Consider the following 57,671-nt stretch of genomic DNA (forward strand, 5'->3'; position numbering starts at 1 on the left):
CTATCCGCAAAGTGGGAACACTCACCCGCAAAAACTGCGAAGACTTGGTGCGCGATATTAAATTCGTCCTTGCACGTTCCATCGAACAAGGCGGGACAACACTGCGCGATTTTGTCGGCGGTGACGGCAAGCCGGGATATTTCAAACAACAGCTGTTGGTTTACGGGCGTGGGGGCGAACCTTGTACCGAATGCGGAAAAGGTTTGAAAGAAGTTCGCATGACGGATCGCACAACGGTTTACTGCGTGGACTGCCAGAAGTAAAAATCCACCTGCATAGCAGGTGGCTTTGATTAGCACCCTATAAGGGTGCTTGTCTTAAACCGTTACCTCTAACCGCAGCTGGCGCTCATCTTCCTCTCTCGCCTGCTTATCTTGATAACGTACGTATCTCCGAATCACCTCTTCATTCGCGCCAACTGAATCTACAAAATAGCCACGCTGCCAGAAATGATTTCCCCACATTTTATTCTTTCTTAAATACGGAAATTTATTGAACAGTCTTATCGCTGTTCTTCCTTTCAATGTCCCCATTAGCTACGAAACACTTATGATGGGCGGCGTCCTTACCACCAAATGCACATGATCTATCTGCACATTTAGCTCAACTACTTTGCAATTCTTCATCCCACAAAACACATAAATACTTCGATACAACTCTTTTCCTATATTTCCCGTCAATATCTTGAACCTATACTTCGGCGTCCAAACAATGTGATACTGACATCGATAGAATACGTGTGAAGCGGATTCATATCTGCTCATGCTTTTTACTCCTGATCATTTGCTGGTAACAAACGATTGAGTATCTAGCATGGGCACTTTTCAGGCATAGCCCCGAGTAGCTGATCACCACCTCCATAGGAGGTGGTTTTAGAATGGCAATAAAAAAGCCCTGCACAGCAGGGCTTTTTCTCTTCGTCATCTTAAAGCGATGCCAATTTTTATTCGGCAGGAACCAAGCCCAAGTTTTTAACAATTTGCGCCGTCGGCTCCGTTTGGTTCATGGTGTAGAAATGCAAACCAGGTGCTTCATTCTCCAAGAGAACATCGCACAACTCGGTGACCAAATCCACGCCGAAAGCTTTCAAGCTCTCTTCATCATCCGCGTAATTTTCCAACGCCTTGCGCAACCAACGCGGAATTTCTGCGCCGCAGCTGTCTGAAAAGCGCGTGAGGTTGCGGTAATTGATGATGGGCATAATGCCGGGGTAAATCGGTTGCGTAATTCCGGCTTTATGGGTTTGCTCCATAAAGTAGAAATAAGAGTCCGGGTTAAAGAAATACTGCGTGATGGCGCTGTCTGCACCTGCATCAAACTTGCCTTTTAAATAACGAACATCTTCCGAGTAGCTTTTCGCTTGGGGATGAATCTCCGGGTAAGCGGCCACTTCCAATTTGAAGGTGTGACCAAAGTGCTGGCGAATAAACGCAACCAACTCGTTGGCGTACACCAACTGTTGTTGACCACCCATGCCGGACGGCACATCGCCACGCAAAGCCACAATACGATCCACACCGAAAAATTTGTATTCGTTTAACAAACGCAAAATCGTTTCGTGATCGTCGTTACCAAACGACAAATGCGGTGCAATGCTAATACCGTCGTTTTTAAATTGCGTGACCACGCCTTTGGTGTTGTCGCGCGTCGAGCCGCCCGCACCATAGGTCACCGAAAAAAAGTCAGGCTCAAATTCGTTGAGCTGATCGCGCACTTTGATGAGTTTTTCTTTTCCTTCCGGCGTTTTAGGCGGAAAGAATTCAAAACTTAAACGCGGCTGTGAGTCGGTCATTTTTTCTTCTCGATAGAGTCACTTCGGCTTCGCGTTTTTCAAAAACGAAGCCGAAGTGATCAAAGTTAACATTAATACTTATAAGACTCTGGTTTGAACGGCCCATCAACAGGATAACCAATATATTCTGCTTGCTGCGCAGTTAATTTGGTAATCACACCACCAAAACCTTCCACCATATCTTTCGCTACTTCTTCATCCAGCTTCTTCGGCAACACACGAACATACAAGTGTTCTGCTTTTTGCTCCGCAGGAAGATCCGCAAATTTGCGTTCGTACAAATACATTTGCGCAAGAACTTGGTTAGCGAAAGAACCATCCATAATGCGTGATGGGTGACCTGTCGCGTTACCGAGGTTTACCAAGCGACCTTCCGACAAAATAATCAAATGATCGTTAGTTGCTTTATCGCGATACACTTTATGTACTTGTGGTTTAACTTCTTCCCACTCCCAATTTTTGCGCATAAAGGCTGTATCGATTTCGCTATCGAAGTGACCGATGTTACACACCACTGCGCTGCGTTTTAACGCACGCAACATGGCAGAGTCACACACATTTACGTTGCCAGTTGTTGTCACCACCAAATCGGTTGTACCGAGTACCGCATGATTAATGTCTTCGTATTTGCCGGTGTTAATACCGTCGTTGTAAGGAGACACAACCTCAAAACCGTCCATGCACGCTTGCATTGCACAAATCGGATCAATCTCGGTGACCTTAACAATCATACCTTCTTGACGCAAAGATGCGGCAGAACCCTTACCTACATCGCCATAACCGATTACCAATGCCTTCTTACCCATCAACAAATGGTCTGTACCGCGCTTGATTGCGTCACTCAAACTATGACGGCAACCGTATTTGTTGTCGTTTTTACTTTTTGTCACTGCGTCATTTACGTTGATAGCAGGAACTTTCAAGGTGCCTTTTTTCAACATATCTAGCAAACGGTGAACACCCGTTGTGGTTTCTTCAGAGATACCATGGATTTTGTCCAACATCTGCGGATATTTTTCGTGAACGATTTGGGTTACGTCGCCGCCGTCATCCAGAATCATATTGGCATCCCACGGTTTGCCATCTTTCAAAATAGTTTGCTCGATGCACCACCAGAATTCTTCTTCAGTTTCGCCTTTCCACGCGAATACTGGAATATTCGCAGCAGCAATCGCAGCAGCAGCATGATCTTGTGTTGAGAAAATATTGCACGATGACCAACGCACTTCCGCGCCCAATTCAACCAAAGTTTCAATCAACACGGCGGTTTGAATGGTCATGTGAATACAGCCGATAATTTTTGCATCAGCTAAAGGCTTTGAATTTTTGTATTTACGACGCAGCGCCATCAATGCTGGCATTTCGCCTTCGGCGATTTCAATTTCTTTACGGCCCCAAGTGGCGAGGGACATGTCAGCAACTTTGTAGTCGGTGAAGCTCATGGTTTATTTCCTAAAATGAATTTGGTTTTTACCCCTCTCCCTAACCCTCTCCCAAAAGGGGAGAGGGAACTGTTCATCGCAAGATCTATAGCACTCGCTACGAAGTTTGGCTCCCCTCTCCCCTTGTGGGAGAGGGGCGGGGGAGAGGGGTGAATTAAAAAAATTAAAGCGCTTTCTTCAATGCATCTGCTTTGTCAGTTTTTTCCCAGGTAAAATCAGGTAACTCTCTACCGAAATGACCATATGCAGCAGTTTGACGATAAATCGGACGCTTGAGATCCAACATTTCAATCAAACCACGTGGGCGCAAATCAAAATGCTCGCGCACGAGTTTTACAATTTCCGTATCAGGCAGCTTGCCAGTGCCAAACGCGTTAACAGAAATTGATGTGGGTTCAGCAACACCAATGGCATAACTCACTTGAATTTCCAAACGATCTGCAATACCTGCGGCTACTAAATTTTTTGCAACATAACGGCCAGCGTATGCCGCAGAGCGGTCAACTTTTGATGGATCTTTACCAGAGAATGCACCGCCACCGTGACGCGCCATGCCGCCATAGGAATCCACAATAATTTTACGGCCGGTCAAACCACAATCACCGACGGGGCCGCCGATAATAAATTGGCCCGTTGGGTTTATGTGGTACTGCGTACCCGCGTGCAACCATTCTGCTGGCAACACTTGGTTGATAATTAATTCACGCACTGCTTCGTGAATTTCTTTTTGTGTTACGTCTGGGCTGTGTTGGGTGGACAAAACAACCGCATCAACTGCAACAGGCTTTCCATTTTCGTAACGCAAAGTCACTTGGCTTTTTGCATCTGGACGCAACCAAGGCAAGGTTCCGTTTTTACGCAATTGCGCTTGTTTTTCTACCAAGCGATGCGAATAGAAAATAGGTGCTGGCATTAATACCGATGTTTCATTAGTGGCGTAACCGAACATTAAACCTTGGTCACCTGCACCGAGATCTTTGTTGTTCGCTTCGTCAACGCCCATAGCGATATCGGCAGATTGTTTGCCGATTGCATTTAATACAGCACAGCTCGCGCCATCAAAACCAACATCGCTTGAGTTGTAGCCGATATCCAGAATGACTTGGCGAATTAAATCTTCTAAATCAACATAGGTTGATGTACGCACTTCACCAGCGACGATTGCCATACCAGTTTTAACAAGGGTTTCTACGGCCACGCGCGCATTAGGATCATCTTTAATGATGGCATCGAGAACGGCATCAGAAATCTGATCTGCCATTTTGTCGGGATGGCCTTCGGATACGGATTCGGAGGTGAAGACTGAATATTCGGACATGTTGGTTTCCTGTTTTAATGCAAATAAAAATAACGTTTAACTCAGCCGGGATTCGTTTAAAAAGGGAATCGTCATCCTCGCGAAGCGGGGATCCACCGGGCTGGCGACCCAACTTTTGCTTTTAATCTCAACTTACTTAATTTAAATTTTTAGGAGCTGGATCCCCGCTTCGCGAGGATGGCGACTCCAATATAAACCACCTAATTACTTAACACCGACGCACGCGACTTAAAAGATGGTTTCTCAACAACTAGAAATTTGCCGGTTTAAAAAATTGTCTTAACTGAATTTGAAATCCATTGCGCAGTGCAAAGTAAACGCTTTGGCCTTCGTTTAATTTTGCGGCGGCGGCCCAGCGTGAAAAATCCTGGGGCTCGAAGCCTTGCCACAAATCGCCGCAGGCTTCTCTTGCCCAAGCTTGTTCGTGGCGACACAAATCGCAAATCAAAAGTGCACCGCCCGGTGCGAGTGCTTTGCTTAAATCTTGGAAAATATCTGCAGGCGATGGTGTATGGTGCAATACCATGTTGACGATTATGCAATCGGCCAGCACTTTTTTCTCGGCCAGCACATGCGTATCGCCGTGAATAAATTCCATACTGCGCAAATTGTGTTTCTGTGAAAATTCTTTCGACTTCTGCAACATCTCTGCGGAGCTATCGAGCGCAACAACTTGCGAAAATTTTTGCGCAAGCATCGGTAAAAATTCGCCTTCACCGGGGCCAACTTCCAACGCAAGCGTCCAGTTGCGCAAGGGTGTATTGTTGAGCAATTGCGTCATGTGCTCTGCATATACGGGATAGCTGGCAATTAGATCTTGCTGCTCGCGAAATTTATGCGCGTTTTCCGCAAAAAAATGTTGCGACGCCAAGCTGCGTTCTTGCTCAAGTTCGCGCAATTGCACCTGCACGGACTCGGCGATGGGCAATTGATCGATACTGGCAAAGAGCGCTTGCTGCAAACTGGCGAGCGGACTATCGGGCACTAAATAAGACCGACGATAAAAAATGCTGTTGCCTTCGCGACGCGTACTGAGCAAGCCTGCGCTGGTGAGTACCTTCAGGTGGTGGCTCATCCCCGATTGCTTGGCGTTAAAAATGCGGCACAGCTCCAACACGCCAAACGAATCCTGCGCAAGCACACGCAAAATTTCTAAACGGAAACCGTCGCCGGCAGCCTTAAGCAAGTTGGGGAGCGACTGGGCATCCACCGTTGGCAGTGAGGCTGGCTCAACGATATCCGTTAAAATCGGCGGTGCCTCCACTACCGGCAGGACTACCACTTCGTGCAACGAGGGTACATCTGCAGCGTCAACTAATGCCGGAGCCACCACCCTTGGCTCAGAAAGCTCAGGTAGTTCTGCGTCATGCACTTGCTCGGTAAGCACAGGCAGGTCGAGATGGTCTTGATCGAGTAGCTCATTCATAGTGGTGCAGTCTAGCAGGCCAAAAAACCTATATCAAAATATTTTGATATAGGTTTTGAGTTTTCTTATCGCGATAGAGGTGGATGGGTTTATGAATGCTTTTGGAATTGACCTTATAGTCCACATAACTATATTATGCGTGCCAGTTTGGATACTGATTTTCGTCGGACTTAGCTTTACCCCTGAGTCCAGCTGAGCGAGAATGTGCGGCCCCGTTTGCCAGTCATGTGGCTACAGGGTTGTCTTCCTGCTCCTCGGTTATAGGGCGCGCCGTTCCTCACGATAATGAGCTGGCGATCTTATGAGCAGCAAGCGCAAAGCGTTCTGCAAAAGAGCATAGCGCTCTGAAAATGGAACATTCCAACGATATCAGCTGCACCGCGCCTTCTACTTTGTAGGCATGAGTGACGAAAAGATCCGCCAGAGATCGCTTTAACCGCTAATCAATCAACTTTGAAATGCTAGCTTTTGCTAAATAACCTAGGAGCTTCTTACGATGCCTTCCCGTAAACACTTGGCTGATGCCATTCGCGTTCTTTCAATGGACGCTGTTCAAAAAGCTAACTCTGGTCACCCAGGCGCACCTATGGGCATGGCCGATATCGCAGAAGTTCTGTGGAACGACTTTTTAAAGCACAACCCAACTAACCCTAACTGGGCTGACCGCGACCGTTTCGTATTGTCTAACGGCCACGGCTCTATGTTGATTTATTCCTTGTTGCATCTTTCTGGCTACGATTTGCCAATGGAAGAGCTCAAAAAATTCCGCCAATTGCACTCTAAAACCCCTGGTCACCCAGAGCGTGGTTACACCGTAGGCGTTGAAACCACTACCGGTCCTTTGGGCCAAGGTATCGCTAACGGCGTGGGTATGGCATTGGCTGAGAAAATTCTCGCCGCGCAATTCAACCGCGAAGGCCACACTGTTGTTGATCACCATACCTACGTTTTCCTAGGCGATGGCTGCATGATGGAAGGCGTTAGCCACGAAGCTTGCTCTTTAGCCGGTACTTTGGGCTTGGGCAAATTGATTGCGTTCTATGATGACAACGGCATTTCTATCGATGGCCACGTAGAAGGCTGGTTTACCGATGACACCGCCAAACGCTTTGAAGCTTACGGCTGGCATGTAATCCGTGCTGTTGATGGCCACAATGCTGACGCGATTAAAGCGGCTATCCAAGAAGCTCAATCTGTTACTGCAAGACCGACGTTGATTATCACCAAAACCATCATTGGTTTCGGTTCACCCAACAAACAAGCATCGCACGACTGCCACGGCTCACCACTGGGCTTGGAAGAAGTGGCTTTGGTTCGTAAAACCCTGGGTTGGGAATACGAGCCTTTTGTTCTCCCTGCTGATGTTTATGCTGGCTGGGACGCAAAAGCCAAAGGCGCAGCTGCTGAGAAATCATGGGAAGAAAAGTTTGCTGCCTATAAGGCTGCTTACCCAGAACTCGCTGCGGAATTTGAACGTCGTGTTATCAAGGGCGACTTGCCCGCTGACTTCGCTGCGAAAGCCGAAGCCTTCATTCAAGAAAGCCAAGCAAAAGGCGAGAAAATCGCTAGCCGTAAAGCCTCTCAAAACGCTATCGCTCTGTTTGCAGAAGTATTGCCAGAATTGTTAGGTGGCTCTGCTGACCTCGCGGGCTCTAACCTCACCTTGGTTAAAGCGTCTAAAGGTGTTGAAGCAGCAGACGCCAGCGGTAACTACGTGTACTACGGCGTACGTGAATTCGGCATGAGCGCCATCATGAACGGTGTTTCTGCCCACGGTGGTTTCATCCCTTACGGCGCAACCTTCCTCATGTTCCAACAATACGCCGCTAACGCTGTGCGCATGTCAGCATTGATGAAGCTTCAAAACATCTTCGTTTACACCCACGACTCTATCGGTCAAGGTGAAGACGGCCCAACTCACCAGCCAATCGAAGTTTTGGCGACCTTGCGCATGACACCAAACATGGACACATGGCGCACTGCAGACGCGACTGAAACTGCCGTGTCTTGGAAAGCGGCTGTTGAGCGTAAAACTGGCCCAACCTCATTGGTATTCAGCCGTCAAAACCTCGATGCATTTGCCCGTACTCCGGAGCAAGTGGCTAACATCGCCAAAGGTGGTTACGTGTTGGTTGACTCACAAGGCGAACCAGATGCAATCCTGATCGCTACCGGTTCTGAAGTTGGCGTAACCGTAAAGGCAGCAGAAGCCTTGAAAGCCAAAGGCAAAAATGTTCGCGTTGTGTCTATGCCTTCAACCTCTGTGTTTGATCGCCAAGACGCTGCTTACAAAGAATCTGTATTGCCAAGCAATGTTAGCGCGCGTGTTGCCGTTGAAACCGCCGCTGCCGACTACTGGTACAAATACGTGGGCTTCGATGGCCGCGTAGTAGGCATGACTACTTTCGGTGAATCAGCTCCCGGCCCAGCGCTGCTCGAATACTTCGGCTTCACCGTCGATAACATCGTCAGCACTGTAGAAGAATTGCTGGAAGACTAGAGCACTAAAAACACCCGACGCAAGTCGGGTGTTTTGTTTTTGGGTAGCGCAAAGCGCGGACAAAGGAGCCAATACATGACCGCCTTACACAACCTCGTCATTTCTTACAACGAAGGCGGGGAGGATCTGACCCAGGTTGTGATTAACCTACCTCCTCACGGTGGTGACAGTTTTTTATCCTTGGGGCGAGAACAAGATCTGGTACTCCCAAATGGCGAAGTTGTTCAAATTTACGCTGAGTTAAATCCCACTGCGCAACCCGCCGACATATTGCTCTCTATTATCCAGGATGGCCGCTCATTGGATGTTCGCTGCGGTGCAGGCATTATTGTCAGTTACCAAACCACCGCAGGATTTGAATTTCTCGCCCAAATTGGAACAGGCGCATGGGAATAAAACTCCCCTAAGGGCCCCACCAATTGTGTAAACTTCGTATTTTTAAAATCGTCACATAGGCTTACCCAGCCATCTTTAAAAAAGGCAAAAACCATGACCGTAAAACTAATGAAAGACCAAGACCTCGCCGGCAAACGCGTGCTGATTCGTCAGGATTTAAACGTACCGCTGGAAGATGGCCGCATCACCTCAGCTGTACGTATTGACGCCTCCATTCCAACGATTAAAGCCGCACTTGCTGCTGGCGCAAAAGTGATGGTGATGTCGCATTTAGGTCGCCCAGACGAAGGCGTTTACGAAGAAGCCTCTTCACTCGCACCTGTTGCAAAATATTTAAGTGAAAAACTTGGCCGCAATGTTCCGCTGGTAAAAGATTGGGTTGATGGCTTCGCTGACCAAGGCGATTTAGTTCTCTTGGAAAACGTTCGCTTCAACGTGGGCGAAGGCAAAAACTCAGACGAACTTTCCAAAAAAATGGCCGCACTCTGCGACGTATTTGTAATGGACGCTTTCGGCACCGCGCACCGCGCACAAGCATCCACTCACGGCGTTGCGAAGTTCGCACCTATCGCTTGCGCAGGTCCGTTGCTTGCAGCAGAGTTGGAAGCATTGGCAAAAGTACTCGATAAACCCGCACGCCCATTGGTTGCAATCGTTGGCGGTTCAAAAGTTTCCACCAAATTGAGCGTGTTAGATGCTCTCTCAAAAATCGCCGACATTCTTGTTGTAGGCGGCGGCATTTCAAATACCTTCGTAGCAGCAGCGGGCAACCAAGTTGGCAACTCACTCTACGAAAAAGATTTAATTCCTGAAGCACAACGCCTGTGCAAAACCACCGAAGTGGTTTACGCCACCGACGTACGCGTTACCAAAGAAGGTTTCAAACAGTGGAACCACAACTCTGTAGCTGTTGCGAAAAAAGCGAATGAAATTCAAGCCGACGAAGAAATCATCGACTACGGCCCGGAAACCGCAGCACGCGTTGCAGACATCATCAAAAACGCCAAAACCGTTTTGTGGAACGGCCCATGCGGTGTGTTTGAATTTGATGCTTTCGCACAGGGCACCGAAACCATCTCCCGCGCAATCGCAGAGAGCGATGCATTTTCTGTAGCAGGCGGCGGCGATACTTTGGCAGCCATCGACAAGTGGAATTTGGCTGACAAAATTTCTTACGTCTCTACCGGCGGCGGCGCGTTCCTTGAATTCGTGGAAGGCAAAAAATTACCAGCCGTTGCGATTTTGGAAGAGCGTGCGAAGAACTAATTAGATTTTATTCAATTACTTCGGAAGCCCGCATTCAGAAATGGATGCGGGCTTTTTACTATGAGATGTTTGTTAGGATATGACTGAATTCACCGCCTGCAAGCTTGCCTATATTATTGACGGACAATTACTCGTCTATCTTCGCGATGACTTCGCACATATTCCTTTTCCCAATATGTGGGATTTCCCCGGCGGTATGCGCGAGGGTGACGAAACACCTGAACAGTGTGTGTTGCGCGAATTAGAGGAAGAATTTTCCATAAAGCTCGACGAGCCGCGTTTGATTTACAAAAAAGTTGGTGTGAACTTTAACAACACGGGCAATTCGTATTTTTTTGTTGCCCATGGCAAACAAGAAGAAATTGATGCCATTGTATTTAGCGAGGAAGGTCAGCATTGGCAATTGATGGACATTGAGGAATTTCTTGGGCATCCTCAAGCTATTGATAGATTAAAGAAACGATTTGAAGATTTTCTCCTTACGAAACTAACACCGCGTTGTTAAATCGCCAATGAACTTCGATCTATTTGCAAATGAACCCGCACAACAATGTCAAGAGCTTCTTCAGGGTGCGGTTTTGTTGCGTGGGTTTGCGCTATCGCTTGAAAATCAACTCTTGCAAGATATTAATCGCGTAACTACCGAATCGCCACCGCGCACTATGGTAACGCCCGGTGGCTTGCCTATGTCTGTTGCCACAACCAGTTGTGGTGATGCAGGTTGGGTAAGTGACGCTTACGGGTATCGTTATTCCAAGCGAGATGCCTTATCCCGCGCCAACTGGCCTGCAATGCCGCGCAGCTTTTTCAATCTCGCTGTAAGCGCAGCGGCCACTGCCGGTTATGAAAACTTCTTGCCAGATTCGGCCTTGATAAACCTTTATAAAGTCGGCGCAAAAATGTCGTTGCACCAAGACAAAAATGAAAAGGACTTTTCGCAACCTATTGTTTCTGTTTCCTTAGGTTTACCGGCAATATTTCTCTTAGGCGGTTTGCGACGAGAGGATAAGACAATTCGTGTGCCGCTAACGCATGGTGATGTAGTGGTGTGGGGCGGCGCGGCGCGTTTATTTTTTCACGGCGTTTTGCCAATAAAATCTGGCGTGCATCCACTGCTGGGCGAACAGCGGATTAATTTAACTTTTCGTAAAGCACTTTGATTTTACGAAGAAACTTTGTTTCTAGAAAACCATTTTTATCGCCAAACCAATCAGCGCTGCCGCACCAATCACGAGACAAATTGTACGAGCAATTTGCACAGCTTTTTCTGCCCGAAGAGCAAACTACATAGATGTGGTTTGTGAATACATTGCTGCTATAAAAAAGTTTTTATCGCCAGTCCAATTAATGCCGCAGCGCCAATCACATGAATAACATTACGTTTATATTTAAATAAAGCGATCGCAGCTGCCACAGCAATCACCGCTGCTCCTATATCAAAATGGCCACTAAAACCCTGTGGCCAAAGTACGTGATAACCAAAGAACAATGCGAGATTTAAAATTACGCCTACAACCGCTGCAGTGATTGCTGTTAATGGCGCGGTGAACTTCAAATTATTATGCGTGGTTTCAACAAAGGGGCCACCCGCCAAAATGAAAATAAAAGACGGCAAAAACGTAAACCAAGTCACCAAGGATGCAGCTAAAGCGCCTGATAAAAATAAATGCTCTGCGCCTAGCAATGCTTTCACATAACCGCCCACAAATCCTACAAACGCAACCACCATAATTAATGGGCCAGGAGTAGTTTCGCCCAGCGCAAGGCCATCAATCATTTGCGTGGGTGTAAGCCATTGGTAATGCCCCACAGCACCTTGATAAACGTAAGGCAAAACCGCGTAAGCACCACCAAAGGTTAGCAGCGCCGCTTTGGTGAAGAACCACGCCATTTGCGTGAAATCATGCTGCCAACCAAAAATCGCGCAAAGAATTCCCATGGGAATAAGCCAAAGCACAATGCCAACAACAAATACCAATGCGAATTTGGACCAGCTAAAAATCGCATGCGTCGGTGTTGGGGTATTGTCATCAATAAGCGCTGCGCCGTAGGATTTTTTTGCATCACCGTGGCCTGCGCTGGCATTAAAAATATTTGGGGCATAACGACCACCAAAGTAACCAATAAGAGCTGCGCCTAAAACAATTAATGGAAAGGGTAGATTTAACGCAAAAATCGCCACAAAAGATGCGCCTGCAAGTGCCCACAAGATATTATTTTTTAACGCGCGGGACCCAATACGATGTGCAGCTTGCAGAACAATCGCCGTCACTGCCGGTTTAATGCCGTAAAACAAACCCGCTACCCAACTCACATCGCCATAAGCGATATAAATCCAGGAGAGAAAAATTAAAATAAATAGTGATGGCAACACGAAAAGTGCGCCTGCAACAACTCCGCCCCACGTTCTATGCATTAACCAGCCGATGTAAGTCGCAAGTTGTTGTGCCTCTGGCCCCGGCAAAACCATGCAGTAATTTAGCGCGTGCAAAAAACGCTTTTCAGAAATCCAGCGACGATTTTCTACCAACTCCTGATGCATGATAGAAATTTGCCCAGCAGGACCACCGAAGCTAATAAAACCGAGTTTTAACCAAAACCAAAACGCCTGCCAAAAGCTAATCGGTGCCGGCACCGTATTTTGCAATTCATCTTTCATTTTATTGTCTCAAAAAATATTTCTCGGTACTGTTCGGCTCGCTCTTGCGCATAAACAACCGCTTTTCAGCGTCTATCCCTAATAACACCTGAAAAACATCCGCCAGAATAGCGCGCGACGAATAATATCCATGACCCAAACCTAAACTAGGCGCGTCTATTAAGCTCACATTGACCGAATCGATATTTTCAGAGAAAGCGCAGGCACCGAAGCGTGGGTTTTTATTGTAAATTTCAGACACCGTCATGGCGCGGTCATTGTAAGAGCAATAGACCGTAATGCGTTTGCTGATTTGCTTTACGCTATCCGCAATGTTTATAAATTCATTCGCCTCATAATCCGGGGCGTTTAAGATGAGTTCATTAATAACTTTGCTATTGGGGTTAAGTAGCGCAAAATCTTTTAGCGCAGGCAATACAATCTGGTGCCCCATGGAATGCACTACCAAATTTATTTTTAAATTATTGGCACGCACCTGATTTAAAAAAGCCTTAAATGCGCCTATAGAATTTTTGGCATTTTTGAAGTTGCTATCATAAGTACGTGTAATCATTTGGTTATCTAAAAAACCATCTCCCGCACCGGCAGGCCAAGAAAATAAAACAATCGGGCCTTGGTATTTCAAATCAAAGGCAATTTGCGATGCGCGCAATACCGCATCTTCATAACGCAAGTTAAACCCATGCACAAACACCAAAGGGTAGCGTTCCGATTTTTTTAAATATTCAAAGGTTGATGCTTCTGTAAGCGATTTTGCATTCAGAATTTTAAAAAATTCGTGGGATGACTGGCGGTTATCTTTAGTGAATGCAATTAAACCCGTGCTGTGATTTTTAGGCACGTTGATTTTGCAGGCACCAAAGTGGGTTACAGAATCTAGCTCCACGCCAAGCTGATCATTAGTACAACCAAAATTATCGGCCTTCAATTTGCGGTTGCTGATAACCAGTACGTCTACTGCTCGCGTGTCTGAATAATTTTCAACAAAATAGTTATCCCAGACTTGGCTCAGGCTTTTATGGAAATTGTCATCAACACTCGGTGGTGGTGTTACTTCCACTGGTGGCTCGGGTTGTTTTGGCGGCGCCACTGTTACCGAGGTTGAAAATGGCGAGGGAATTTTTGTAGGTAATCCGCCGCACGAAGTGACGAGTACAAGCGCGATTACCATCATCGTATATTTCATAAATCCTGCCCTTGGTTTTTTTTCGCTATCATATTAGCTCGCGTACACTATAACCAGCGCTGTCAACCGATAGCTGAATAGGTTTTCAAACTCGCTAGCGGTGTTCTCGTGAACGGTCATCCCGTATACTCTCACCATGATGCAAACTCCCCACGCTATCCTCAAAGATGTCTTCGGCTACCACGAATTTCGCGGCCCGCAGGAAGCGGTCATTTCAGCACTCGTCGCCGGCGAGGATGCTCTGGTGCTCATGCCCACCGGCGGCGGTAAATCCCTGTGTTACCAAATTCCTTCCCTTGTGCGCGATGGCGTCGGCGTGGTGGTTTCACCGCTTATCGCCTTGATGCAAGATCAAGTCAGTGCGCTTCACGAACTTGGTGTTCGTGCCGGTTTTTTAAATTCCACCATGACTGCACAAGAAGCCTGGCAAACTGAACTAGCCATGCACCAAGGTGAATTGGATTTGCTCTACATTGCTCCTGAGCGATTGATTCAACCGCGTACTATCGAAATGTTGCACCAGGTAAAAATTGCGCTCTTTGCGATTGACGAAGCTCACTGCGTTTCGCAATGGGGCCACGATTTTCGCGCGGATTATTTAAAGCTCGATATGCTGCAGCGCGAGTTTCCATCAGTGCCGCGCGTTGCGTTAACCGCGACGGCGGATGTACGCACACGTGAAGAAATTATCACGCGATTGCAGCTGGAAAACGCTCAACAATTTGTTAACGGATTTGACCGTCCGAATATTCAATATCGGATCCAACAGAAAAATACACCCAAGGTGCAACTGCTGCGTTTTTTGCGCGACGAGCACCCAAATCACTCCGGCATTATTTATTGTTTATCCCGAAATAAAGTTGAACAAACCGCTGAATGGTTAAGCGCCGAAGGTTTTACGGCGTTGCCTTATCATGCAGGCTTAACACCGCAAGTTCGGCAAAAAAATCAGCAGCGCTTTTTACGCGAAGACCAAATTATTATGGTCGCCACCATTGCCTTTGGAATGGGTATTGATAAACCTGACGTGCGGTTTGTTGCGCATCTCGATTTGCCCAAAAGTATTGAAGCTTATTATCAAGAAACCGGCCGTGCAGGGCGCGATGGTGAACCCGCAACGACACTGCTGCTTTACGGTTTGGAAGACGTGGTAAAACTTCGCCAAATGATGAGCAATTCCGAAGGCAGCGAAGAATTTAAACGCAACGAACAACAGCGCCTGAATGCCATGTTGGGTTTGTGCGAAATTACCACCTGCCGTCGCCAAACCTTATTGCGTTATTTTGGCGATACACTCGCGCAAGCCTGTGGCAATTGTGATTGTTGTTTAACGCCTGCGCAAACTTGGGATGCGACAGAGCCAGTTCGCATGGCGCTTTCTTGCGTTTATCGCACCGGCCAACGTTTTGGTGCTGGACATGTGATTGACGTGTTGCGCGGAGCCAACAACGAAAAAATTAATTCTTTCGGGCACCAACAACTTTCCACCTATGGCATTGGAAAGCATTTGGGCGCAGATGAATGGAAATCTATTTTTCGCCAATTAGTTGCGCGCGGATTTTTAGATGTTGATGCGCAAGCTTACGGCGGTTTGAAATTAAACGACAGCTGCCGCGCTATTCTGCGCGGAGAAGAAACTGTTCATCTGAGACGCGAGATTAAAGCCACTACCGCCACTGTTGCGCGCAGACAAGGTGTGACAGTCGATGCAGAAGACCAAGCTTTATGGAATGCCTTGCGCACCTGTCGTAAACGCTTGGCCGAGGAACACGGCGTGCCGCCTTACGTCATTTTTCACGATGCGACACTACGCGAAATGCTGGAGTTCCGCCCAATTACGCACGACCAATTGTTATCCATCACCGGCGTTGGCCAGAGCAAACTAGAAAGATTTGGTGATGAGTTTTTGGAAGTGATTCGTGAAGTGGAGTATTAAATCGCACAATGAAAAAGGGTTGATTGCACAAACTGCAATCAACCCTTTTGGTCACATCCAACCCTAAACTTTCAATACGCCCCATACATCGCGGTTCGCTGGGCAATACCTATCTAAAAATTCCTGATGGGTGGGCATAGCTGTCACGCGCTGAGCAATGGTGTCTTTAAATTTATTCAAGTAAGTCAGCAACTGCTCGTCTGGAATTGAACGCGCGGCTGGGTGGTAATCCCTCGGCATCATCCCTTGGCCGAGCATTACGTGAGTCCATGAATCTATGCGGAAGAGTTCGCGGGTTTCCTGAAATGCGTAGGCAGAACTTTTAAAGAGTTCGATGCGCGATTTAAGCGTGTCTGGAATCTCCATATTTTTGCAATAGCGCCAGTAGGCCGTGTCATCCCTCTCGGTGGTGTTGTAGTGGAGAATAATAAAATCGCGGATACTTTCGATTTCTTGACGTGCTTCGGCGTTGAAACGATCCACTACCGACTGATCAATTCCGCTGTGAGGGAAGAAGTGCATTAGTCGAATCGCTGTACTCATAATCATATGAATACTGGTTGATTCCAGAGGCTCAACAAAGCCGCTTGAAAGCCCCAAGGCGATACAGTTTTTATTCCACACTTTACGGCGGCGACCCGTGCGGATTTTCACCGTCCAAGGATCACGTGTGGGTTTCCCGTCGACCGCAGCCAGCAATCTGCTGGTGGCTTCGTCAACTGACATATGACGACTACTGAACACCCAACCATTACCGGTGCGGTGTTGCAGTGGAATATTCCAACGCCATCCGGCCTCATGAGCAATCGCGCTGGTGTAAGGCTGAACCGGTGCGACGTTTTCGGTTTGCAAAGCAATCGCGGTATCGTTCAGCAACCAATGTGTCCAATCCTCGAAACCGGTATTCAACGCCTGTTCTATCAGCAAACCGCGGAAGCCGGTACAGTCCAGAAACAAATCACCTTCAACCGCTTGTCCAGATTCAAGCGTCAGCGATTCGATATAACCTGTAGTTGCGTTCTGATCAACGCTTCTGATTTTGCCTTCAATACGTTTAAGGCCGTTTTTCTCCGCAAGTTTGCGCAAGAAACGGGCGTAAAGCGCAGCGTCTACGTGATAAGCGAAGTTGATGTCCGATTGCGGCGAGGTTTCAAAACGACCTTTATCGGCAGCCACCCATTCCAAGCAATAATCGCCCAAGCCGGAATCAAGACCCAGCTTCAAACTGTGCAACCAATAATGGTGGAAATCACACGCCCATGTAGGTTGGCCGTTAGTACCGAAAGGGTGGATATAACGCTCGCCAATCTTTCTCCAGTTCTCAAACCAAATGGCGAGCTTGAAGGTTGCGGCGGTTTCGCGCATGAATTCTTGTTCATCGAGACCAAGAAGCCTATTGAGTGCACGCATAGGGGGTACTGTAGATTCGCCCACTCCAACGGTAGCGATATCTTCGGATTCTACTAAGGTGATATCCAACACTTTGCCTAATTGTTGGGACAGGATGGCTCCTGCCATCCAACCAGAAGTACCGCCACCCGCAATAACGACTCTTTTAATATTTTGATCATTCATGCTCTTATTCTCTATTTGTTTTTGACCGGAATTGCCCGCTCATGAGTTGAGCCACCCTTCAGACGCGCACGGATTTAGGCCTGCTAAGGAATTGCACTCAAGCCTGCGCAGATCAGTTATAACTATTGGACTTTGTCATACTGACGCTGCACGAATCATACGGCAAAACATGCGCGTTCGTCTTATTCAGCTTATCAAAACCATGATTTTTGCTATTTGATTTTTGTAGACTTTAACGGCAGATAATATCAACAAAATTAACCTGAAAAAAAACCCGGCATAAGCCGGGTTTTTTACGCAACAACATCATCAAGTAGATGTAATTACTTGGTTTGTTTCTTTTTCACGTCAGTAGAAACAGCACCTACCACGCGACGGTTTTCTTCACGACCAGCAGCAGTTGCGTTGTCAGCTACAGGTTGAGCCTCACCAAAGCCTTTCGCAGTAACGCGGTCAGCAGCAATACCAAACTTGGTGATCAACACTTGTTTTACAGCTTCAGCGCGTTGTTGCGACAACTTCTCGTTGTACGCATCAGCACCTTGGCTGTCGGTGTGGCCTTCAACGGTTACTACAGTGTTAGCGTATTGGTTCATGAACTTGGCGAGGTTGCCAATATCATCAACGTATTCGTCTTTAACGATTGATTTAGCAGTATCGAATTTAACAGCCAATTTAACCGCAACAGTTTCGGTCAACTCCATTGGGCAACCAACAGCGTCAACTTTGTATTGTTTTGGGGTGTCAGGGCATTGATCTTTAGAATCGAACACACCGTCACCATCGGTATCAACTTCTGGCTTGGGAGCTGGAGCCGCAACTACTGGCGCCGCTGCACGAACTGGTTCAGCTCCGAAAAGGTAGCTAATACCTGCATTCAACGCCAAATCAGTATACTCACGGTCAAGACTGTTGAAGAAACGGATGTCACTGCGGAATTCCCAGTTACCACCCAAAGAATGTTTCAAACCACCACCAAGGTTTACCAAGGTATCACGATCATTCTTCATGCCAGTTACTTTCAGCGATTGGTCACCCACGCCGAACGCAACAAAGGGACGCCACAGGCTGGTGGTATCGATGTTATAAAGCGCGTCCAAACGGTACTGGCGGCCATCAACATCAAGATTTGAATTAGACACTTCAGTATTGAAACCACTTGCTACCGCTTCGAGGGTCCAGTTCTTATTCAGAACATAACCGAAACCCAAGCTGCCAGTAGTAGCGTCATCTCTTGGTTCATCAAAAAAAGTACGGCCTACGCCTACTTGTACTTCAAACTTATGATTGTCTGCAAATACGCCCGATGAAATCAGGGTTGCAACGAGGGCAGATAAAACTTTCTTGTGTGTGTGTGCCATTTTTTGAGTCTCCATAAATAGCTATCTATAACGATTTGATCAATCCGGTAACTGCTTTTTGGCTGCTTCTGCTTCAGAGCTAGCTCTCTTTGATTCACCGTTTTTTCTTGGTCTACAGGTTGGCTTATTACCATTCTCTGCAAATTGCGCAGTTTTAAAATCCATTTCATTGTTATTCTTAATGCCGTCACCTTAACAAATTATGAACAATGTTGGAACAACAAATCCCAAACGCCGTGACCCAGTCGCTCTCCACGCTTTTCAAACTTGGTGATTGGGCGATATTCGGGACGCTCACAGTAATCTTTAGATGGCGACAAGTTATGATATTGTTCGGCGACGTTCATCACTTCTAGCATATGTTCTGCGTAAGGCTGCCAGTCGGTCGCCATATGGAAAACACCGCCAATTTTCAATTTTGGACGCAACTTTTGGACGAACGCAGGCTGAACTATACGACGTTTATTGTGCTTCTTTTTGTGCCAAGGATCGGGAAAATACAACTGTAAGCGGTCGATTGAAGCGTCTGGAATGCAATCTTCGAGGACATCCATGGCGTCAGCCATATACACGCGCAAGTTCTTAACGCCCGCTTTTCCCGCCTCGTTAATCAACTTTCCAACACCTGGCGGATGAACTTCAATACCAATAAAGTCTTTGTCCGGCTCGTTCTTCGCCATTTCCAGCAGCGAATCACCCATACCAAAGCCAATTTCTAGCACCACGGGTGCGCTACGCCCAAAAATATCCGCCAAATTAATTTTGCCCTTGTACAAACTGAGGCCGTAGGTGGGCCACCAAGTATCGAAAGCGGCTTTTTGGCCGGAGGTAATGCGGCCCGCGCGAATCACAAAGCTACGAATGGATTTGGGTTTGAACTCAGGCTTGATCAAAAAGCCTTCTTCGCCTGCCTCAGCAGCAGCGATAAACTCCAGAGAATCTGACGACATAAATACCAACAAGGAGACCGACGAAATGAAAAAATTAGCGGCGCAAAGCCCCCGCAAACAGAGCTGCCCAACCCACCAAAAAGCTCAGCCCACCGATTGGGGTGATCATACCGAATGGTTTTGGAGCGCCTATCGCGAGCGCGTACAAACTACCGCTGAATAAAAAGCTGCCCAGTATAAAGGCTAAACCGGCCAGCTTTAAGGCTTTTGATGCAGAGGTTGGATAAAGCAGGCTCACGCCGAACAAAGCCAGCGCGTGATACATCTGATATTGGACACCGGTTTGCCAGATGGCGAGAGACTCGGGCGGAATCTGGTTCTTTAAACCGTGAGCGGCAAAAGCGCCCAAACAAACACTTAAAAAGCCGCTAATGGCGGCGAAACTTAGAAAGGTTCGTTGCATTTATTGCTCACAATCTTATTGTCGACTGACTTATTGTTTATTTGGGAGTCGTCATCCTCGCGCAGCGGGGATCCAGCTCTTAAAAGCTAATGTAAAAACCAAAAGCTGGATCCCCGCTACGCGAGGATGACGACTCCCGGTTTAAATGGAACTAAAGAACATTTTCAATGTAGTAGCCCAAAAACAAAAAGCCGCGCTAGGCGCGGCTTTGCGGCGAATCAGTCGGCTTATTAGGCTTCCATCATCATGGTTTTTACTTTGTTCATGGCGTTCTTTTCAAGCTGGCGAATACGCTCGGCAGATACGCCATATTCTGCGGCTAAATCGTGCAAAGTTGCTTTGTCGTCATTTAACCAGCGGCGTTGCAGAATGGCACGGCTGCGGTCGTCCAGCTTTTGCATCGCCAATTCCAAACCATTTACGTTGGATTCTTCCCAATTGGACTCTTCCAAACGCACTGCCGGATCGTAGCGGTTATCTTCCAAGTAATGAGCTGGTGCTACGTAAATGCTATCTTCATCGTCTTCGTCCGCATCAAAGCCTGCATCGTAAGATGCCAAGCGGCCTTCCATCTCGCGAACTTGTTTGATGTCTACACCTAAATCTTGCGCGACAGCAGCGGCTTCGTCGTTGCTCAACCATGCCAAACGCTTTTTAGCACCGCGCAAATTAAAGAACAGCTTGCGTTGCGCTTTGGTGGTGGCGATTTTAACAATGCGCCAGTTTTTCAGAATAAATTCGTGAATTTCGGCTTTGATCCAGTGCACCGCAAAAGACACCAAACGCACACCTTTATCAGGATTGAAGCGTTTTACGGCCTTCATCAAACCTACGTTGCCTTCTTGAACCAAATCACCCAAAGGCAAACCGTAACCGTTGTAAGAACGGGCGATGTGAACCACGAAGCGAAGGTGCGCCATAACGAGCTTACGCGCCGCATCGAGGTTGCCGTTGAAATATAAATCTTTAGCGAGCTCTTGCTCTTCATCTACCGACAGAATGGAAAAAGCGCTTACCGCTTGAACATAGGCGTTCAGGTTTGCGCCGGGGGCAAGTACGCCTATGGGCTGCAGACTTGTGCTTGTGCTCATATGTTTTCTCCAGTGAACTGCTTTGGTAATACAATCATAATCGAACCTTGGACGAGCCTCTTTATGAACATCATCAACATCTGTCTTTTGATCAACATCTGTTTGAACAAAGAGAGCTCCATAAGTTCATTCAGCTAAACGCCGGGAAATGGAGTCTAGCACTTGTTATTTTAGAGTGCTATCCGGCGGAAAGTTTCACAAGTGATGCTTGTCATTTAATCTGTTTGATATACGTCAACGAGGCTGAATTTGGATCAAGTGGCGAACCACTGCAATCCACGCGCCCAGCAAGCCCGTTAAGCCTGCAAGCAGTACCAACTGCATGCTGCCAAACACCCCCAAGCCCTGCAGGCGGAAGTTGCTTTGGTAAAGCGCCGCCAGTTGGTCAACCGTAGCAGACACCCACAGGAAGCCTGCACCGAGTATAAGCAACGCCAGCAAGCCACCCCCAATGCCATACCACAAACCGGTATAGAGGAAGGGGCGCGCAACGTAGGCGTCGGTTCCGCCTACCAGTTTGATGACTAGGATTTCATCGCGGCGATTTTCAATTGCCAAGCGGATGGTATTGCCAATCACCAGCAAAACACCCAAAGCGAGTAGCCCACCCAAGCCGTATACCATTTTCTTGCCCAACACCATCAACTGCTGCAGGCGTTTTACCCATTGCATGTCCAAGCGAACATCCGCAACGGCGGGGTCGGCCAACAAGGATTGCTCAAGTGAGGTTACGGCTGCATCGCTGCCATCTGCCAAGCGTGGAGTGACCAATAAAGTGCCGGGAAGCGGATTCTTTTCCAGACTATCCACCACTTCACCCAAGCCGGATTGCGCTTTGAACTCTGCCAAACCTTGCGCAGGGGATACGTAGACCACCTTGGCAATATCCGCACGGGTCGCGAGTTTGGCTCGCATTTCTTCGGCGCGGGCATCCGTAGTTTCTGGCTTGAGAAACACCGAAACCTGGCTGGAACCTTCCCAGCTTTCGCCCAATTGCTGCAAGTTGGCGAAGCCGATGTAAAGCGCTGCAGGAATGGCAACAGCAATAGCAATTACGAGCCACGTCATTAAGCTTTGGAAGGGCGTTTCGAAAAGGCGAGCCAAGCTGTCGATGGCAGAGGTACTGTGGTGCGCAAAATAGGCGTCAAATTTATCCGCAATGCGCACCTTGCTTTGCACCGCACCTTGCTGGCGATGGGTGGGTTCGGGCGCGGGCGGGCGTTCCGGACGGCGAGTTGCGGTCGCACCGCGCGTGGCTCCGGTGGATGGACGAGTGCTGGGGCGATTGCCCGCAACTGAGGGACGTTTTGATTTCACCAGAGCACCCCATCATGTACGAGTTTGCCTTCCACCAAGCCGAGAATGCGTTTGTTCATTCGCTTCAGCAGCTCAACGTCGTGGCTAGCAATCAGAATCGTGACGCCAACTTCGTTGAACTGGCGGAATAATGTCATGATCTCTTCGGATAACTCGGGATCGAGATTTCCGGTAGGTTCATCCGCTAAGAGCATGGTTGGCTTGTTCACCACGGCACGCGCAATACCCACGCGCTGCTGTTCGCCGCCCGAAAGCACTATGGGATTCAAGCGCTCCTTTTCCAACAGGCTCACCTTATCGAGCGCTGCGCGCACGCGCTTGCCGATTTCCTGTGGCGGCAGACCGGCGATTTGCAGGGGTAGGGCGACGTTGTCGAACACACTGCGATCAAACAACAGCTGGTGATTTTGAAAAACCACGCCTATGTTGCGGCGATAGTAGGGAATTTGGCTGGACGACATGCGATTAAGGTCGTGCCCATCGACCATAATCTGGCCATTGCTGGGGCGCTCCATCTGCATGATGAGCTTCATAAGCGTACTTTTACCGGCACCTGAGTGCCCGGTTAAGAACAGCATTTCGCCGGGCTCGACAGCAAAACTGATGCGCGAAAGCGCTTCAAAACCGTTGTCGTAGCGTTTGCTGACGTTATCAAAACGTATCACGCAGGCTCCTTGAATTGATTTTTCTGGTTGAGATTATTCTTGTGTAGTGAACAAGGCTTCCACAAACGGCTCAGCTGCGAAGGGTTGCAGATCGTCTATGCCCTCACCAACGCCGATAAAGCGTACCGGCAGGCCAAACTTTTTACTCAGCGCGAAGATTACGCCGCCTTTCGCCGTGCCATCCAGCTTGGTAAGGGCGATGCCGGTGACACCAGCTGCCTCAATAAACTGTTGCGCTTGGTTAACGGCGTTCTGGCCGGTTCCCGCATCCAGCACCAATAGCACTTCATCGGGTGCGTTCGCGTCTAACTTGGCCAAGACTCGTTTTACCTTGGCAAGTTCATCCATCAAGTGATCTTTATTGTGCAGGCGGCCAGCGGTATCGGCGATCAATACATCCAAACCGCGGGATTGTGCGGCTTGCAGGGCATCGTAAATCACCGAGGCCGAATCAGCGCCCGTGTGCTGGGCAATCACCGGAACCTGATTGCGCTCGCCCCAGACTTGTAATTGCTCAACAGCGGCGGCACGGAAGGTATCGCCCGCAGCCAGCATGACTTTCTTGCCTTGACCTTGCAGGCGTTTGGCGAGCTTACCGATAGTCGTGGTTTTGCCCACGCCATTCACGCCCACTACCAAAATCACATAAGGCTTTTTAATGCCATCTACCACGCGGTTTTCAACCACCAGCGGCTTTTCAACGGGGCTCAACAACAACGCCAGTTGCTCGCGCAAGGCGGCATAGAGCGCATCGCCATCCGCTAATTGTTTGCGCGCAACGGCTTGGGTGAGGTTGTTGATGATCTCCGTGGTTGCGTCCAAGCCGACGTCGGCAACCAACAGCTGAGACTCCAACTCCTCGAACAAATCATCGTCAATTTCTTTACGACCGAGAATCAGATTGCCAATGCCTTGTGCAAAATTGCTGCTGGTGCGGCTTAAGCCTTGTTTGATGCGAGCGAAAAAACCGAGCTTTGCGGGTGCTTCGGCCTCTGCGGCGGGCGTTTCAACAACAGCGGGAGATTCCGCAGCAGGAGTTTGCGATTCAGCGGGAGCAGGTTCGGATTTCTTAAAAAACTTGGAAAACATAAATACAGTTCTGACTGGATACTTGAATGATACGGCCGACCCCGAATTAACCGCGAGCCGTAAAAAACCGTTATGCTAGTAAAAACCCTATCCTACCATTAAAACCTACCACTGCTATTTCAAGATTTGAGAATAAGACTGTGAAACCTGCGCGAACTTCGCCTAAAGCCGCTTTAAAACCTGCTACAAACAATCAACTTCGTATTATTGGCGGTCTTTGGCGCGGCCGAAAGCTCGCATTCCCTGACGTGGAGGGTTTGCGCCCCACCGGAGATCGCATCCGCGAAACCCTGTTCAACTGGTTAGCGCCGGAGATTCAAGGCGCGCGCTGCCTGGATTTATTTGCAGGTTCGGGCGCCTTGGGCATCGAAGCTTTATCGCGCGGAGCGGAAGTGAGTTTACTGGTAGAGCGCGACAGCAAAGCTGCTGCCCAACTCCGATCAAATCTGGAACTGCTTAAAGCAGACAGCGGACGCGTTCTGAATGCAGACGTGATGGAGATGTTACGCAAGGGCAACGCAGACACGCCTTATCACATCATTTTTATCGACCCGCCATTTCAGCTAAAGCTGTGGCAGGAGGTTATCGAGGCGCTGGAAGCGGGAAATTGGTTAGCGGAAAACGCGACTATCTACATTGAATCCGGGCGAGACGACCACTACGCCCCGCCCATCAACTGGCAACTGCACCGCGACAAACACGCCGGCGCAGTAAGCTACCGGCTGTTTTATCGCGAGCTTGTTTAGAAAAATTTACAGCAAGCCATTACATCAAAGGGAGCTATGCTTTTTGTGCTAGCAACCCAAATTGTTTACTATGCCGCACACAATAAGCCCCTGGAACTCACATCCAGCTCTCAAGAGACTCTCCCATGCGCAAAGTGGTTTACCCCGGCACCTTCGACCCTATCACTAATGGTCACATCGATTTAGTTGAGCGCGCATGTCGCTTATTTGACCGAGTGGTGGTGGCAGTAGCGGCGAGTAATCGAAAGAATCCACTGTTTACTTTAGAGGAACGCGTTGCGCTGGCGCAGGAAACACTTTCGCATATTCCAAACGTAGAAGTGTGCGGTTTTGATATTTTGCTAGTGGAGTTTATTCGCCAGCAACAAGCGCAAGCCGTATTGCGCGGATTGCGCGCTGTCTCCGATTTTGAATACGAATTTCAGTTAGCCAACATGAACCGCGCCTTGGCGCCTACTATGGAAAGCATTTTCCTCACGCCGGCAGAACACTTATCTTATATTTCGTCGTCGATAGTGCGTGAAATTGCGTTTTTGGGCGGCGATGTTACCAAGTTCGTCGCTAAACCAGTGGAAGCTGCGCTCCATAAAAAATTTGGGCGCTAAGCGATAAATAACAGTAGTTTGCTAGCGAGGTTTGTATGGATAAACCCTTAATCCTCATCACGGGCGGGAGCCAAGGTATAGGTGCTGCTACTGCTTTACTTGCCGCGCAAAAAGGCTACAACATTTGTTTTAGCTATCACTCACAAGAGCAACTTGCACAGGAACTTGCAGTACGGCTGGAATCCTTAGGCGCAAAAACTCATTTCGTTCGCGCTGACGTCAGCGTTGAAGCCGATGTTCTCAACCTTTTTTCCGAAACCGATAAACACTTTGGTCGACTGGATGCCTTGATTAACAATGCCGGCATCTTGCGACAAAAATTGGTGCGCGACATTGAAGTTAAGGAGCTGGAAAAGCTCTTTGGCATCAACGTTATTGGCAGCTTTATTTGCGCGCGCGAAGCCATTAAGCGCATGGCATTTTCCCAAGGTGGTAAAGGCGGAGCGATCGTGAATATTTCGTCCATTGCATCGCGCATGGGTTCACCCTTTGAGTACGTCGATTACGCAGCAACCAAAGGTGCAATTGACAGTTTTACCCTGGGTTTAGCGAAAGAAGTGATCGGCGAGGGCATTCGTGTTAATGCTGTGCGTCCCGGCATCATAGCGACGGACCTGCACGCGAAAGGCGGCGAACCGGGCAGAATTGAACGCTTGAAATCTGCTGTACCTATGCAGCGCGCAGGTACAGCCGAAGAGGTCGCGCAAGCAGTACTTTGGTTGTTATCCGACGACTCTTCCTACACCACAGGTCATTTGCTGGATGTCGGCGGCGGGCGCTAAACCACCTTCATCAAAACCAATCAGCCTTCCTTTTAAGCATTAACAGCTCGCTAGAGTAGCTAATGAATATTCGAAAAAATCGCGCAAATTGCTCAGCTTTTTTCTGTGTTTTGTTAGTAGATAAACACCTAAAGTGGATACCAAGTGAGGTGGACTTGCGCCGCCAACACCCAAACTATTCAGACTCGGCGATGCTTTTCATCGCCCACTAATGAGGTGACATATGATCAGCATTAGACGCAGTAACCAACGCGGTGCCGCCGACTTCGGCTGGTTGAAGAGCCAACACACTTTTTCGTTTGGCAATTATTACGATGAACAGCACATGGGCTTTTCTGCGCTACGCGTTATTAATGACGACCATGTTGCGCCCGATGCTGGTTTCCAAACTCACGGCCACCGCGATATGGAAATTATTAGCTACGTGTTGAAAGGCGAAATCGCCCACAAAGACAGCGAAGGCAACGTGGCGACTTTGCCGCCCGGAGAATTTCAATTGATGTCGGCTGGTAGTGGAATTCGTCACAGTGAATTCAATCCCTCATCAACCAATGAATTGCACTTTTTACAAATTTGGATTCAACCTAATGTTTACGGTCAAGCGCCCGGTTACCAACAAAAAGATTTTGGGCAAAACCCAGGTTTAACCTTGGTGGCAAGCCCAGATGGAGAAAGCGGTAGCATGCTTATCAAACAGGACGCACGCTTGTACCAATTAATTTTGGGTGCGGGTGAACAGGTTGATTTGAAAGCTTCTGCACAACGCAACTATTACGTACACGTGGTTGAAGGTGAATTGCAGATTGAAAACGAAATTGCAAAGCCCGGCGATGGCGTGAAAATTACGAAGGTAGAAAACGTGCAATTGCTTGCAACCAACAACAAGGTCAAAGCCTTAGTGTTTGATTTGCCTTAAAAGTGTTAAGCAATAAATGAAAAAGGTTTGCGGATTAAACTCCGCAAACCTTTTTTGTTTCCTTTTTTCCAACGTGATTTTAAGTTTGATCTGGTTGTTCAGGTTCTGGCGGGCCCTTCACTTCATACGGATCTGTTGAACGCTTCTGGCCACTTTTGTCTATATGCTTATCCTTATCTTGGTCTTGCTGAGGCGTTTTATCTTTCTGGCCTGAAATTAAACGCGCAGCGAGCCGCCAATGACGCTCCGCTTGACCTTCGGGTTTACCTTCAGATTCCCACAATTGATGCGCAAGCGTGCGAATTGAATAATCTTTTGCATTCATAGGTTTTCTCCAGCGATAAACACAGTGCTTTATAACAAGTAGTTTACGGTCCCTTCTGTGTGCCATCGCGCTTAGTAAATTACTGAAGATGTGCGACGAAATAAGGTATATTGCGTCAATCAACAAAGCATCACTGCGAATCACTTACAAAGACAAAATTTTATGGACTCACATTTACAAGAAAAAGCTGAACACCTGTTAGAAAATGGCGATGTAGAAGAGCTATACCAACTTATTGAACCTTACATTAACGCGCGAGATCCTTACGCACTTTTCCTGTATTCGAGTTTTAGCCTGGAAAGTCTGAACGAAAGCGACGATGAATTTGAAAAGCGTAGCGTGGAATTATTAAAAGCAGCTTCCGAAGGCGGACTCGCAGAAGCGTCTTACCGCTTGGGTGTGCTCTATTTATACAGCGATTTACCTGAAAATGAAGACGCGCAATCCTCTGTATATTTTGAGCGTGCAATTGCGCAAGGGCATTCCCATTCAAAATTTACTTATGGTTTTAATTTGTATTACAGCGTTAGCCAAACCAAGCAAGATAAAAATCGCGGATTAAGGTTAATGAAGGATGCAGCTGATGAAGGTGTTGCCTTAGCAGCAGAAGAATTGAAAATTATTTATGGCGGAGCGAATTGAAACGCTCCTATTTTTTCAAACGTCTGATTTGATATAACTCGCATATTTTTCATCAAGTAAATCCATTATTAATCTAACGGATTCTTCTATGGAGATCTTGCCCGTATCAATTTGCAGCCATGGATTGGCCGGTTCTTGATAGGGTTCATCCAAGCCTACAAAATTCTTCAGCTCACCAGACATCGCCTTTTTATATATGCCTTTTACATCTCTCTCGGCGCAAATATCGAAAGAGCACTTGCAGTAAATTTCAAGAAATCTATCGGCTCCGACAATGTCTCGCGCAAGAGATCTCTGGCTTTCCATTGGAGACATAAATGCTGCAAGACTTATCACGCCGGAATCGAGAAACAATTTGCATACTTCTGCCGCACGTCGAATATTCTCTGTTCTTTCGCTAAGGGAAAACCCCAAATCCTTACACAGGCCTTCACGAAGCCTATCGCCATCAATTAATACAGTTGCTAATCCACGAGAACGCAATTTTTCGTGAATCGCTTTTGACAAAGTAGACTTCCCTGCGCCTGAGAGGCCTGTAAACCATAATACGTGCGCTTTTTGCATGACAAGACCTTATTAGCAAACTCAATAACGAATAATGGAAAAATGCCTGATGTTAATCAACCTGATTTTTGTATCTATGAGGTAAATTTAACAGAACTATAGGCATCAATAATTTGCCGCACATCTAATTGGCTATTCAACTGCACCCTATTGTAGTGCGCGAGCGTCTTGAGCAAATAGGCGGATATCATTTTTTCATCGGCCGCATTTTTCGCTTGCCAGATTGATTCACCTGTTGCACTTACCTTCAAACTTGAATTCTTTAAATTGGAAACCAGCAAAATTTCGTAGTAACGATTTTTATCCGCAATTAGCACTTCACTTTTCAATCGCAAATCCAGCGCGATAAGTTGCTGGCGTAAAGTGTATTGATGAAGTGTGGGGCACAACAAAAAGTCGATTTCGGTTGTTGGGTTTTTCGTGAGGATGTTCTTAACAAATTCGCTGATTAGATTTCCACCGACGCCTGCGATGATTATTAAATGCTTGCCGCCTAATTCTTGCGGTTGCAAGTTGGAAATATCTTCACAGTAAACGTGCCATTGCGAATGATTTTGCGAAGCATTTTCGCGCGGAAAAAAGCGCTTAAGTTTTTGTTCAAGCTGCTGCATAAGCTCTGAAACAATATCCACAAAATGAACATTGGGCGCTGCGCATTCCGCGAGCAGGGCGGCACCCAACAAACCGTGGTCGCAACAGCAATCCCAAATATGGTCGTACCCGGAATCAACCATGGATTTGAGCTGTTCAAGTCGTTTCCCAAGCCTCAAGAATCCGTCTCCAATACAAAACCCCCATTCTATCGTTTAGATAGCCCAACAAATACTTAAGTTTAAACTTGACTATTTGCCTCTACGAGATTAGATTGATACTGAAGTTAATAATTCACTATTGCAGAACCCGTGGAGGACAGCATGAATATTCAGTTCGACAGCTTTGAAATAGTTGAGGAGTTCAATTGCTCCGTACAAAAACTTTTTAACGCCTTTACAGACCCGGTCATAAAACGCGAATGGTTTGCTGACGGCGCTCATAGTGTCACGCACGATACTGACCACTATTCTTTAGATGCTCAGGTCGGTGGCAAAGAAATTTTTGAATTCACGCTTAACGATAAGACACCAGTACCCGGTTTAAAAATCCGCATGGAAAGTGAATGCCTTGCTCGAATGGATGAGCAACTTTTGGTTTTTCAATCACGCATGTCTGTTCACAATAATTACGTTTCGGCCACCAATGAGACATTTGAGTTTTACGAACGTAACGGCAAAGCCGTGGTAAAACTCACGCAACAGGGCACTTATCTTGAAGGTTCGGACGGGCCACAAATGCGCAAAAATGGCTTCGCACAATTGTTTGGTCATTTACGCAATTACATAGGTGGTTAACAAGTGGCTAATCTAGACACTACATCAACTCCACAACCCGAAATTGAAGCCCTGTTTTTTGCGTTGGGTGAAAAGCAGCGGCGAACTATTTTTTTTAGTCTGATGGACGGTGACAAAAGCGTTAAACAACTAGCGGAGCCCTTAAATATTACGCTTACTGGATTAGGGCAGCACATTAAAATTTTGGAAGCTGCAAAATTGGTGCGCACCGAAAAAGTAGGACGCGAACGTATTTGTTCAGTCAACCCCGAAGGGCTCGCCACCATGGAAAATTTTGCAAAGTTGCATAGAAACTTATGGAGTTCTCGTTTCAGTACATTGCGAAAACTTGTGGAATCACATTAAAAAAATGCCACGAACTTTCGTGGCATTTTTGTTTACAAGATTAATTATTTAAACAAACGCGGCGCAAAATCATTGAGGTTGCGGCGCCAGGTTTGCCATTCGTGATCGGTTCCTTGCGATTCCACTAACACATGCTTGATTCCAGCGTCGTTTAATCCGTTATGCAATCCATGAATGCCTTTGCGCATATTTTCAGGTTCTGCAGTACCAATCCCTAACCACAGTAAATGTACTTTTTTCGCGAAGGCATCGGGATCTGCAAATGCGCCAGAGAAATCGGTTTTGGGATCAAATTTTCCACCACTCAAAAAGCCGCCCGCTCCACTGAATCCACCGATGTATGAAAACAATGGCAAATTTTTGGTAGTAACGTAATAAGTTTGCATACCTCCCATTGAAAGACCTGCCATAGCGCGGTTATCACGATCGGTGAGCGTTCTGTATTCTTTATCGATATACGGAATCAATACTTGCGTGATTTCTTCGTTAAAAACTTCCATGCGCTTTTCAAAGGCTTTCACCCATTCTGGCGAACCGCGCTCCACTTTGCTCAAATCAGGTTCAACTTGATTCGGGCGAGTAGGGTAACCATTTGCCATAACAATAATCATCGGCTTGGCTTTTCCTTCGGCAATTAAATTGTCCATAATAAAATTGGCATTGCCTTGTCTTATCCAACCCGTCTCATCTTCACCGCCACCGTGTTGTAAATAAAGAACGGGAAAGCGCTTTTTAATTTGCTTTTCATATTGTGGTGGCAAATAAACCATTGCATGGCGCCAACCGCTCGTTACTTTAGAGAAATACCAAATGTCGCGCACCTGGCCGGCAGGCACATCTTTTTTCAAATAATAATCAGAACCTGGCTCGGGAATTTCCACCGCGCTAACGTAACGACTGCCACCAAAAAAGGCTTTGCTGTTTGGGTCACTTGCGCCTACACCGTCAATCATGAGCGTGTAGTAATGCAAACCGGGTACCTGAGCAGGTGTAGTGACCTCCCAAACGCCATCAGCATTTTTGGTCATGTCCATTTTGGGGCCACTCCAAAAATTCACACCTACTTTTACAGCATCAGGCGCTTTTATTTGCAACTTAACACGACCTTCGCTATTGACCTGTGGATATTTGGCACCCATTACGTTCGTTGTCGCAGGCACAAAATCATTTACGTCTGCGAACACAGGCGCGGTAATCAAACACGACAACAAAAACAATCGAATAGCCATTGTGAAATGATTCATTTCGTTTTCCTCGTTAATTGTTTTATTTTCAGCGAAGCTGAGTCACTATTGTTTTTTCGGTTCGCTGGTGCGTATCCACATTCTATTATGTAAATGTTGTCGTCGGTTTGTTAAACGGTGGATGATCGCATAACACTTGCTGTGGCGCTTAAGCCAGAAGAGTGCCTGAGTATACTAACCACAAATGTCCGATAAATGTTGAAGAAATTGTTAAGATAAGAAATAGATATGAGCCGCATACCGCGCGCCTTATACTGGGTATCACTTTTCTCTATTGAGCATTTACATGAGCACCGATTACAACGACATAAATACCTTTATTTTTGATATGGATGGAACTCTGCTGAACGAGCACCATGAGCTTTCCGCCAATACACTTACCACGCTCAAAGAATTAGGTACACGAAAGGCGAATTTGATTATCGCCACCGGCCGCCACATCAACGATATCCGCTGTTATATAGATCAACTCGGTGGAGACATTGCCGCCATCACCTGCAATGGAGCAAATATGCACAACGCAAAGGGGGAGTTGATTGCATCACAAACCTTGCCCCTCGACGCCAATGAAGTGCTTATCAGTTTGGGCAACCAATTTCAGGTATATACAAACCTTTACACGAATAGTGAATGGTTAGTGTGCCGGCCTTGCGAACAAATGCTTAAAGCACATTTGCGATCGAAATTCTTTTACCGCGAAACCACCCAACAGGAAATGCGCACTAGCCCTGCATTAAAAATTATGTTTTATGGTGAACACCGTGAACTCCTCGCTTTGCGCGAACAGATTCCAGCGCACATAGTCGAGAGTTTGAACGTGACCTTTTCGGATGATAATTATTTGGAAATCATGCAGAAAAATATTTCAAAGGGTGATGCATTAAAGCTGCTGCTTGCTAAAACGGGTGTTCCCTTGCATCAAACAATGGCGTTTGGCGATAGCATGAACGACATGGAATTGTTTAAAACCGTAGCGCACCCGATTTTGATGCAAAACGCTGTTAAAAATCTTGCTGCGCTTTTTCCAAATGCCCAACGTACAAAGGCAAACACAGACGATGGCGTAGCGCATTTTATCAACGAGCACATTTTGAAACACTAACCAATACAATGAACATTCTACTGCCACCTGCCACGCTGTTATTTTGGGTTAGCTTATGTACCACGCTATTGGTACTCGCTGCTGCCTGTTGGCGCGCTGCCTGGCCGCAGCTACTGGCGGTACAAATACGACAACATGCATTATTTGCGGCGGTCATAGGCTTAGCGATTTTGTGGTTAATGCAAGCTCACGTGCAAGGCATTATGGCTTTTCACATCATGTTAATGACGGTAACGACCATGGTGTTCGGGTGGGGGCTTGCGGTGCTGATTGGCGCTACTGCATTGATCGTACTGAAGATTTTGCAAATAAGTTTACACAGCACGACTATGGGTCTAGACGTTGCACTCGCAAACATTAATCTCAGCACAGTTCCCGTCGATTTTTGTTTAAGCGTTGCTGTGCCTGTGGGTTGGACCTGTTGTGTGATTTGGTTTGTTAATCGCTGGAAATTTAAAAATCCGTTTACCTATTTTTTGGGCGTTGGTTTTTTCGGTGCGATTGCAAGCTGTATCCTCACAGATATTAGCGCTTATTTGTTATTCACAATAACCGGGGATGAAATTTATTTTGAGGTTATCCAGGAATATTTTTTCCCTTTCTTACTAATGGCTTTTCCGGAAGGTTTTGTCAATGGAACTATTGCCACCGCGCTCACCGTGTTTTACCCGGATTTGGTAAAAACTTATCGCGATGATTGGTTTTTAAAAGGTTAGCCTTGTGGAGTTTCGGACAACATCTACTTTGTATATAAAGTAAATGCTGTCCGCTCCAGAACACAGGATTTTATTTAAGTGTTTTACGCGGTTCAATCACGCGGAACTCGCCACTCAAATGCATCATGTTGAAAATATACAACATGCCATCGAAATAGCGCTGTTCACCCACAGGCATAGGCGTGTTCCAAAACTCTTGTAAAAACGCGTCAGAAATTTCACCGGGTGTTGCAGCCAAGCCGCCCGCTGCAGCCGCAGCCAACATGCCCACTGAATGGCGATCTGATGCAGGTTTTCCATCCAGCGTGTATTTATCCGCGAAAGTACTTAAACCTTGTTTGAACAAAAATTTTTGGTAGCGATCGCTCAATTGCGTTTGGCGCGGGTCTTTTCTAAACCAGCTGTAATCCACCGCCATGTTGCTGATAGTTCTCCAACTGTCGTAGGCATAAATACTTGGCTTGCCATCCCAACCCATTGAAGGTGTACCGTCATAATCGGTGCGGTCTGGTGATAGGCCCGTTTCGGGATGCGCTGCTTTGTGGAATAAATCGCGGCTTGCCGCTGCAGCGCGCGCCCAAAATGCGCGCTCTTCTTTGGGTGCCCAACGCGCCCACAATTCATAAAAGGCTGGCAAATGATAAGAAGGATCTGTGCCGGGTAAATTGGTTTCTGGCACAAAACGAACCATTGCGTGTTCTTCATCAACCATTGGGCCAACGCTTACTTGGCGTGGCTTATTGCTGCGCTTGAAGGGCGGCCATGGCTTACCTTCTTTCGCAGCTTTTGCTTGTTCTGTGCGATTGTTTGGGCTCGGCCAACCAGTTTCAGGTTCAACCGGAATAGGATCATTTGCATGCACGCGGAAAGGCGTAGTGCCGGTTAAAACTCCGTGGTGACGCATGCCACGCAAAATTGTGTCCGCTTCTTGTTGATAGTTGTAAATGCCTTTGCCATTGCCCCAACGGTTCGCTGCAAAATACAAAGCCATGGCGTAATACATTTCACCATCGGGCGCTGCGCTGGTTGAACGCGGAGTTCCATCGGTATTCATTGACCACGCAAAATACCCACGCGATGGATTCGCAGGATCTGTGTTCAGCATGTAAGTTTTTGACCAGTTCCAAATTGCATCGAACTCGCGCTTTTTACCTAATTGCACAGCGATCATCATGCCGTAACTCATGCCTTCGCTGCGCGCATCATTATTTGCCCAATCGGTAATGTAAGCGAGCGGCCCATTTTCGTTAGCGCCCGTTTCAAAATAAACGCGCTCTTCTTGACCATCGCCGTGAAAAAATTTCTGAAACGCTTGTTCAATACGCGCGCGTGTCTCCTCTGGCGTTTTATGCAAACGCTCAACAAACAAGTTGGGATATTGGCCGGATTTATAAGCACCAGCGCCGTCATCCAAGGTTAATGCTGCTGCGGTTTTGCTTACACTGCTAGCGGGTTCAGCCGCAAATGCAGGTGTTACGAAAGCAACGCTGGTGGCGATTGCCATTAGGGCGACAAGGGATTTGAGTTTCATGTCATTTTCTCTGTGGTGTACGAGTGGCAAGTGTTTTGTATTTTTTGTGATGTCTATTAAGGCGTTAACCAAAACAATATTCACGTCTTTTTACATAGGATTACATGGCAACCGATTACATGAACCGTGAGTTGCGCAAGACGTGAAGCGAATCTAAGCAGGCAAACTAAAAACCCAACTCTCGGCAAAGCAATTGAATTTAAGTAAAGGCAGGAGTTACAACTTAGTCAAATTGAAAGGCAAAAGCAACTTCGGTCTAAATCAACCAAAGCTGCCTTCACTAACACTTATTTCATATTCTTTTTCTCAAAACTCCAACCAGGCATTTTGGTGATGTCTGGTGTTTCGCCGGTAAACAGCTTGCTCGCTTTTTTATCGCCTTTTAATTTCCAGCTGAACCATGCAGTAGCCACTTTCGCAAAATCACCGCCATGAGGTTTTGCGTAGGTACCACCGTGGCCAACATCCAAGTTGCCAACAAATACGGGAACATGGTTCAAATGCGCAACGTCATCCATACCGTTTTTGTAAGCGATATCAGATGGGCCACCCAAAAGGTAAAGTGTAGGCGTGTGAATTTTGGTGAGATGGGTTTTATCCAACTGCGGCATATTGGGCATAGCGTTGCCACGCATGGCTTCAATAAAAATTCCGCTGTTAGCAACCAGTAAAGTTTTTACGCGTGGATCTGGCGCAATTTCCAAAGCTTGCAAACCACCACAGGACATACCGGCAATACCAATATTTTTGGTATCAATTTTTTTGTAGTAAGCGCTTTGCTTATCGCTGTTTTGCGCAATCGCCCAATCCATTGCATCTTTTAATTTTGTTGCAACAGAGCGGCCTTTATTTTGCTCACCGGTCTCTTTGGGCATGGTGCCAATAGCAACTACCATAAATCCGTGCGACGCAATTTCATTGAGGAAGTTTACGTGCTCAAAAGGTGAATCAAAACAAGCACCGTTACCCCACACAATTAAAGGCAAGGCTTTTTTGCCTTTAAAGCCATCAATATCTTTTGGCCTGAAAATGGTGTGTGTTGGTAAGGAGGCATCCGTAATCATCACCGCGGAATATTTTCCAGTACCGCCATCTTCAACAACACGAGAAGCCACTTCTTGCGCAAACGATGGCACTGCAGCTGCCATCACCCACAGTAATAATGCAGAGGTTATTTTTTTCATATGTTTAATCCTATTGTTAAACGCGGTCATTATTTACGAACAGATTTGATCAGCTGCATCAATTCTCTGTCTTGGTTGTGAACAATTTTTGGCTCTTTATCAAAAATCATAGTTTCGCCATTCTCGGCGGTATAAGGTTTCCATGCTGGCAAAGATTTATCGTTAGGGTTGCCGGTTCTTGCAAAATTAATCCACGCCGAACTCATTTTCTCTGCAAGATTTTTCGCATCGTCGCTAGTACCTGTCCAATGTTTGCCGAGTTCAATATTTTTAAACGCCAAGGGAATATCCAAGCCGTGGAAGGAGCCTTTAGAGCTGTTATCGACATCGCTTTTCCACGTTAATAAATAGTTGTACACGGGTGCTTTGGTTTTAGCGGAGCGTGCATCCGCCGTAATAATTGTGTTGGGGCGGAAGAGCGTGTCTATAGAAACCAAATCTTGCGGTGTTGCGTTTGGATAAGTTTTTTCAAAGAGTTTTAGGTAAGTCTCGGTTTTGTCGCCGTAGATTTTTTCCAAACGTTTTTTGGCCTCATCCATGGTGAGATTTTTTTCGCCGTAAGCAACTTTTACCAACTCATTTAATGTAGTGCCCATCAAAATAGGAATGTCTTTAGAAATATCCGCAAAATCTGGCGTAAAAGGTTGTTGTAATAAATTAACGCCATCCGGAACGGGCGCAAACCCAACCATGGTGGTTGAACCGGGTGTTCGCAAACCAACGGTTCTTTCTAAGGCTTTATTACCAGCTTCCACTAATCTTTTGTAAGGAATATTGTTGATCTCGCTGACGTTATCTTTATTCAAACCAAGTTCTTCGACTAAAGCTTTACCCACTTGCAAAGATTTTTCTTTGGTCATTACATTCAAGAGTGTGCCGCTTTGAATAATGGCTTTGTGAAATAAGCCTTGCGCTGCAGGCATAGACAACAAAGTACCGACTTTACCGCCACCGCCAGATTCACCGAGAATGGTTACGTTTTTGGGATCGCCACCAAAGTTGCGAATGTTTTTATTCACCCATTGCAAAGCCGCAACCACATCTAACATGCCCACGTTGGCAGAACTCGCGTATTGGTCGCCATAAGCCGACAAATCCAAAAAGCCCATAATGTTTAAACGGTGATTTACCGAGACCAAAACAACATCGCCTTTTTGCGCGAGCATTTTTCCATCGGTAATCGGATCATCACTCGCGCCCACGCCGAAGCCACCGCCGTGCAACCAAAACATCACCGGCCTTTTTTTGCCATCGTTGATGCCACGGGTCCACACGTTCACGGTAAATAATTTTTGTTCGTTCATCGCCGTTTCTGGCGACCAAGCATTCACCTGCATTGCGATTGGGCCGAACTTGGTATGTTCATGCACACCTTCCCACGAATCAGGCGCTTGCGGCGGCATGAATCGATTCGCCTTCGCGTAAGGAACGCCTTTGAAACTGAAAACACCGTCTTCAAAGCTGCCCGAAATTGAACCGTAATTGGTTTTTACGATGGGTTCTTTTTGATGCTGATTACCCGTGGGACTACAGGCTGTAAGCCATAAACCGGTGAGGACACTCGCGATAAAAAGAGAATAAGTGCTCAAGCGCGTAAGGTTTTTCATAGGAACCTACTTTTATTGTTAAGAAGCGTTGTGTTTAACCTTTTGTTTTTTGTGGTGTTGCGCACGCGCAGCAAAGCAGGGATTTATGCACCGCGTGTTTACTAATGAAAATGGAGTTTATTGTTGTAGATGTGCAAAAGTTATTTAGCTGATTGTAATACAAATGAATGTTGAATCTACAACATTTGCACAATGTTTAAACATTCGTAGAGATGAATTGCGGGTCGTTAATATTAACTAAGCCGAAACCATTTTTTGGCTGATGCTAGTGATAATAAATTCTGCAGGCCGAACTATGGCGACGCCAATTTGAATACGCATCATGCCATTTAGAATATCGTCTGCTGTCATGGTGTTGCCCAAACCAACGCTGACGAAAAATGCATGCTCTGGTTTAGCCCCTTGAAATGCGCCTTGCCGCCAAAGATTGGTTAAGAAATTTTCGATCGTGGCGCGAACTTTCACCCAGGTGTTTGCATCGTTGGGTTCAAATACATAAGCCTGTAAGCTCTGCTTTATCGATTGCTCAATAAACGTAATGGTTCTGCGCACGGGCACATAGCGCCATTCGTTATCGTTACCCGCCAAGGTGCGAGAGCCCCAAATTAAAATTCCTTTTCCAGCAAATGAGCGAATCACGTTAATAGATTTACCCGCGCTGGAATCTACATTTAATGAATCTTGTTGTTGGTCTGTAAGCTGAATGGGTAAACCCACTACGTTATTTAGGCTTACATTGGCAGGCGCTTTCCACACGCCGCGCGAGTCATCTACAGATTTATACACACCTGCAATAGCACCGCACGCTGGCAAAATATTTGCGGATTTCAGCGTTAAATCAAAAATCGTTTTGTATAAAGGGCTAACCGCTAAAAGCGCCGCTTGTTGTTGGCTATTGCTTAAAGGATTGGCAGGAGGATTTTGAATAGCCAGCAAGACTTGAGACGCAGGCGAATTAGGTGAGGGCGCGAGTAGCGATTGCAGTTTTGTAATATCGCCACCAAAGAAATTTGTAAAATCCAACTCACCGGATTGCATGATATTGGTACATACAAAGGGATAATAACAAGCGCCATATTTCAAACTGTTTACGCCAACACTATCGCGGAAAGTTTGAATATCGGTTGAGTAACCAAACGAATCAGGTTTATCGCCGCCGATTACATCAAAAACGCAAAACGCCGTTTGCATAGCTTCCGCTTGTTGCAACATGGCTTGCATGAGCGATTTATTATTTGCCACTGATAACAAAGTTGCATCGGGGCAAACATATATCGTGGGTTCCTGTTCTTTCTTTAACGCCGCCAAACCTTTTTTCAAATGGGTAAGTTTTACATTGGGGTTCACAATTTGCTTTGTAGGGCCCGCAAGCGATTTCTTTTTTACAGGACCATATTTCCCAACAGACACAATATAAGCCGCGCCCACGCCGTTTTGGTAAAACAAACGCACGCTGTTATACAAATAATAGATGGTGCTTGGGTCAGGCAGAATCGCGTAAGTCGCGCCCGCAATATCCAAACAATTAGGTGCGGTACTTTTTTTAGATTGCGGCTCTACATAATAATTTGGGCTGTATTGCTTCGCAGAGTCTACTGCTTGCGCAGGTGTAGGCAATAAAAAGATTTGTTCAAATTCTAGCAACGAATTAATGCGCTGCGGCTTAAAGTAAACCGACTTACCCAAATGCTCCGCCTTGGGCGTGTAACCAATAAACGCTGGAATCGCCGTGGGCACAGGCACTACCGAATTTGGGAATTTGGGAATTTCTTCTATATAAACACCGGGGGCTGTGTAACTAGGCATAGGGTTCCCTCTTGGTTGATTGCGATTAAATACCTTTTTATGAAGCAAACCACTAATGACACTAGCCTAAGTCTACTCTGAACTGATTTGCTTTGGTGCTAGTTAAAATAACCATCCCACTGCGGTGCCAACTCGGTCAGGCTTTTCCCGCGTCATCTTGATGCAATTGCATCAAGCCAATCAAGCGCGCGACCACGCCCGCCAAATACAACAAGCCTACAAACATTTCGACGCTTGCCACTGCACGCGCGTGCGGAGTTAGCGGTATAACGTCGCCAATACCGGTACTGGAGAGCAACGCAAAGCTCAAATAATTAAGCTCAGTCCAGGTACGCATTTCTTGCGGATTAACGGCAGCAGCAAAAGTGCCCGGCTCCAAAAATTGAATCAACATAAACAAATGCGTAAAACCCCACGCCAACAAAGTAAATGTCGCACCCGCGGCAAACAGCTCGTCGGTAGTAGCGCGCTGGTCTTCCATCATGTACGCAATCAAACTAGCGGCAGCGTAGAAATAAAAAATCGCCTCAAGCCCCGCACTCCACGGCAGTAGTTGATTCATAGAAAAAAATGTTTGCAGCATCAAAAGCACAATGATCGCCGTTGCCAAGCTGCCACTAATCCAAATTAAACCCGGTGTGCGCCGCACCATCAATGTAGTCAGCGTTAACACAGTTACACCAAAAGCATTAAACGCTACCAACCCCGCATGGGTTCCCTCAAGAAAAGGGTAGAGCAACATCCCCGCCAACTGAACCACCAATAGAATTGCTGATGGATGCCGCGTGGTGAGATGCAAAATAGGAAAATGTGCCATAAATAAAAAGTGCCGAGTAAATGTTGAAAGTGCTAGTTTTGGTTGTGAATAGAAATTACTGTTGCGTTAGCTTTTCAATTAAGATCAATGACACCACATTTTTTCAGATACATATAAGTGTTGTCATAAAACTCAGTTAACCGAGTTGCATCTTCTTGATTACCAAGAGGGAGATAAATAACCATTCCCTGTCTCGCTCGCGTCAGTAAAACTCGATATGCGTTCTCAAGATAGCGTTGTTTTTGGTCTTGCTTTACCCGCATCCATCGAGAACCCTTAAAGCTCCAATGTTCAAATGTTTCACCATTGTGTCGATAATCCGCATCCCAGCCAACCAAACACCAGTCCAACTCCAAGCCTTGAACCATGAACTCCGTCGCCGCATCTTCCAAGAAATGCGACGACCGAACATCATCCACATCATTCAAAAACCAGTTTTCAGCGATGACCTCTCCGTCAACAAATATACCCTCAGCCTTCAAACGCTTGGCACCAGATGATGCAATCAAGCCACTACTTTCTAAGCCTTTAATTTTTCCTCTGATCCAATTTTTTGCGAGGGATAAATCACGAGATATGTAAACAGGATATCTATCACGAATTTTTCTAAGTTCTTCTTCTGCTTCTTTTGGTTGGTTATGAATTAGATAATGGACAAAATGAGAAAGCTTATCTGCGCGAAAAGATCGCATAGAAGTTGATAGATGCAAACTGGCCTCACTAAATGAGCGATGTTCATCTAATAGGCTGATATCAACTTCACTACCCGCATATTCTTTTTGTATAAGACGGTTTGAATAATAAATTTTCCAGCCACCGAAAGCCTTATTAAGCGCAGAAAACCACCCGTTTAAACCGGCCTCACCATTGTTTATTTCCTGCCCACCGCCGATGAGGGCAATAATCACGCACCAACTCTCATGACGATCCATAACACTAATAAGAAACTCTGGTTCAGATTGATTGAATTCAGCTTGGTTGCGTTTCTTTTGCATAAATTCCGACGCTTTTTGCTGATTCCATGCGCGTTGAGCTTCGTCGAAAATTACAACCTTTTCAACGGGAGGCAAATGTTTATCCTTCAGTGCTTCATCTCTAAAGTGATGGATATTTTGAATAAAGCTCGCTGTCTCTCGACGGGCTTCCGCAATTGATTGAGCACGGTAATTGAGTTCAGTTTCTCTGGCTCGATCTCTGGCCAAAGCTTCTCGAAGAACATCAACCAAAGGACCGTTGCCAGAGAGAAATACGGCGTGCTCTTCGCCATCTGCGTTATTGTGTTTTGTTGCTACTTGCAAACCAACTAGCGTTTTTCCTGCGCCCGGTACGCCAGTTACAAAGCAAATTGCTTTCTGATTGGAAACTCGCGACTTGTGAATAATATTATTCAAGTGATCTACGGTTTCAGACAAATTAACAGCATCTGCGTCTGAACGAGCAATATCTTTAACTTCATGATTGTTATAAAGAGCTTGTGCAGCTTCGATAATTGTCGGTGTTGGCTTGTACTGAGATGCCATCCACTCAAGAGGATTTAATTTTTTCTGTGAAGAAAAAATAGCTAATACTGAATTAATTATGGAAGCAATATTTTCACCATTGGTCTTAACTGGTTCTAAAACTCCTATAAAATCACTTGCTATATAAAAATCAACAGAAGGCGCCTTCGTACAAATTAAAATCGGGACAATCACGCGATTATGGCTTGCTTGATGAAAGCAACTCAGATCCGCCGCATATCCCTGCGCTTGTCGCAAATCAGATCGCCTATATTCTGACTCTCCAATTTTAAATTCGATTACGAAAATAATACCATCCAGCAAAAGAACAACGTCTGCACGACGCCCCATTCGAGGAATCAGTAATTCAAAACACAGGTAGCCGTCGTGAAAATTTCTTAATTGATCTTGAAGAAATTTTATCTGCACGTCCCACGCACTGGTTTGCTGATAGACAATATCTTGTGAGTGGAATTGTGCAATATGGCCCCTAATTGCATCGGACGACGTTTTGTGAAATTCACTGAGACTGGCTGAGTAGTAGGCTCGACTAGACAAGATCTACTCCACTGAATCTAAATAGCTCTGCCGGTTCGACATTCAGAGCTCTAGCAAGGCGCTCAATATTTATCAAACTAACGTTGCGTACACCTCGCTCGATTCCACTTATATAGGTTCGATCAAGTTCAGCAAGCTGTCCGAGTTGTTCTTGGCTGATGCCTTGGCTTAATCGAATCATTTTAATTCGATTTCCGAACAATCTAAGAATCTCTTTATCCATACATACCTTAATGACGAGATCTAAAAAGCAGTATGGTGTTATTAATGTGACTTATGGGTCTACGGACGATAAGTCACATCTCTAGATTGCCAATGGTTAAAGCTAAAAATGAATTCATACTCCTTCAGTGGAGATATATGTTGCCAAAATGGGGCGTTATCTGTGCCTCTGGATGATGAAAGGTCCACGTTTGAAATTAAGACGGTTACCGTGATAGAGGCTTTTTGCATAGCGGCCTTAACTCCACCTGCGTTCCTTTTCCATAAATAGCCTTCACTAAGTATTTATAAATATCTTTATCAATTTCTGGTGCGGTAACTGAATTGAGTATGTGGGCGTAGTCTTCTGCGGAATCGGCAAGGCCGAGGATGCACCAGTTATCTACCAGTAAGTGCATTTCTCTTTCGCTGTGTTGGCATTTTTCAATAAGCGCGATGGGGCCTTGGTAGGGCCATGTTTTTAGCGCAAGTGAGGATAACCCTTGCAACAATTTTACGTTATGCACGAGCGCGGTTAGTTTGCCCACGCAGTAGCCTTGGCATTTTTTGAGTTGGTGGCTTGTGCAAGCACGTTGGCTTTGTTTTTCTAGGCCGATCACTTGGTAGCAAAGTTGGTGTTCATTGCTGATGTATTCCAAGCTGTCTTTTGCTTTTTTATTGGAGGGAAAAAGCCCGTACCATTTTTGCTGCGTGTTTGTTTTGGCTGCGCGCGGCATTTCTGCAACGGGGCGAATTTGTGGTGTTAAAAGGCCGCCCTCTGACTCTTGCAAATAAATGCTGTGGAAAGTGCTTACGCGGCGTAGCTTGCGGTTGTAAACGGGGCTTAGCTCTTTTACTTTTTTAGATTCAAGAATGAGTGCCGTTAATTCGCCTGCGGTTTTATCAAAGGTAATGTGGCGAGTTTGTTGGCAAATTTTCATTTCCTTTGATGATTTATGGTCGGACGTGAAATGCGATAGCACGCGTTTGCGAATGCTGATGCTTTTGCCAACGTAGAGCAGCTGCTTGTTCTCACCCCAAAAATAATAAACGCCGGGGGTATTGGGTAAATCTTGTATGAGCGTTTGATCAAAACCGGCGGGAATACTTTCTTTGCGATGTTGGTGCGCAATGGCCGCTTTTATTTTTTCTTCGCCGTGTTCTTCTTCGGCAATTTTCATAAAAGTGTAAGTGGCTTTTGCATCTGCCAGTGCGCGGTGGCGGTCACTTACCATTATTTGGTGGCGTTTAATAATTTTTTCTAAACTGTGCCCGTCGGCTTCACTGTATAAAAACCGCGAGAGTTTTACGGTGCACATGAGTTTGGATTTGTAGGTGTAGGCCAAGCGCGCAAATTCGTTACGAATAAAACCGTAATCAAACCGCACGTTGTGCGCCACAAAGATTTTGCCTTGCAGCTTTAGAATAATGTCTTTGGCAACTTGCTCAAAGTAGGGCGCAGATTCCACCATGGCATTGGTAATGCCTGTTAAACGCTGAATGGTCTCCGGGATTTTGGTGCGCGGGTTAATGAGTGTTGACCATTCGCTAACGCCATTTTCCGTGACTTCGATAATACCGATTTCGGTAATGCGGTCATAAGTGACATTGCCGCCGGTTGTTTCTATATCCACAATCACGCAGGGCAATGGGAAATGTTTGAGCATTAAAAGTACCTGTTTAAACCGCAGGAATTATAGTCAACCGCTGATCAAGCGGAAATATGCAGAGGTGTTTGCTAGGTAGTTAGGTGATGTTTACTACGTTGTTATTTTTGTGTTGGATGTAGCCTAGCGTATTTCAACCTTAACTTTTTTCCAAAGGTTTTAAATAAATGCGTGAATTAGAAATGTGTTGTTTATTCATAAATTTTAGCCAATAAAAAAGGCGACACTTTTCAGTTTCGCCTTTTTTGCTGTTACATCGGCAACTTGCGTTGCCCGTAGCATCTAATTAGATTGCTTGAATGTTTTCAGCTTGTGGGCCTTTTTGGCCTTGGGTTACCGTGAAGCTAACTTGCTGACCTTCAACCAAGGTTTTGAAACCTGAGCCAGAAATAGCGCTGAAGTGAGCGAAAACGTCTGCACCTGATTCTTGTTGAATGAAACCGAAACCTTTAGCTTCGTTGAACCATTTTACGGTGCCAGTAGTAGTTTTAGACATGGTAGTACCTGTATATAAATAATTGATAATTGCGATTGTGCTTAAAAATAAGGGAATTACTTATGTGACAGGACGAATACTAAAACTGGAACTTCGAAGTGAGGCATAAATACTAAACGTGCTTTCAAGCTGAGTTCAGTCTACTCCCCTTTCCCTCAATGTCAATCATTCAATTTTTGGCGCGAGCGACTCTTATTGCCAGCTTACTTTTTTTTGGCATTCACAATTTCGGCTTTTGCACATTAAAGCGCAACTTAATTTCAATTTATTTCTACAGGAACCCATTTACCGAAGCGAATAGCCGTGCGTTAACGCACTGTACTCAGCACAAATGATTCTTAATATGCAACGGGTAACGCGGTAAACATCCATTTTCAACAGAGGGCTTTATTATGAACTTTATTGTTTGGGTTGTTGTTGGTGGCATAATTGGCTGGCTCGCTAGCATTGTTATGAAAACCAATGCGCAACAAGGTCTGTTTCTTAATATTATTGTTGGTGTCGTTGGTGCGTTTTTAGGTGGCTTGCTCCTAGCTCCCTTGTTTGGTACCGGAACTATAAATAGCGATGATTTTAGTTTGTCTGGATTAATTGTTTCGTTTATAGGTGCAATTATTCTTCTTGCAATTGTTAACCTATTCCGTCGCAAATCTACAACTTAATTATTCTTGCGAATATGGTGATTAAAAAAGGGCCTTTGTCGTATTGAAATAAAGTTAGTAACTTTATTTGCCTTCAAGGCACATCTTTCAAAGAAAAACCGTCCTCTTAAAAATATAAAGTTTGTAACTTTTTCCATATCTGCATTTTTTAGGTTAACAATAAGTATAAATATAGTTGGTAACATTTGATTCGTTGTAAAAAGACTCACAAGATCCTTTAACTCATGAATGTTGCCTACAGCTATCCATCAGCTTAACCAGAGCCAAAGTATTTAGCGGTATACAACTTACTCGGCTAAGGCAGAAAACGAAGCTGCGATATTACTGAAAATAGAACATCGCAGCTTCGATTCCCTGTGCTAGGAATGACTTACCAACAACGGTTGATTCGCATCATACACACTCACTAATACTTTTGATTCCGATGCAGGTGGCGGTGCAAAAGCGGCCATAGCTTGAATCATGGAATCCAGTTGGCTTGTGCTGGACACCGGCCCAATTGCCAGGGATTGCTTTTCGAATAGTATCGCTTTAAGGGGAGATGCAATTAACGGCGCTACGATTGATTTTACTGGCGATGTATTTCCTGCGGCATCTTTCGCCGTGACATTAACCGTTTCTTTATTAATTAACGCGGTGGTTAAGGTAATGCTGTAAGCGCCCGTTGTTGCATTTGCCGTTGCTGTTCCCAGTGTCGCGGTGTTCCCGCTGTTCTTCACCTCAACGGTACTGCCAGCTTCTGCTACACCGGTAATGACTTTACCGGTTGTATCGAATGCTGCCGTTGGTTGCGATGGTGCGGTTTTATCCGGCGCAACAATTGCTTTCGCGGTCGACACATTTCCTGCAACATCTTTCGCCGTAACGTTAACCGTTTCTTTGTTAATTAACGCGGTGGTTAAGGTAATGCTGTAAGCACCGGTTGTTGCATTTGCCGTTGCTGTTCCCAGTGTCGCGGTGTTCCCGCTGTTCTTCACCTCAACGGTACTGCCAGCTTCTGCTACGCCTGTTATCACTTTACCGGTCGTATCGAATGCTGCCGTTGGTTGCGATGGTGCGGTTTTATCCGGCGCAACAATTGCTTTCGCGGTCGACACATTTCCTGCAACATCTTTCGCCGTAACGTTAACCGTTTCTTTGTTAATTAACGCGGTGGTTAAGGTAATGCTGTAAGCACCGGTTGTTGCATTTGCCGTTGCTGTTCCCAGTGTCGCGGTGTTCCCGCTGTTCTTCACCTCAACGGTACTGCCAGCTTCTGCTACGCCTGTTATCACTTTACCGGTCGTATCGAATGCTGCCGTTGGTTGCGATGGTGCGGTTTTATCCGGCGCAACAATTGCTTTCGCGGTCGACACATTTCCTGCGACATCTTTCGCCGTGACATTAACCGTTTCGCTGTTGATCAATGCCGTGGTCAAGGTAATGGTGTAAGCGCCCGTTGTTGCATTTGCCGTTGCTGTTCCCAGTGTCGCGGTGTTCCCGCTGTTCTTCACCTCAACGGTACTGCCAGCTTCTGCTACACCGGTAATGACTTTACCGGTTGTATCAAACGCAGCCGTGGGTTGCGATGGTGCTGTTTTGTCTGGAGCGATAATGGCTTTCACCACAGACACATTACCCGCAACATCTTTCGCCGTAACGTTAACCGTTTCTTTGTTAATTAACGCGGTGGTTAAGGTAATGCTGTAAGCACCGGTTGTTGCATTTGCCGTTGCTGTTCCCAGTGTCGCGGTGTTCCCGCTGTTCTTCACCTCAACGGTACTGCCAGCTTCTGCTACGCCTGTTATCACTTTACCGGTCGTATCGAATGCTGCCGTTGGTTGCGATGGTGCGGTTTTATCCGGCGCAACAATTGCTTTCGCGGTCGACACATTTCCTGCGACATCTTTCGCCGTGACATTAACCGTTTCGCTGTTGATCAATGCCGTGGTCAAGGTAATGGTGTAAGCGCCCGTTGTTGCATTTGCCGTTGCTGTTCCCAGTGTCGCGGTGTTCCCGCTGTTCTTCACCTCAACGGTACTGCCAGCTTCTGCTACACCGGTAATGACTTTACCGGTTGTATCAAACGCAGCCGTGGGTTGCGATGGTGCTGTTTTGTCTGGGGCGATAATGGCTTTCACCACAGACACATTACCCGCAACATCTTTCGCCGTAACGTTAACCGTTTCTTTGTTAATTAGCGCGGTGGTTAATGTAATGCTGTAAGCACCCGTTGTTGCGTTTGCCGTGGCAGTACCCAGTGTTGCGGTGTTGCCGCTGTTTTTCACTTCAACAGTGCTGCCAGCTTCTGCTACACCGGTAATGACTTTACCGGTTGTATCAAACGCAGCCGTGGGTTGCGATGGTGCTGTTTTGTCTGGAGCGATAATGGCTTTCACCACAGACACATTACCCGCAACATCTTTCGCCGTAACGTTAACCGTTTCTTTGTTAATTAGCGCGGTGGTTAATGTAATGCTGTAAGCACCCGTTGTTGCATTTGCCGTTGCTGTTCCCAGTGTCGCGGTGTTCCCGCTGTTCTTCACCTCAACGGTACTGCCAGCTTCTGCTACGCCTGTTATCACTTTACCGGTCGTATCGAATGCTGCCGTTGGTTGCGATGGTGCGGTTTTATCCGGCGCAACAATTGCTTTCGCGGTCGACACATTTCCTGCGACATCTTTCGCCGTGACATTAACCGTTTCTTTATTAATTAACGCGGTGGTTAAGGTAATGGTGTAAGCACCCGTTGTTGCATTTGCCGTTGTTGTTCCCAGTGTCACGGTATTACCACTATTTTTTACAATAACGGTACTACCTACTTCCGCCACACCCGTAATGATCTTACCAGTGGTATCGAATGCTGCAGTTGGCTGCGATGGAGCGGTTTTATCTGGTGCATTAATACTTGTAACAACAGACACATTGCCTGCAGAGTCCTTTGCGGTTACGTTAATTATTTCGTTATTAACTAATGCCTTACTCAAGGTAATCTTATATTGGGATGTGTAGGGAGGTAGAACCACGCTGCCCAGAACGGTAGTATTAGAGGCATCCATAACTGTAACGGTAGTCGTATCGATATAATTAATTTCAATTTGGCCAGTAACAACTTTTCCTGTCGAATCAAGTGTTGCCGTAGGAGGTAAAGGTTTGGTGAGATCCGGTGAATTTACAGAGGTAGAAGTCCCATTACTCGCCGCATTAACTGCAAAAACAGTGAGTGAGCTGCCATCGATGACGGAATCTGCGAGAGTTATAGAATATGAACCGTCGGTTGTGTTGGTAATGGCGTTTCCAAGTACTCGTGAACCGTCAGCTCCCATAATATAGACCAATACACCAGGGTCTGTTACGCCAGTAACTTTAGTTCCTAGTGAATCGAAACTCGCTGTGATTCCTGATAAAGGAGTTCGATCGCGCCCCACCAATTCAAACGCTTCCGATGTATTTCCAGAATTATCTGTTGAAGTAACAAAAATATGCTGCTTATTCGAAAGGTTGACGTTCGTAACGAACGCGCCAGTTTGGATATCCGCAACAGCATTGGCAATCACGTTATTGTTAGCATCTTTGACAGCCACGGCACTCCCTGCTTCAGCATAGCCCGATAACTCATATTCATAAGTATTTAAAGCGGCCACAGGGGTAATCGGTATAGTTTTATCTGGCGCACGAACATACCGAGTCGAAGAACTAACATTCTGGGCATCGAGCACGGACACGCCAAATATTTCGTTATTTATATATGCTCTCGGTAGATTGAAAGTGTAACTTCCGTCGGAGGCAGTTACATTCATGCGCCCAACTTCAATATTCTTTCCGTCGAGAATAACAACTTTATTTCCAAAACTCGCAATGCCAGATATAGCTTTTCCATCGGAAGAAATAGTTGCAGTGGCCTGAGCTGGAGAGTTTGCTGCTGGTACAACTAGCGGCAAGATTGATGACACATTGCCGTTTGAATCCATTCCTTTGATATTAATTGTTTGGTTACTTGCTATTTTTTTATTGAGATAAATCGCAAAACTTCCGTCAGTAGCCGTGCCAGAATAACCCAATAAAACACCGTTAAGATCTCGAGCCTCTAAAACCACTCCGGGGTCTGCAAATCCATTCACTTGAATTCCGGCATTGTCGATAGTTGCTGCTATATTTTTAGGCGCAGTAATATCAGGTGATTTTATCCTGCGGATATTAGACACGTTTCCTGCCGCATCTTTCGCAACAATGTTTACTTGCTGACCGTCATTAATGGATTGCGTCAGGCTAACAACATACGCTCCTGTAACACCATCGGCTGTCCCTGTACCTACCACTTTATTTGCCAAGTCAGTAACTAGTATGGTCGAATTTAATTCGGCAACCCCAGTTAAAGTGGTACCTGCTTTGTTAAAGAAAGCGCTAGGAGAGTTCGGCGCTGTAAAATCTGGTACATGCAAAATTGTTGGAACAGATTCTATTCCGTTTTGCACATAAGCTATTACCTTAATTTCCTCATTGTTGACAGCCCTGCTATATAATTTTAGCGCATACGCGCCTGAAATTATATCTGAGTACATACCGGACTGAGCTTGACCGTTTACAAAAACCGAAACATAACTTCCTGGTCTTGCGATACCATTAACCATATAGCCAGAAGCATCCAATGCAGCTGTGGGCGAAGGAGGGATACTAATATCTCTTTCAGGACCAAATACCGTGATGGGTAAGACATTTGATGATGAGTCTTTAGCGCTTACAGTTATACGAGTGAGGTCGCGAATCTGGAACCCAAAATTAAAGGAAAAGTTCCCGGCCGAATCGGTTGTAATATCAGGGTAGGTGGTTATAGAGTTGTCTTTATTTCGGTATGAAATCGTCAGTGTTAAGCTAGGTGCTAATGTACCGGCCAGCGTTGAACGGTCAGCAGACATATTTGCTTTGGTTTTGGTGACTTCCGAAGCTATCTTCGCCTGATTCCATACAGTTGAATCAGAAAATTTAATATCGTATGAGCCATCACTAAACAAGCCATTAATTTTATCCGTGGTGCCTTTGATACTGATATCAAATCTATTTTCATAACCACTCATCCAACCTCCTTGTGATTTATCAACGAAATAAGATTTGATGGTTAACATGTCTGGAGTAATCCCAGCGCCCAATTCCAGGTGGCTTTGGTTTTTGGTGGTACCGTAGAGTGTGTCTACGCCATCGCCAAGGGAAAAACGAATAGTGGCGGAACCTCCAGTGAGCTCTCCCACATTTATGTAGTCATCGCCTTTGCCACCAATAAAAATATTATTGCCAGTTGTGTCAGAAAGGTAATCGTTGCCATCACCACCTTGCAGCGAGTCGTCACCATCTTCACCAACTAAAGTGTCATTACCCGTGCCTCCGATCAGAGTATCATTGCCTGCGCCCCCAATGAGTGAGTCATTACCTCCTTGTCCATCGCTCAGGTCGTTAGAGTCATATGCAAATAAAACGTTATTGCTAGATGATCCCACCAGTGAAATCCTTTGCAATATATCTGCAGTGCTCCAACTTGTAGAGTCAGAAAAAACAATATTTTCGATTGCGCCGATACCAACACCTCTTGAAGTAAACTGACCTTGAAAAAAATCAACGACAGATATGGTGCTCGTGCCAATTTTAATATTAAGGTCAGTTTCTGTTCGGGTGAATGTTAGATCTGTTGGTTTTATCGTTGCGCCGAACTCGATAGTATCCTTACCGCTGGCATCATAGATAGTGTCGTTACCATCGCCCAACTCATAATGATAAGTATCATCTCCATCGCCGCCACGTAATATGTCGTTACCAATTCCCCCTGAAAGCGTATCGTTACCTGCACCAGAAAGAATTTCATCGCTACCTTCACCGCCATTTAAATTATCAGCGAAATTACTTCCGAAGATTAAATCGTTTGCAATCGTTGGAGATTTTGCTTTGTTTAAAAGATCCTGAAGGTTCCATTTGATGCCGCCAACAAACTCCACTAACTCCATAACCTTGTCGATATCTGGTTCGAGCAATCGACCAGCATAAGAATCAGCGATACCTGTATAACTACCTAGATAGATACTGCTACCGTCATCAATGCCTAATGCCAAGGTGCCTGCACCTTCCCAGCGCACCTTGACATTTTCGGGCAGGATAGAAGAGTCAAAAACAATTTTGTCTGAACCACCGAAGTCAGTAATATAGTCAGTACCATCACCACGTGTGTAACGATACTCATCATCGCCGTTATAACCCAGCAACTGATCATCACCGGCATGCCCAATCAAAGTATCGCTATTATTAGTGCCAACTAAGTAATTATTAAATTCATCTCCTACAAGCAAGGCTGGATTAGATAACGGATCAAAACTAAATGAAGAGCCATCATACAGTTTAATGGTCTCAATTTGACCTTTGTAATAATTGCCAGGAAGTACCCAGTCAGTGATAAAAATTTGATCAACGCCATTTTTGAAACTAATGACAAGATCTTTATCTTTTGGGGTAAAAATTAAATCATTTTTAGTAATCCCGGCGCCAAAACTAATAGTGTCCTTACCACCAACATCAGTAATCGTGTCAGAGCCGTCACCGAGGTTATACTGATAGGTGTCATTGCCGGACCCACCTCTCAGCAGATCGTTGTCCGCGCCACCATTGTAGGTATCGCCGTTGACACCGCCAGATAACGTATCATTACCCGAACCACCTATAAATGTATGAGCCGAATTTCCTGTTGCGTATAGATTGTCGTTACCTTCGAAGCCATTCATTACGCTTACAAGACTTGAGCCAGCTAAGTAATCATCTTTCGAAGAGCCCGTGACCGCCTTGTTAACGAGCTGACTCAGGTTCCATTTTGTGCCGTCCATAAACTCGACAATGTTGGAATTTAATAATGAGGTGCTAGGTGTTGCATTTAAATCGAAATCAAATAAATTATTTATTTTAACAATCGTACTTCCTGCAGAAAGTAACAGCGTCCATTTTTTTTCATCTGGATAACTATAAACCCAAGTAACTCCGTTATCTAAACGCGAGAAATTATCTGCAGCGTAAATTCTTACTCCAACATCAGCAGGATTAATTCCTTCAGAAAATAAAATTCTATCTTTTTCACCAATTGAATAATTTATATAGCTGGTTCCTGACTCCTGAGAAATCAAATATGTGTCATCACCTGACATGCCATCCAAAACGTTGAAATCCGCACCTCCGACAAGTGTGTCATTGCCGCTTGTACCACTAATATCATCATTGCCATCCAAACCGTTAATATAGGCCCCGGCTGAGCCGCCTAAATGTATTTCATCCCAAGTATTGCGGCCAATAGAAACACGATCGTTAACAATAGTTTCATTAACCTTTTGATCAATATTCTGCGAATTCCAAATCTCACCGTTGCTAAAAATAACATTCTCTATGGCATACGCGTTATCGTAAATCGGACCGTTTGGATTGCCTAGAGCCTCGATCATTTCACCATTTTTAAGTAGGAAATATAAATTTTTTGAATCGCGATAGACAATCACATCACTAGGAGTGATTCCGACCCCAAATTTAAGTGTGTCACTGCCACCAATATCAGTGATCTTATCTACGCCATCACCACGGTTAAAAATATATGTGTCATTGCCTAAACCTCCTCTCAGTTCATCGTTGCTTTTGCCGCCGCCCAGAGTGTCATCTCCACTGGTACCGTATATGTAATCAGCTTTATCGCTACCTTTAAATATTTCGCTCTTGATTCGTGCTGAATCCCACACGACGCCATTTGCAAAGCGCACCGATTCGATCGCCTTGCTCGGTGTGTCATTCATATGGTTAACAAAAACGGACTGGCCATTAGGCAATATAAACTCAGCTTCGCCAATAAACGAAGATCCCACCTGAACTTGTGATTCCGTAATGCCTGCGCCGAACTGAATAGTATCGTTGCCACTCCAATCGATAATCGTGTCTTTGCCATCGCCCAAGTTAATCACGTATGTGTCATCGCCGGCCCAACCGACCAGCGAATCATTGCCTTGACCACCACTTAAAGTGTCATTGGAATCGAAACCCCAGAGAACATCAGCTCCCGGTGTTCCTTGCGCTAACGCTTGTTTAATGCGGACAAGGTCCCAAGAACTGTTATCAGCAAATACGATTTTTTGAATGCCGCCCACCAGCACCGCTCCCGTATTACTGTCAAACATTCCGTCTACGATGATGCGATCGCCTGTTGAGCCGACATCGATGGTTAGATCCTCATAGCCCGCCTCGCTCCGCCATATTTTAATGTCCTTTGGGGCGATGCCAGGGCCAAATACAATGGAATTAATACCGGCCGGATCATAGATAACATCTGTACCATCACCAACATTAAACACATAAGTGTCATTACCAAGACCGCCATGCAAGCCATCAAGGCCCTTGCCTCCGATCAAAGTATCGTTATCATTTCCACCGACCAAATTATCGCCTCCGTCAGTTCCGATAATAAGTTGGTCGTTGGTATTTAAAACATCGTGTCTGATTTTTGCGGAATCCCAAACCGTCTTGTCATCGAAGACAATTGACTCCACCATATTGTTGGTGAAATTTCCGGAGGAATCAAAGGCGTTCGAAATAGTGATGCTGCCACCCGTGGCTAATGTCAGCAGTAAATTATTGCCTTCCCGCGTCGCTTTGATTTGCGATGCTAAAATACCAATCCCGAATTCAAGACGATCAACCCCAGAGACATCTGTAATCGTATCGTCGCCATCACCTGATGCATATTTATATACGTCGTTACCCTCGCCACCGCTCAGCTGATCGTTACCTTTGTCGCCGTAGATAACATCGTCAGTATCAAATCCAACAATTGAATCGTTGCTTACAGTACCTTTCAACGCTGCCAACTTGATATCACTAACGCTCCAAATCGCTCCATTTGCAAATTTAACAGTCTCAACGATATTATTCAGTTCACTAATACTATCCAAGGAAACAATTAAATTAAAATTTCGGGGGGCACCTAAATCTGTATCAGGCATAACCGATTGGGCATCTAAAGAGGGATTACCATAGTCAGAACCTGCCACAGAACCAGTGTCAGAATTGGTGAGGTTCAACAAGGTGCTAATACTTGAATAACCTACAGTCTTAACATGTGATTCAAAACCGGCCAGATTAGTCCATAAACTTTTCAAACCGACGTGTGCGGTACCAAGCTCAGCAAGTGATTGGTCAAGTGTCTTCCCTGCTTTTAATAGCGCAAATAATTCTTTGATTCCGCTACCGCCATTATTTCTAATTTCTTTGTCCAGTAGTTTTACTGCGATATAACTTACTGAATAACCAGCGCTTGTATTTGGAGATCCTAGGGTTGTTTTGAAATAGCTATTGAAATCAGTTTGATTGCTAAAATTATTTAGATCGATTTGGGTTCTCTCATCTGCTCCGGTAATAAATTCAGCTGCACCTTCTATAAACCAACCCGGCATAGAAGAAGTGTCCATGTTGTAACCCATAGCCGCATGCACCATTTCATGGGCCATAACACGATCGTAAAAAATTGGGCCTATACCATTAGGTACAGCCATAAACTCGTCCAGATTGGCAGTAATCGTTATTCGTTTTGAGCTATTCTCAGTGTAAATTTGTACATTGGCAGCTTCGCCACCAGTGTTGTGGGTAAACTGTAAAGTTATATCGCCACCAATCGTCAAACCGTAATTGTTTTCGATAAGCTTTTCGGCTTGCGGAATCCAACGTGTTTGCATAAGTTGGACAATAGTAGCTACATCTGGATCAATCGTTTGAGACGCTGCAGCAGCAAACATATCCTTAACTGTTAATGTTGCGCCGTCTGTCATTGTGAAAATCAGATTTCTACCATCTGACCTAGTTTTTATATTTTCAGTCGTTATGTCGGCACTAAATTGTATTGAATCGGTGCCTGCCAATTCGGTAATCACATCGTTACCATCACCAAGCGCGTACTGATACAGGTCGCTACCACCACCACCTTGAAGCTGATCGTTTCCTTTACCCCCCGCCAAGGTATCTGTGCCAATCCCTCCAATTAAGGTTTCGTTCGCAGTATTGCCTGCAAAAAGCTTCCCCGCGTTTTTGGCGACTTCGGATTTGATGCGCGATAAACCCCAGACACTACTGTTAGAAAATCTAACATATTCAATTGCATTAGGTGTAAAACCGCCCCACGCATTAAATTCGCCCGCTACCGTGATGGTAGCGCCGTCCGGCATTTTCAATATTAAATTGCCGTTGCTATCCGCTGTGGCAGTAACCTGGGATTGATCGATGCCAGCCCCTAGATTTATTACATCTTGATGACCAGCTGCGTCAGTGACGACATCATTTCCATCGCCCAACGAATATTCGTAGTAATCATTACCTGCACCACCGAAGAGTTTGTCATTACCCGTCTTTCCGACAATTGTGTCGTCGCCACTTGTTCCATTGACGGTATCATCAGAAAAGCCTCCCTTAATTTTTTGAGTTTCCCAGATAATTCGATTCAGATCCCATATGCTTCCGTCAGAAAATTTAACGGATTCAATCGTATAATTTAACCAGTAGGATAAGCTGTCCGGCACGAAAGTATTGTTCACAACAATGCTGCCGCCGCCTTGAATATTAATGACTAAATTATTAGAAGCATCGCGGATGATATTGACTTGATTTTCGGTAATGCCTCCATCAAGCTGAACAATATCTGAGCCGCCGGCTTCATTAATAAAATCAATGCCATCGCCTTTGCTATATTGATATGTGTCATTACCCGTCCCGCCATATAGATAATCAAGACCTTTACCACTGGAGATAACGTCATTTCCATCAAAAGCATAAATAGTATCGTTACTGGATGTGCCCGCATGGGATAAAATTTCTGTTTTTATTTTTTCGATGTCCCATACATCACCATTAGCAAACTGGAGCTCGCCTACTGCATTTTGGTTAATGACCGCTCCAGTCAAACCATCAAAATAATTCTTAATCCTTATTTCATCGGTCCCTGCAGTAATAACAATATTCAAATCCTGATCAATTCTTTGGAGGCGAACATTTTGCGGCAGAACGCCAACACCAAATTTGATAACAGCCTTATCTGTTGCCTGTCCCTGACGAACTAACAAATCCAAGCCATCGCCCGGACTATAGAAATAAATGTCATTGCCTGCACCAGCGCTTAACAGGTCATCACCACTGCCGCCTGTCAGTTGGTCGTTACCATCTCCTCCATACAAAGAGTCCTGGCCGTCCCCACCCAAAAGTGTGTCGTTACCTTGCTCACCTCTCAGGATATCGTTGCCCGCGAGGCCACTAATCACATCATCACCGCTACCGCTAGACATCACATCATCTTGCGCTGTACCGGTTAATGTATCTGCACCAGTAGTACCGCGAATTTCGTTGTATTCATTGAGGAGCGATTGACCTACCGGTTGTATACTTGCAAAGTTTGCCGGCCCTATGTCAAGGTAAGCACCATTCGTAAAACTAATTCGATCAATGTAGCTGTGTGCTGAAGTGTTGCTGTTAAAATGATCTTGCACGATCAATAGGTCGTGCGTACCGTTAATAGAGATCCATAGGTCATTGCCATTTCGCCCAAGAGTGATATCTGCTGGATAAATAAAGCCGGTGAGCTTGATAACGTCAGTACCATTATTGTTGGAATTAATAATCCTGTCGTGACCATAACCAACACCAAAACGGTATTCGTCACTTCCCATTCCACCCATCAATAAGTCATCACCAGCACCACCGTCCAATACATCATTACCGGCACCGCCATCTAGCGTATCCTTACCTGCAAGCCCCAAAATTGTATTGTCATTTGAATCGCCAACTACGTTGTCGTCCGCGCTACCCTGAGCGACAGCGTTTAACATTTGTTTATCGTTTGAAGTTAAAAAGCTACCATCCGATGAATTCA

General features: G+C 45.9%; 45 protein-coding genes and 1 pseudogene (2 of these 46 cut by a window edge). 17 read left to right on the forward strand and 29 right to left on the reverse strand.

Translation table 11 applies throughout. The features are described from left to right. Positions 1-263, forward strand: partial view of a bifunctional DNA-formamidopyrimidine glycosylase/DNA-(apurinic or apyrimidinic site) lyase gene (gene mutM, locus U1F02_RS08700; RefSeq protein WP_409989993.1) — the 3' portion only. 550 nt of this gene lie to the left of the window's left edge; 263 of the gene's 813 nt are visible here — the last part of the coding sequence; the start codon falls outside the window, past its left edge; its stop codon occupies positions 261-263. Between the two features lie 54 nt (positions 264-317). On the opposite strand, the pseudogene tnpA reads toward mutM, so the two are convergent. The 5 genes and pseudogenes from tnpA to U1F02_RS08725 all read right to left on the reverse strand — a co-directional run bounded on the left by tnpA (position 318) and on the right by U1F02_RS08725 (position 5,978). Further along, positions 318-764: pseudogene (gene tnpA / locus U1F02_RS08705) on the reverse strand (IS200/IS605 family transposase). 179 nt (positions 765-943) lie between these two features. Continuing rightward, complete coding sequence (metF, locus tag U1F02_RS08710; RefSeq protein ID WP_409989994.1) at positions 944-1,792, reverse strand: methylenetetrahydrofolate reductase [NAD(P)H]; 849 nt, start codon at positions 1,790-1,792, stop codon at positions 944-946. Positions 1,793-1,863: 71 nt separating this feature from the next. Beyond that, complete coding sequence (ahcY, locus tag U1F02_RS08715; protein ID WP_409989995.1) at positions 1,864-3,234, reverse strand: adenosylhomocysteinase; 1,371 nt, start codon at positions 3,232-3,234, stop codon at positions 1,864-1,866. A gap of 163 nt (positions 3,235-3,397) precedes the next feature. Beyond that, the gene (gene metK / locus U1F02_RS08720; protein ID WP_409989996.1) at positions 3,398-4,552 is read right to left on the reverse strand and encodes a methionine adenosyltransferase; all 1,155 of its coding nucleotides are present in this window, start codon (positions 4,550-4,552) and stop codon (positions 3,398-3,400) included. Between the two features lie 250 nt (positions 4,553-4,802). Beyond that, the gene (locus U1F02_RS08725) at positions 4,803-5,978 is read right to left on the reverse strand and encodes a metalloregulator ArsR/SmtB family transcription factor (RefSeq protein ID WP_409989997.1); all 1,176 of its coding nucleotides are present in this window, start codon (positions 5,976-5,978) and stop codon (positions 4,803-4,805) included. A gap of 496 nt (positions 5,979-6,474) precedes the next feature. Between U1F02_RS08725 and tkt the strand changes: the two genes are divergently transcribed. The 5 genes from tkt to alkB all read left to right on the forward strand — a co-directional run bounded on the left by tkt (position 6,475) and on the right by alkB (position 11,300). Further along, positions 6,475-8,478, forward strand: coding sequence for a transketolase (gene tkt, locus U1F02_RS08730; protein ID WP_409989998.1), 2,004 nt, complete (start codon positions 6,475-6,477; stop codon positions 8,476-8,478). 75 nt (positions 8,479-8,553) lie between these two features. Next, on the forward strand, positions 8,554-8,874 hold the full coding sequence (locus tag U1F02_RS08735; protein ID WP_409989999.1) for a hypothetical protein: 321 nt from the start codon (positions 8,554-8,556) through the stop codon (positions 8,872-8,874). 93 nt (positions 8,875-8,967) lie between these two features. After that, entirely contained in the window at positions 8,968-10,140 is a 1,173-nt protein-coding gene (locus tag U1F02_RS08740) for a phosphoglycerate kinase (protein ID WP_409990000.1), read from the forward strand. A gap of 79 nt (positions 10,141-10,219) precedes the next feature. Then, positions 10,220-10,645 (forward strand): NUDIX hydrolase, encoded by a 426-nt coding sequence (locus tag U1F02_RS08745; RefSeq protein WP_409990001.1) that lies wholly within the window; start codon positions 10,220-10,222, stop codon positions 10,643-10,645. A 7-nt stretch (positions 10,646-10,652) separates the two neighbouring features. Beyond that, positions 10,653-11,300: a DNA oxidative demethylase AlkB gene (alkB, locus tag U1F02_RS08750; RefSeq protein WP_409990002.1), complete on the forward strand. Its 648-nt coding sequence runs from the start codon at positions 10,653-10,655 to the stop codon at positions 11,298-11,300. Between the two features lie 155 nt (positions 11,301-11,455). On the opposite strand, the gene chrA is transcribed toward alkB, so the two are convergent. Together chrA and U1F02_RS08760 are read right to left on the reverse strand one after the other, a co-directional pair. Next, the gene (chrA, locus tag U1F02_RS08755) at positions 11,456-12,799 is read right to left on the reverse strand and encodes a chromate efflux transporter (protein ID WP_409990003.1); all 1,344 of its coding nucleotides are present in this window, start codon (positions 12,797-12,799) and stop codon (positions 11,456-11,458) included. A gap of 1 nt (position 12,800) precedes the next feature. Continuing rightward, entirely contained in the window at positions 12,801-13,985 is a 1,185-nt protein-coding gene (locus U1F02_RS08760) for an alpha/beta hydrolase (protein ID WP_409990004.1), read from the reverse strand. A 136-nt stretch (positions 13,986-14,121) separates the two neighbouring features. Between U1F02_RS08760 and recQ the strand changes: the two genes are divergently transcribed. Next, positions 14,122-15,921 carry a DNA helicase RecQ gene (gene recQ, locus U1F02_RS08765; protein ID WP_409990005.1) on the forward strand — a complete coding sequence of 600 codons (1,800 nt, stop codon included), beginning with the start codon at positions 14,122-14,124 and terminating at the stop codon, positions 15,919-15,921. Between the two features lie 63 nt (positions 15,922-15,984). On the opposite strand, the gene U1F02_RS08770 is transcribed toward recQ, so the two are convergent. The 8 genes from U1F02_RS08770 to ftsY form a co-directional block, all read right to left on the reverse strand. Then, positions 15,985-17,496 (reverse strand): tryptophan halogenase family protein, encoded by a 1,512-nt coding sequence (locus tag U1F02_RS08770; RefSeq protein WP_409990006.1) that lies wholly within the window; start codon positions 17,494-17,496, stop codon positions 15,985-15,987. A gap of 323 nt (positions 17,497-17,819) precedes the next feature. Next, positions 17,820-18,857: an OmpA family protein gene (locus U1F02_RS08775; RefSeq protein WP_409990007.1), complete on the reverse strand. Its 1,038-nt coding sequence runs from the start codon at positions 18,855-18,857 to the stop codon at positions 17,820-17,822. A gap of 200 nt (positions 18,858-19,057) precedes the next feature. After that, positions 19,058-19,747, reverse strand: coding sequence for a tRNA (guanosine(46)-N7)-methyltransferase TrmB (gene trmB / locus U1F02_RS08780; protein WP_409990285.1), 690 nt, complete (start codon positions 19,745-19,747; stop codon positions 19,058-19,060). Positions 19,748-19,841: 94 nt separating this feature from the next. Continuing rightward, the gene (locus U1F02_RS08785) at positions 19,842-20,210 is read right to left on the reverse strand and encodes a DUF423 domain-containing protein (RefSeq protein ID WP_409990008.1); all 369 of its coding nucleotides are present in this window, start codon (positions 20,208-20,210) and stop codon (positions 19,842-19,844) included. Between the two features lie 230 nt (positions 20,211-20,440). Beyond that, positions 20,441-21,301, reverse strand: coding sequence for an RNA polymerase sigma factor RpoH (rpoH, locus tag U1F02_RS08790; protein WP_409990009.1), 861 nt, complete (start codon positions 21,299-21,301; stop codon positions 20,441-20,443). Positions 21,302-21,535: 234 nt separating this feature from the next. Further along, a complete protein-coding gene (gene ftsX, locus U1F02_RS08795; RefSeq protein WP_409990010.1) occupies positions 21,536-22,618 on the reverse strand; it encodes a permease-like cell division protein FtsX in 1,083 nt (360 codons plus the stop codon). Continuing rightward, a complete protein-coding gene (gene ftsE / locus U1F02_RS08800; RefSeq protein WP_409990011.1) occupies positions 22,615-23,283 on the reverse strand; it encodes a cell division ATP-binding protein FtsE in 669 nt (222 codons plus the stop codon). The genes ftsX and ftsE overlap by 4 nt, the downstream gene beginning before the upstream one ends. A gap of 33 nt (positions 23,284-23,316) precedes the next feature. Continuing rightward, complete coding sequence (gene ftsY, locus U1F02_RS08805; RefSeq protein WP_409990012.1) at positions 23,317-24,372, reverse strand: signal recognition particle-docking protein FtsY; 1,056 nt, start codon at positions 24,370-24,372, stop codon at positions 23,317-23,319. 140 nt (positions 24,373-24,512) lie between these two features. On the opposite strand from ftsY, the gene rsmD reads away from it, so the two are divergent. The 4 genes from rsmD (at position 24,513) to U1F02_RS08825 (ending at position 27,421) form a co-directional block, all read left to right on the forward strand. Then, positions 24,513-25,118, forward strand: coding sequence for a 16S rRNA (guanine(966)-N(2))-methyltransferase RsmD (rsmD, locus tag U1F02_RS08810; RefSeq protein ID WP_409990013.1), 606 nt, complete (start codon positions 24,513-24,515; stop codon positions 25,116-25,118). 125 nt (positions 25,119-25,243) lie between these two features. Next, the gene (gene coaD / locus U1F02_RS08815; RefSeq protein ID WP_409990014.1) at positions 25,244-25,723 is read left to right on the forward strand and encodes a pantetheine-phosphate adenylyltransferase; all 480 of its coding nucleotides are present in this window, start codon (positions 25,244-25,246) and stop codon (positions 25,721-25,723) included. Between the two features lie 35 nt (positions 25,724-25,758). Then, on the forward strand, positions 25,759-26,505 hold the full coding sequence (locus U1F02_RS08820; protein WP_409990015.1) for an SDR family oxidoreductase: 747 nt from the start codon (positions 25,759-25,761) through the stop codon (positions 26,503-26,505). A 223-nt stretch (positions 26,506-26,728) separates the two neighbouring features. Next, on the forward strand, positions 26,729-27,421 hold the full coding sequence (locus tag U1F02_RS08825; RefSeq protein WP_409990016.1) for a pirin family protein: 693 nt from the start codon (positions 26,729-26,731) through the stop codon (positions 27,419-27,421). A gap of 79 nt (positions 27,422-27,500) precedes the next feature. Here the strand turns inward: U1F02_RS08825 and U1F02_RS08830 are convergent, their stop codons facing one another. After that, the gene (locus U1F02_RS08830) at positions 27,501-27,746 is read right to left on the reverse strand and encodes a DUF2934 domain-containing protein (RefSeq protein ID WP_409990017.1); all 246 of its coding nucleotides are present in this window, start codon (positions 27,744-27,746) and stop codon (positions 27,501-27,503) included. A gap of 162 nt (positions 27,747-27,908) precedes the next feature. Here U1F02_RS08830 and U1F02_RS08835 point away from each other — a divergent pair, with 162 nt between their 5' ends. Further along, positions 27,909-28,388, forward strand: coding sequence for a tetratricopeptide repeat protein (locus tag U1F02_RS08835; protein WP_409990018.1), 480 nt, complete (start codon positions 27,909-27,911; stop codon positions 28,386-28,388). Positions 28,389-28,403: 15 nt separating this feature from the next. On the opposite strand, the gene cysC is transcribed toward U1F02_RS08835, so the two are convergent. Both cysC and U1F02_RS08845 read right to left on the reverse strand, forming a co-directional pair. Continuing rightward, positions 28,404-28,952: an adenylyl-sulfate kinase gene (gene cysC / locus U1F02_RS08840; RefSeq protein WP_409990019.1), complete on the reverse strand. Its 549-nt coding sequence runs from the start codon at positions 28,950-28,952 to the stop codon at positions 28,404-28,406. Between the two features lie 74 nt (positions 28,953-29,026). Then, complete coding sequence (locus U1F02_RS08845; protein WP_409990020.1) at positions 29,027-29,722, reverse strand: tRNA (adenine(22)-N(1))-methyltransferase; 696 nt, start codon at positions 29,720-29,722, stop codon at positions 29,027-29,029. Positions 29,723-29,866: 144 nt separating this feature from the next. Here U1F02_RS08845 and U1F02_RS08850 point away from each other — a divergent pair, with 144 nt between their 5' ends. Together U1F02_RS08850 and U1F02_RS08855 are read left to right on the forward strand one after the other, a co-directional pair. After that, the gene (locus U1F02_RS08850) at positions 29,867-30,340 is read left to right on the forward strand and encodes an SRPBCC domain-containing protein (protein WP_409990021.1); all 474 of its coding nucleotides are present in this window, start codon (positions 29,867-29,869) and stop codon (positions 30,338-30,340) included. 3 nt (positions 30,341-30,343) lie between these two features. Further along, a complete protein-coding gene (locus tag U1F02_RS08855; protein ID WP_409990022.1) occupies positions 30,344-30,685 on the forward strand; it encodes an ArsR/SmtB family transcription factor in 342 nt (113 codons plus the stop codon). A 44-nt stretch (positions 30,686-30,729) separates the two neighbouring features. Here U1F02_RS08855 and U1F02_RS08860 read toward each other — a convergent pair whose 3' ends face one another. Next, positions 30,730-31,929, reverse strand: coding sequence for an alpha/beta hydrolase-fold protein (locus U1F02_RS08860; RefSeq protein WP_409990023.1), 1,200 nt, complete (start codon positions 31,927-31,929; stop codon positions 30,730-30,732). A 286-nt stretch (positions 31,930-32,215) separates the two neighbouring features. On the opposite strand from U1F02_RS08860, the gene U1F02_RS08865 reads away from it, so the two are divergent. Continuing rightward, complete coding sequence (locus U1F02_RS08865; protein ID WP_409990024.1) at positions 32,216-33,031, forward strand: Cof-type HAD-IIB family hydrolase; 816 nt, start codon at positions 32,216-32,218, stop codon at positions 33,029-33,031. 8 nt (positions 33,032-33,039) lie between these two features. Next, positions 33,040-33,747 (forward strand): hypothetical protein, encoded by a 708-nt coding sequence (locus U1F02_RS08870; protein WP_409990025.1) that lies wholly within the window; start codon positions 33,040-33,042, stop codon positions 33,745-33,747. 70 nt (positions 33,748-33,817) lie between these two features. On the opposite strand, the gene U1F02_RS08875 is transcribed toward U1F02_RS08870, so the two are convergent. From U1F02_RS08875 to U1F02_RS08915, 9 genes are all read right to left on the reverse strand, one after another. Then, positions 33,818-35,278, reverse strand: coding sequence for a glycosyl hydrolase family 8 (locus U1F02_RS08875; RefSeq protein ID WP_409990026.1), 1,461 nt, complete (start codon positions 35,276-35,278; stop codon positions 33,818-33,820). Positions 35,279-35,565: 287 nt separating this feature from the next. Continuing rightward, positions 35,566-36,462: a dienelactone hydrolase family protein gene (locus tag U1F02_RS08880; RefSeq protein WP_409990027.1), complete on the reverse strand. Its 897-nt coding sequence runs from the start codon at positions 36,460-36,462 to the stop codon at positions 35,566-35,568. Between the two features lie 29 nt (positions 36,463-36,491). Then, positions 36,492-38,069, reverse strand: a complete 1,578-nt coding sequence (locus U1F02_RS08885) for a carboxylesterase/lipase family protein (RefSeq protein WP_409990028.1) — start codon at positions 38,067-38,069, stop codon at positions 36,492-36,494. Between the two features lie 237 nt (positions 38,070-38,306). After that, complete coding sequence (locus tag U1F02_RS08890) at positions 38,307-39,875, reverse strand: phage tail sheath family protein (RefSeq protein WP_409990029.1); 1,569 nt, start codon at positions 39,873-39,875, stop codon at positions 38,307-38,309. A 136-nt stretch (positions 39,876-40,011) separates the two neighbouring features. After that, positions 40,012-40,692: an ion channel gene (locus U1F02_RS08895; RefSeq protein ID WP_409990030.1), complete on the reverse strand. Its 681-nt coding sequence runs from the start codon at positions 40,690-40,692 to the stop codon at positions 40,012-40,014. Between the two features lie 74 nt (positions 40,693-40,766). Next, the gene (locus U1F02_RS08900; RefSeq protein WP_409990031.1) at positions 40,767-42,749 is read right to left on the reverse strand and encodes a DUF2075 domain-containing protein; all 1,983 of its coding nucleotides are present in this window, start codon (positions 42,747-42,749) and stop codon (positions 40,767-40,769) included. Then, positions 42,742-42,972 (reverse strand): helix-turn-helix domain-containing protein, encoded by a 231-nt coding sequence (locus tag U1F02_RS08905; RefSeq protein ID WP_409990032.1) that lies wholly within the window; start codon positions 42,970-42,972, stop codon positions 42,742-42,744. The genes U1F02_RS08900 and U1F02_RS08905 overlap by 8 nt, the downstream gene beginning before the upstream one ends. Before the next feature lie 205 nt (positions 42,973-43,177). Continuing rightward, positions 43,178-44,617: an exonuclease domain-containing protein gene (locus U1F02_RS08910; RefSeq protein WP_409990033.1), complete on the reverse strand. Its 1,440-nt coding sequence runs from the start codon at positions 44,615-44,617 to the stop codon at positions 43,178-43,180. A 286-nt stretch (positions 44,618-44,903) separates the two neighbouring features. Continuing rightward, a complete protein-coding gene (locus U1F02_RS08915; RefSeq protein ID WP_409990034.1) occupies positions 44,904-45,113 on the reverse strand; it encodes a cold-shock protein in 210 nt (69 codons plus the stop codon). 392 nt (positions 45,114-45,505) lie between these two features. On the opposite strand from U1F02_RS08915, the gene U1F02_RS08920 reads away from it, so the two are divergent. Continuing rightward, positions 45,506-45,775 carry a GlsB/YeaQ/YmgE family stress response membrane protein gene (locus tag U1F02_RS08920; RefSeq protein WP_409990035.1) on the forward strand — a complete coding sequence of 90 codons (270 nt, stop codon included), beginning with the start codon at positions 45,506-45,508 and terminating at the stop codon, positions 45,773-45,775. 359 nt (positions 45,776-46,134) lie between these two features. On the opposite strand, the gene U1F02_RS08925 is transcribed toward U1F02_RS08920, so the two are convergent. Beyond that, positions 46,135-57,671 carry the 3' portion of an Ig-like domain-containing protein gene (locus U1F02_RS08925; protein ID WP_409990036.1) on the reverse strand. 1,288 nt of this gene lie beyond the right edge of the window, so only the last 11,537 of its 12,825 coding nucleotides appear in the window; its start codon lies off the right edge, out of view; its stop codon occupies positions 46,135-46,137.

It is taken from the genome of Cellvibrio sp., assembly GCF_046347455.1.
In the GTDB taxonomy this organism is placed as follows: domain Bacteria; phylum Pseudomonadota; class Gammaproteobacteria; order Pseudomonadales; family Cellvibrionaceae; genus Cellvibrio.

Excerpts from the sequence above, each read along its gene's own strand:
- U1F02_RS08910 (WP_409990033.1), bottom strand. The coding sequence starts at position 44,617 with ATGCTCAAACATTTCCCATTGCCCTGCGTGATTGTGGATATAGAAACA.
- U1F02_RS08850 (WP_409990021.1), top strand. The coding sequence starts at position 29,867 with ATGAATATTCAGTTCGACAGCTTTGAAATAGTTGAGGAGTTCAATTGC.
- chrA (WP_409990003.1), bottom strand. The coding sequence starts at position 12,799 with ATGAAAGATGAATTGCAAAATACGGTGCCGGCACCGATTAGCTTTTGG.
- U1F02_RS08880 (WP_409990027.1), bottom strand. The coding sequence starts at position 36,462 with ATGAAAAAAATAACCTCTGCATTATTACTGTGGGTGATGGCAGCTGCA.
- U1F02_RS08860 (WP_409990023.1), bottom strand. The coding sequence starts at position 31,929 with ATGAATCATTTCACAATGGCTATTCGATTGTTTTTGTTGTCGTGTTTG.
- U1F02_RS08830 (WP_409990017.1), bottom strand. The coding sequence starts at position 27,746 with ATGAATGCAAAAGATTATTCAATTCGCACGCTTGCGCATCAATTGTGG.
- ahcY (WP_409989995.1), bottom strand. The coding sequence starts at position 3,234 with ATGAGCTTCACCGACTACAAAGTTGCTGACATGTCCCTCGCCACTTGG.
- U1F02_RS08745 (WP_409990001.1), top strand. The coding sequence starts at position 10,220 with ATGACTGAATTCACCGCCTGCAAGCTTGCCTATATTATTGACGGACAA.
- U1F02_RS08735 (WP_409989999.1), top strand. The coding sequence starts at position 8,554 with ATGACCGCCTTACACAACCTCGTCATTTCTTACAACGAAGGCGGGGAG.
- ftsY (WP_409990012.1), bottom strand. The coding sequence starts at position 24,372 with ATGTTTTCCAAGTTTTTTAAGAAATCCGAACCTGCTCCCGCTGAATCG.
- U1F02_RS08920 (WP_409990035.1), top strand. The coding sequence starts at position 45,506 with ATGAACTTTATTGTTTGGGTTGTTGTTGGTGGCATAATTGGCTGGCTC.
- U1F02_RS08785 (WP_409990008.1), bottom strand. The coding sequence starts at position 20,210 with ATGCAACGAACCTTTCTAAGTTTCGCCGCCATTAGCGGCTTTTTAAGT.
- metK (WP_409989996.1), bottom strand. The coding sequence starts at position 4,552 with ATGTCCGAATATTCAGTCTTCACCTCCGAATCCGTATCCGAAGGCCAT.
- U1F02_RS08775 (WP_409990007.1), bottom strand. The coding sequence starts at position 18,857 with ATGGCACACACACACAAGAAAGTTTTATCTGCCCTCGTTGCAACCCTG.
- cysC (WP_409990019.1), bottom strand. The coding sequence starts at position 28,952 with ATGCAAAAAGCGCACGTATTATGGTTTACAGGCCTCTCAGGCGCAGGG.
- tkt (WP_409989998.1), top strand. The coding sequence starts at position 6,475 with ATGCCTTCCCGTAAACACTTGGCTGATGCCATTCGCGTTCTTTCAATG.
- U1F02_RS08865 (WP_409990024.1), top strand. The coding sequence starts at position 32,216 with ATGAGCACCGATTACAACGACATAAATACCTTTATTTTTGATATGGAT.
- U1F02_RS08835 (WP_409990018.1), top strand. The coding sequence starts at position 27,909 with ATGGACTCACATTTACAAGAAAAAGCTGAACACCTGTTAGAAAATGGC.
- U1F02_RS08870 (WP_409990025.1), top strand. The coding sequence starts at position 33,040 with ATGAACATTCTACTGCCACCTGCCACGCTGTTATTTTGGGTTAGCTTA.
- U1F02_RS08875 (WP_409990026.1), bottom strand. The coding sequence starts at position 35,278 with ATGAAACTCAAATCCCTTGTCGCCCTAATGGCAATCGCCACCAGCGTT.
- U1F02_RS08760 (WP_409990004.1), bottom strand. The coding sequence starts at position 13,985 with ATGAAATATACGATGATGGTAATCGCGCTTGTACTCGTCACTTCGTGC.
- alkB (WP_409990002.1), top strand. The coding sequence starts at position 10,653 with ATGAACTTCGATCTATTTGCAAATGAACCCGCACAACAATGTCAAGAG.
- rpoH (WP_409990009.1), bottom strand. The coding sequence starts at position 21,301 with ATGAGCACAAGCACAAGTCTGCAGCCCATAGGCGTACTTGCCCCCGGC.
- U1F02_RS08740 (WP_409990000.1), top strand. The coding sequence starts at position 8,968 with ATGACCGTAAAACTAATGAAAGACCAAGACCTCGCCGGCAAACGCGTG.
- U1F02_RS08905 (WP_409990032.1), bottom strand. The coding sequence starts at position 42,972 with ATGGATAAAGAGATTCTTAGATTGTTCGGAAATCGAATTAAAATGATT.
- U1F02_RS08890 (WP_409990029.1), bottom strand. The coding sequence starts at position 39,875 with ATGCCTAGTTACACAGCCCCCGGTGTTTATATAGAAGAAATTCCCAAA.
- recQ (WP_409990005.1), top strand. The coding sequence starts at position 14,122 with ATGATGCAAACTCCCCACGCTATCCTCAAAGATGTCTTCGGCTACCAC.
- U1F02_RS08820 (WP_409990015.1), top strand. The coding sequence starts at position 25,759 with ATGGATAAACCCTTAATCCTCATCACGGGCGGGAGCCAAGGTATAGGT.
- U1F02_RS08895 (WP_409990030.1), bottom strand. The coding sequence starts at position 40,692 with ATGGCACATTTTCCTATTTTGCATCTCACCACGCGGCATCCATCAGCA.
- U1F02_RS08825 (WP_409990016.1), top strand. The coding sequence starts at position 26,729 with ATGATCAGCATTAGACGCAGTAACCAACGCGGTGCCGCCGACTTCGGC.
- coaD (WP_409990014.1), top strand. The coding sequence starts at position 25,244 with ATGCGCAAAGTGGTTTACCCCGGCACCTTCGACCCTATCACTAATGGT.
- U1F02_RS08770 (WP_409990006.1), bottom strand. The coding sequence starts at position 17,496 with ATGAATGATCAAAATATTAAAAGAGTCGTTATTGCGGGTGGCGGTACT.
- U1F02_RS08915 (WP_409990034.1), bottom strand. The coding sequence starts at position 45,113 with ATGTCTAAAACTACTACTGGCACCGTAAAATGGTTCAACGAAGCTAAA.
- U1F02_RS08725 (WP_409989997.1), bottom strand. The coding sequence starts at position 5,978 with ATGAATGAGCTACTCGATCAAGACCATCTCGACCTGCCTGTGCTTACC.
- U1F02_RS08885 (WP_409990028.1), bottom strand. The coding sequence starts at position 38,069 with ATGAAAAACCTTACGCGCTTGAGCACTTATTCTCTTTTTATCGCGAGT.
- metF (WP_409989994.1), bottom strand. The coding sequence starts at position 1,792 with ATGACCGACTCACAGCCGCGTTTAAGTTTTGAATTCTTTCCGCCTAAA.